The sequence below is a fragment of the Falsiroseomonas ponticola genome, assembly GCF_016805305.1.
Lineage (GTDB): Bacteria > Pseudomonadota > Alphaproteobacteria > Acetobacterales > Acetobacteraceae > Falsiroseomonas > Falsiroseomonas ponticola.
In genome coordinates, this window is record NZ_JAERQN010000001.1 from 167,458 (window position 1) to 221,361 (window position 53,904).

At 71.5% G+C, this 53,904-nt stretch carries 56 protein-coding genes and 1 pseudogene (2 of these 57 cut by a window edge); 30 read left to right on the forward strand and 27 right to left on the reverse strand.

What is annotated here, in order from left to right; all coding sequences use genetic code 11:
* Positions 1-368, forward strand: partial view of a bestrophin-like domain gene (locus tag JJI54_RS00775; protein WP_203069978.1) — the 3' portion only. The gene continues 433 nt to the left of window position 1, outside the view; only the last 368 of its 801 coding nucleotides appear in the window; the start codon falls outside the window, past its left edge; the stop codon is at positions 366-368.
* 68 nt (positions 369-436) lie between these two features.
* Here JJI54_RS00775 and JJI54_RS00780 read toward each other — a convergent pair whose 3' ends face one another.
* Positions 437-1,039: a hypothetical protein gene (locus tag JJI54_RS00780; RefSeq protein ID WP_203069980.1), complete on the reverse strand. Its 603-nt coding sequence runs from the start codon at positions 1,037-1,039 to the stop codon at positions 437-439.
* Between the two features lie 39 nt (positions 1,040-1,078).
* On the opposite strand from JJI54_RS00780, the gene JJI54_RS00785 reads away from it, so the two are divergent.
* Genes JJI54_RS00785 through JJI54_RS00800 form a run of 4 tightly spaced genes read left to right on the forward strand, consistent with a single transcriptional unit; the run spans position 1,079 to position 4,189 of the window.
* Positions 1,079-2,113, forward strand: a complete 1,035-nt coding sequence (locus JJI54_RS00785; protein WP_203069982.1) for a hypothetical protein — start codon at positions 1,079-1,081, stop codon at positions 2,111-2,113.
* A complete protein-coding gene (locus JJI54_RS00790) occupies positions 2,110-2,835 on the forward strand; it encodes a hypothetical protein (protein WP_203069984.1) in 726 nt (241 codons plus the stop codon). Before JJI54_RS00785 ends, JJI54_RS00790 begins: the two co-directional genes overlap by 4 nt.
* Positions 2,832-3,248: a DUF6524 family protein gene (locus JJI54_RS00795; protein WP_203069986.1), complete on the forward strand. Its 417-nt coding sequence runs from the start codon at positions 2,832-2,834 to the stop codon at positions 3,246-3,248. Before JJI54_RS00790 ends, JJI54_RS00795 begins: the two co-directional genes overlap by 4 nt.
* Positions 3,245-4,189, forward strand: a complete 945-nt coding sequence (locus tag JJI54_RS00800; protein ID WP_203069988.1) for a carbonic anhydrase — start codon at positions 3,245-3,247, stop codon at positions 4,187-4,189. Before JJI54_RS00795 ends, JJI54_RS00800 begins: the two co-directional genes overlap by 4 nt.
* Before the next feature lie 2 nt (positions 4,190-4,191).
* Here the strand turns inward: JJI54_RS00800 and JJI54_RS00805 are convergent, their stop codons facing one another.
* Positions 4,192-4,587: a hypothetical protein gene (locus tag JJI54_RS00805; protein ID WP_203069990.1), complete on the reverse strand. Its 396-nt coding sequence runs from the start codon at positions 4,585-4,587 to the stop codon at positions 4,192-4,194.
* A 78-nt stretch (positions 4,588-4,665) separates the two neighbouring features.
* Between JJI54_RS00805 and JJI54_RS00810 the strand changes: the two genes are divergently transcribed.
* Positions 4,666-5,478, forward strand: a complete 813-nt coding sequence (locus tag JJI54_RS00810) for a bestrophin-like domain (protein ID WP_203069992.1) — start codon at positions 4,666-4,668, stop codon at positions 5,476-5,478.
* A 3-nt stretch (positions 5,479-5,481) separates the two neighbouring features.
* Here the strand turns inward: JJI54_RS00810 and JJI54_RS00815 are convergent, their stop codons facing one another.
* Both JJI54_RS00815 and JJI54_RS00820 read right to left on the reverse strand, forming a co-directional pair.
* Positions 5,482-7,098 (reverse strand): CocE/NonD family hydrolase, encoded by a 1,617-nt coding sequence (locus JJI54_RS00815; protein ID WP_203069994.1) that lies wholly within the window; start codon positions 7,096-7,098, stop codon positions 5,482-5,484.
* Positions 7,098-8,486: an FAD-binding oxidoreductase gene (locus JJI54_RS00820; protein WP_203069996.1), complete on the reverse strand. Its 1,389-nt coding sequence runs from the start codon at positions 8,484-8,486 to the stop codon at positions 7,098-7,100. Before JJI54_RS00820 ends, JJI54_RS00815 begins: the two co-directional genes overlap by 1 nt.
* Before the next feature lie 230 nt (positions 8,487-8,716).
* Here JJI54_RS00820 and JJI54_RS00825 point away from each other — a divergent pair, with 230 nt between their 5' ends.
* From JJI54_RS00825 to JJI54_RS00835, 3 genes are read left to right on the forward strand one after another with little or no spacing between them, the layout of a single operon-like run.
* Entirely contained in the window at positions 8,717-9,703 is a 987-nt protein-coding gene (locus tag JJI54_RS00825) for an ABC transporter substrate-binding protein (RefSeq protein ID WP_203069998.1), read from the forward strand.
* Between the two features lie 3 nt (positions 9,704-9,706).
* Positions 9,707-10,531 carry an ABC transporter permease gene (locus JJI54_RS00830; RefSeq protein WP_203070000.1) on the forward strand — a complete coding sequence of 275 codons (825 nt, stop codon included), beginning with the start codon at positions 9,707-9,709 and terminating at the stop codon, positions 10,529-10,531.
* Positions 10,532-10,576: 45 nt separating this feature from the next.
* Positions 10,577-11,245, forward strand: coding sequence for an ABC transporter ATP-binding protein (locus tag JJI54_RS00835; protein WP_318987419.1), 669 nt, complete (start codon positions 10,577-10,579; stop codon positions 11,243-11,245).
* Here the strand turns inward: JJI54_RS00835 and JJI54_RS00840 are convergent.
* Positions 11,242-12,633 carry an FAD-binding oxidoreductase gene (locus JJI54_RS00840; protein WP_203070002.1) on the reverse strand — a complete coding sequence of 464 codons (1,392 nt, stop codon included), beginning with the start codon at positions 12,631-12,633 and terminating at the stop codon, positions 11,242-11,244. The two genes, JJI54_RS00835 and JJI54_RS00840, sit on opposite strands and share 4 nt — an antisense overlap.
* Before the next feature lie 119 nt (positions 12,634-12,752).
* Here JJI54_RS00840 and JJI54_RS00845 point away from each other — a divergent pair, with 119 nt between their 5' ends.
* The 4 genes from JJI54_RS00845 to JJI54_RS00860 are packed head-to-tail and all read left to right on the forward strand — an operon-like array spanning position 12,753 to position 15,638.
* On the forward strand, positions 12,753-13,415 hold the full coding sequence (locus JJI54_RS00845; protein WP_203070004.1) for an RraA family protein: 663 nt from the start codon (positions 12,753-12,755) through the stop codon (positions 13,413-13,415).
* 8 nt (positions 13,416-13,423) lie between these two features.
* Positions 13,424-13,972 (forward strand): carboxymuconolactone decarboxylase family protein, encoded by a 549-nt coding sequence (locus JJI54_RS00850; RefSeq protein ID WP_203070006.1) that lies wholly within the window; start codon positions 13,424-13,426, stop codon positions 13,970-13,972.
* Complete coding sequence (locus JJI54_RS00855) at positions 13,969-14,853, forward strand: MBL fold metallo-hydrolase (RefSeq protein ID WP_203070008.1); 885 nt, start codon at positions 13,969-13,971, stop codon at positions 14,851-14,853. Before JJI54_RS00850 ends, JJI54_RS00855 begins: the two co-directional genes overlap by 4 nt.
* Entirely contained in the window at positions 14,850-15,638 is a 789-nt protein-coding gene (locus tag JJI54_RS00860; RefSeq protein ID WP_203070010.1) for an alpha/beta fold hydrolase, read from the forward strand. Before JJI54_RS00855 ends, JJI54_RS00860 begins: the two co-directional genes overlap by 4 nt.
* On the opposite strand, the gene JJI54_RS00865 is transcribed toward JJI54_RS00860, so the two are convergent.
* Entirely contained in the window at positions 15,635-17,347 is a 1,713-nt protein-coding gene (locus tag JJI54_RS00865; protein WP_203070012.1) for an N-acyl-D-amino-acid deacylase family protein, read from the reverse strand. The genes JJI54_RS00860 and JJI54_RS00865 overlap by 4 nt on opposite strands.
* Before the next feature lie 117 nt (positions 17,348-17,464).
* Between JJI54_RS00865 and JJI54_RS00870 the strand changes: the two genes are divergently transcribed.
* Genes JJI54_RS00870 through JJI54_RS00895 form a run of 6 tightly spaced genes read left to right on the forward strand, consistent with a single transcriptional unit; the run spans position 17,465 to position 23,625 of the window.
* Entirely contained in the window at positions 17,465-19,048 is a 1,584-nt protein-coding gene (locus JJI54_RS00870; RefSeq protein ID WP_203070014.1) for an ABC transporter substrate-binding protein, read from the forward strand.
* A gap of 7 nt (positions 19,049-19,055) precedes the next feature.
* Positions 19,056-20,063 (forward strand): ABC transporter permease, encoded by a 1,008-nt coding sequence (locus JJI54_RS00875; RefSeq protein ID WP_203070016.1) that lies wholly within the window; start codon positions 19,056-19,058, stop codon positions 20,061-20,063.
* Positions 20,060-20,932: an ABC transporter permease gene (locus tag JJI54_RS00880; RefSeq protein WP_164694689.1), complete on the forward strand. Its 873-nt coding sequence runs from the start codon at positions 20,060-20,062 to the stop codon at positions 20,930-20,932. The genes JJI54_RS00875 and JJI54_RS00880 overlap by 4 nt, the downstream gene beginning before the upstream one ends.
* The gene (locus JJI54_RS00885; RefSeq protein ID WP_203070017.1) at positions 20,929-21,900 is read left to right on the forward strand and encodes an ABC transporter ATP-binding protein; all 972 of its coding nucleotides are present in this window, start codon (positions 20,929-20,931) and stop codon (positions 21,898-21,900) included. Before JJI54_RS00880 ends, JJI54_RS00885 begins: the two co-directional genes overlap by 4 nt.
* Positions 21,897-22,895 (forward strand): ABC transporter ATP-binding protein, encoded by a 999-nt coding sequence (locus tag JJI54_RS00890; protein ID WP_203070025.1) that lies wholly within the window; start codon positions 21,897-21,899, stop codon positions 22,893-22,895. The genes JJI54_RS00885 and JJI54_RS00890 overlap by 4 nt, the downstream gene beginning before the upstream one ends.
* Complete coding sequence (locus tag JJI54_RS00895) at positions 22,888-23,625, forward strand: class II aldolase/adducin family protein (RefSeq protein ID WP_203070027.1); 738 nt, start codon at positions 22,888-22,890, stop codon at positions 23,623-23,625. The genes JJI54_RS00890 and JJI54_RS00895 overlap by 8 nt, the downstream gene beginning before the upstream one ends.
* Here the strand turns inward: JJI54_RS00895 and JJI54_RS00900 are convergent.
* The 5 genes from JJI54_RS00900 to JJI54_RS00920 form a co-directional block, all read right to left on the reverse strand.
* Positions 23,620-24,165: an ureidoglycolate lyase gene (locus JJI54_RS00900; protein ID WP_203070029.1), complete on the reverse strand. Its 546-nt coding sequence runs from the start codon at positions 24,163-24,165 to the stop codon at positions 23,620-23,622. The genes JJI54_RS00895 and JJI54_RS00900 overlap by 6 nt on opposite strands.
* A 33-nt stretch (positions 24,166-24,198) precedes the next feature.
* On the reverse strand, positions 24,199-25,143 hold the full coding sequence (locus JJI54_RS00905; protein ID WP_203070031.1) for a TAXI family TRAP transporter solute-binding subunit: 945 nt from the start codon (positions 25,141-25,143) through the stop codon (positions 24,199-24,201).
* A complete protein-coding gene (locus tag JJI54_RS00910; RefSeq protein ID WP_203070033.1) occupies positions 25,140-26,600 on the reverse strand; it encodes a hypothetical protein in 1,461 nt (486 codons plus the stop codon). The genes JJI54_RS00905 and JJI54_RS00910 overlap by 4 nt, the downstream gene beginning before the upstream one ends.
* A gap of 77 nt (positions 26,601-26,677) precedes the next feature.
* Complete coding sequence (locus JJI54_RS32535) at positions 26,678-26,989, reverse strand: putative quinol monooxygenase (protein WP_203070035.1); 312 nt, start codon at positions 26,987-26,989, stop codon at positions 26,678-26,680.
* A 32-nt stretch (positions 26,990-27,021) separates the two neighbouring features.
* Complete coding sequence (locus JJI54_RS00920; RefSeq protein WP_203070037.1) at positions 27,022-28,011, reverse strand: DUF808 domain-containing protein; 990 nt, start codon at positions 28,009-28,011, stop codon at positions 27,022-27,024.
* 104 nt (positions 28,012-28,115) lie between these two features.
* Between JJI54_RS00920 and JJI54_RS00925 the strand changes: the two genes are divergently transcribed.
* Both JJI54_RS00925 and JJI54_RS00930 read left to right on the forward strand, forming a co-directional pair.
* Positions 28,116-28,838: a maleate cis-trans isomerase family protein gene (locus JJI54_RS00925; protein WP_203070039.1), complete on the forward strand. Its 723-nt coding sequence runs from the start codon at positions 28,116-28,118 to the stop codon at positions 28,836-28,838.
* Positions 28,835-29,488, forward strand: coding sequence for an aspartate/glutamate racemase family protein (locus JJI54_RS00930; RefSeq protein ID WP_203070041.1), 654 nt, complete (start codon positions 28,835-28,837; stop codon positions 29,486-29,488). The genes JJI54_RS00925 and JJI54_RS00930 overlap by 4 nt, the downstream gene beginning before the upstream one ends.
* Before the next feature lie 48 nt (positions 29,489-29,536).
* Here JJI54_RS00930 and JJI54_RS00935 read toward each other — a convergent pair whose 3' ends face one another.
* Positions 29,537-30,508 (reverse strand): Bug family tripartite tricarboxylate transporter substrate binding protein, encoded by a 972-nt coding sequence (locus tag JJI54_RS00935; RefSeq protein WP_203070043.1) that lies wholly within the window; start codon positions 30,506-30,508, stop codon positions 29,537-29,539.
* 103 nt (positions 30,509-30,611) lie between these two features.
* The gene (locus JJI54_RS00940) at positions 30,612-31,328 is read right to left on the reverse strand and encodes a ribonuclease activity regulator RraA (protein ID WP_203070045.1); all 717 of its coding nucleotides are present in this window, start codon (positions 31,326-31,328) and stop codon (positions 30,612-30,614) included.
* Positions 31,329-31,480: 152 nt separating this feature from the next.
* Here JJI54_RS00940 and JJI54_RS00945 point away from each other — a divergent pair, with 152 nt between their 5' ends.
* Positions 31,481-32,272 carry a class II aldolase/adducin family protein gene (locus JJI54_RS00945; protein WP_203070047.1) on the forward strand — a complete coding sequence of 264 codons (792 nt, stop codon included), beginning with the start codon at positions 31,481-31,483 and terminating at the stop codon, positions 32,270-32,272.
* A 23-nt stretch (positions 32,273-32,295) separates the two neighbouring features.
* The gene (locus JJI54_RS00950; RefSeq protein WP_203072274.1) at positions 32,296-33,627 is read left to right on the forward strand and encodes an LLM class flavin-dependent oxidoreductase; all 1,332 of its coding nucleotides are present in this window, start codon (positions 32,296-32,298) and stop codon (positions 33,625-33,627) included.
* A gap of 3 nt (positions 33,628-33,630) precedes the next feature.
* On the opposite strand, the gene JJI54_RS32540 is transcribed toward JJI54_RS00950, so the two are convergent.
* Entirely contained in the window at positions 33,631-34,368 is a 738-nt protein-coding gene (locus tag JJI54_RS32540; RefSeq protein ID WP_203070049.1) for an SH3 domain-containing protein, read from the reverse strand.
* Between the two features lie 78 nt (positions 34,369-34,446).
* Positions 34,447-35,181 (reverse strand): maleate cis-trans isomerase family protein, encoded by a 735-nt coding sequence (locus JJI54_RS00960; protein ID WP_203070051.1) that lies wholly within the window; start codon positions 35,179-35,181, stop codon positions 34,447-34,449.
* A gap of 95 nt (positions 35,182-35,276) precedes the next feature.
* On the opposite strand from JJI54_RS00960, the gene JJI54_RS00965 reads away from it, so the two are divergent.
* Genes JJI54_RS00965 through JJI54_RS00985 form a run of 5 tightly spaced genes read left to right on the forward strand, consistent with a single transcriptional unit; the run spans position 35,277 to position 39,296 of the window.
* Positions 35,277-36,179: a polysaccharide deacetylase family protein gene (locus tag JJI54_RS00965; RefSeq protein WP_203070053.1), complete on the forward strand. Its 903-nt coding sequence runs from the start codon at positions 35,277-35,279 to the stop codon at positions 36,177-36,179.
* A 28-nt stretch (positions 36,180-36,207) separates the two neighbouring features.
* Positions 36,208-37,167 carry a Bug family tripartite tricarboxylate transporter substrate binding protein gene (locus tag JJI54_RS00970; RefSeq protein ID WP_203070055.1) on the forward strand — a complete coding sequence of 320 codons (960 nt, stop codon included), beginning with the start codon at positions 36,208-36,210 and terminating at the stop codon, positions 37,165-37,167.
* Positions 37,167-37,574, forward strand: coding sequence for a VOC family protein (locus JJI54_RS00975; RefSeq protein WP_203070057.1), 408 nt, complete (start codon positions 37,167-37,169; stop codon positions 37,572-37,574). The genes JJI54_RS00970 and JJI54_RS00975 overlap by 1 nt, the downstream gene beginning before the upstream one ends.
* Positions 37,564-38,508, forward strand: a complete 945-nt coding sequence (locus JJI54_RS00980; RefSeq protein WP_318987420.1) for a phosphoglycerate dehydrogenase — start codon at positions 37,564-37,566, stop codon at positions 38,506-38,508. The genes JJI54_RS00975 and JJI54_RS00980 overlap by 11 nt, the downstream gene beginning before the upstream one ends.
* An 11-nt stretch (positions 38,509-38,519) precedes the next feature.
* On the forward strand, positions 38,520-39,296 hold the full coding sequence (locus JJI54_RS00985) for a maleate cis-trans isomerase family protein (protein WP_203070060.1): 777 nt from the start codon (positions 38,520-38,522) through the stop codon (positions 39,294-39,296).
* Here the strand turns inward: JJI54_RS00985 and JJI54_RS00990 are convergent.
* From JJI54_RS00990 to JJI54_RS01030, 9 genes and pseudogenes are all read right to left on the reverse strand, one after another.
* On the reverse strand, positions 39,248-40,015 hold the full coding sequence (locus JJI54_RS00990; RefSeq protein ID WP_203070062.1) for an SDR family NAD(P)-dependent oxidoreductase: 768 nt from the start codon (positions 40,013-40,015) through the stop codon (positions 39,248-39,250). The two genes, JJI54_RS00985 and JJI54_RS00990, sit on opposite strands and share 49 nt — an antisense overlap.
* A complete protein-coding gene (locus JJI54_RS00995) occupies positions 40,008-40,871 on the reverse strand; it encodes an MBL fold metallo-hydrolase (protein WP_203070064.1) in 864 nt (287 codons plus the stop codon). The genes JJI54_RS00990 and JJI54_RS00995 overlap by 8 nt, the downstream gene beginning before the upstream one ends.
* Complete coding sequence (locus JJI54_RS01000; RefSeq protein ID WP_203070066.1) at positions 40,868-41,599, reverse strand: SDR family NAD(P)-dependent oxidoreductase; 732 nt, start codon at positions 41,597-41,599, stop codon at positions 40,868-40,870. Before JJI54_RS01000 ends, JJI54_RS00995 begins: the two co-directional genes overlap by 4 nt.
* Positions 41,596-42,777, reverse strand: a complete 1,182-nt coding sequence (locus JJI54_RS01005; protein ID WP_203070067.1) for an ABC transporter substrate-binding protein — start codon at positions 42,775-42,777, stop codon at positions 41,596-41,598. Before JJI54_RS01005 ends, JJI54_RS01000 begins: the two co-directional genes overlap by 4 nt.
* Before the next feature lie 254 nt (positions 42,778-43,031).
* Positions 43,032-43,568: pseudogene (locus JJI54_RS01010) on the reverse strand (ABC transporter ATP-binding protein); the annotation flags it as partial.
* Positions 43,495-44,265: an ABC transporter ATP-binding protein gene (locus tag JJI54_RS01015; protein WP_203070069.1), complete on the reverse strand. Its 771-nt coding sequence runs from the start codon at positions 44,263-44,265 to the stop codon at positions 43,495-43,497. The pseudogene JJI54_RS01010 and the gene JJI54_RS01015, both read right to left, overlap by 74 nt.
* Positions 44,249-45,094 (reverse strand): branched-chain amino acid ABC transporter permease, encoded by an 846-nt coding sequence (locus JJI54_RS01020; protein WP_203070071.1) that lies wholly within the window; start codon positions 45,092-45,094, stop codon positions 44,249-44,251. The genes JJI54_RS01015 and JJI54_RS01020 overlap by 17 nt, the downstream gene beginning before the upstream one ends.
* A 1-nt stretch (position 45,095) precedes the next feature.
* The gene (locus tag JJI54_RS01025) at positions 45,096-46,112 is read right to left on the reverse strand and encodes a branched-chain amino acid ABC transporter permease (protein ID WP_226381330.1); all 1,017 of its coding nucleotides are present in this window, start codon (positions 46,110-46,112) and stop codon (positions 45,096-45,098) included.
* Between the two features lie 112 nt (positions 46,113-46,224).
* Positions 46,225-47,847 (reverse strand): ABC-F family ATP-binding cassette domain-containing protein, encoded by a 1,623-nt coding sequence (locus tag JJI54_RS01030; protein WP_203070073.1) that lies wholly within the window; start codon positions 47,845-47,847, stop codon positions 46,225-46,227.
* Between the two features lie 118 nt (positions 47,848-47,965).
* On the opposite strand from JJI54_RS01030, the gene JJI54_RS01035 reads away from it, so the two are divergent.
* A complete protein-coding gene (locus JJI54_RS01035) occupies positions 47,966-48,937 on the forward strand; it encodes a Bug family tripartite tricarboxylate transporter substrate binding protein (protein ID WP_203070075.1) in 972 nt (323 codons plus the stop codon).
* Positions 48,934-50,130, forward strand: coding sequence for a CaiB/BaiF CoA transferase family protein (locus tag JJI54_RS01040; protein WP_203070076.1), 1,197 nt, complete (start codon positions 48,934-48,936; stop codon positions 50,128-50,130). Before JJI54_RS01035 ends, JJI54_RS01040 begins: the two co-directional genes overlap by 4 nt.
* A 1-nt stretch (position 50,131) precedes the next feature.
* Here JJI54_RS01040 and JJI54_RS01045 read toward each other — a convergent pair whose 3' ends face one another.
* The 3 genes in view from JJI54_RS01045 to JJI54_RS01055 are tightly spaced (at most 48 nt apart) and all read right to left on the reverse strand, a layout consistent with a single transcriptional unit that may run on beyond the window.
* Positions 50,132-51,376 carry an NAD(P)/FAD-dependent oxidoreductase gene (locus JJI54_RS01045; RefSeq protein WP_203070078.1) on the reverse strand — a complete coding sequence of 415 codons (1,245 nt, stop codon included), beginning with the start codon at positions 51,374-51,376 and terminating at the stop codon, positions 50,132-50,134.
* 18 nt (positions 51,377-51,394) lie between these two features.
* Complete coding sequence (locus tag JJI54_RS01050; protein WP_203070080.1) at positions 51,395-52,969, reverse strand: ABC transporter substrate-binding protein; 1,575 nt, start codon at positions 52,967-52,969, stop codon at positions 51,395-51,397.
* 48 nt (positions 52,970-53,017) lie between these two features.
* Positions 53,018-53,904, reverse strand: partial view of a Bug family tripartite tricarboxylate transporter substrate binding protein gene (locus tag JJI54_RS01055; protein WP_203070082.1) — the 3' portion only. Its footprint extends 73 nt past the window's final position; only the last 887 of its 960 coding nucleotides appear in the window; its start codon lies beyond the right edge, outside the window; the stop codon is at positions 53,018-53,020.

The window sequence follows — 53,904 nt, forward strand, 5'->3', positions numbered from 1 at the left end:
CCTTCCAGCGCCTGACGCGCGCCTTCCTCGACATCGATGGCGTCTCCTCCGGCCAGCAGGCCCTGCAGCAGAAGATCGGCGACTGGATCGGCAGCGTGGCGGAAGCGCGCATCGGGCGGCTTTCCGTCACCAGCCGGTCGCTGGCGGGGCTGATCTGGCTGCTCGTCATCACCGTCTCGGTCGCGGTGATCGCCTTCCAGTGGTTCTTCAACGGCGGCAGCGCGACGATGCACTACGCCATGGGCAGCGTCATCGCGCTGATCGTCGGCGCCGTGCTGCTCGTCGCCCTCAAGCTCGCCTTCCCCTATGTCGGCGACCCCGCGCTGCTGACGCCCCGGCCCTTCCTGGCGCTGATGGAGGTGACGTGATGGCGCGCGTCGCCCTCACGCGCGGCCCGTGGCGCGTCGCGCTAGTGCGCAGCCCGTGGCGCATAGCGCTAGTGCGCAGCCCGTGGCGCGTAGCGCCAACGCTGGAAGCCCAGCAGCAGCAGGGCGAAGACCCAGAAGTTCAGCCTGGCCGCCAGCCAGGCGGCGAGGTGCGCGGCATAATGCAGCAGCAGCGCGACGCAGGCGGCCAGCAGCAGGAAGGCGACCAGCGCGCGCAGCCGCGCCAGGCCGCGCCACAGCCGCAGCGCCACGCCGCCGCCGGCCAGCAGCCCCGCCAGCGTCAGCAGCCCCGCGAAGCCGGCCGGGCCATCCAGGCGCCGCGTGGCCAGCAGGGCAGCCTGCAGCGTCTCCCGCCCCGGCACCAGGCTGCCGGCCAGGAAGCCGCCCAGCCCCTGGTCCCAGCGGCCCCGGCCGTCGAAGACCTGCGCCAGGCGGAAGGCCTCCCCATGCGGCAGCGCCAGCAGGAGCGCGAGGCCGAGCGCGAGGCCGGTGCCGAGGGCCGCGACATGCAGCAGCGGCACCGCCTCCGCATCATGGGGCGCGGCCAGGCTGAAGGCCCCGCTGGCGCCGCGCAGCAGCAGCAGCGCGACGAGCAGCGCCACCACCGCCTCGATCGCGCCCCAGGCCAGGGCCGCCATGCCGCCATATTCCATGGTGCCACTCCTCCGAACCGCGCCGAGCCGTCCCGCATCATGCGGCCGCACCGCTTTCCCAGCCGTTACGGCCTGCTGCTGGCGCTGCTGCTGGCCTGCGCCGCCCCGCCGGCGCGGGCGGAGACGCTGGCCCTCGCCCTGCCCGACGGCGGCTGCACCCTGCTGGCGGCGCCGGAGGGCGCGGCGCGCCAGGTGGCTGAGGAGCTGGCCCGCGACGCGACGCAGATCCGCGACATGGCCGCCCGGCTGCTGGCCGATGCCGCCACCATGCGCCTGGCGCCGGCGCGCGAACGCGTGCCCCGCTTCGGCGACTGGGCCTATGGCTGGGTGCAGAGCTACGTCACCTCATACCGCGTCCTGGTGCGCGGCGCGGTGGGGCTGGCGGATGCCCTGGCCGGGCGGGGCGAGGTGCCGGACCCCGCCCGGATCGCGGAGGAGATGGCCGCGCCCATCCGCGAGGAATTCCGACTGCGCGTCCTGTACCCGGCGCTGGAGGAAGGCGGCTTCGGCGCGGATCTCGCCCATGTCGGCGCCGTGGTCGATGCCGAATGGGCCCGGGCGCTGGACGCGGCCGCCCGGCGGCTGCGCGCCCTGCCGCCCGGCACCGGCCAGCCCGTGGCGGTGCTGGACCTGGCCGCCGCCGCCCGCCCCCTGGCGCCGGCCCTGGCCGCCGCCGCGCCGGACGACCCGATGGCGGTGATCGCGGAGGAAGGCGCCGAGACCGGCATGGTGTTCATGCGCTCCCTCCGCCCCATGGCCGCGCGGCTTGGCGCCGTGGTGGTGCGGGTGAGCGAGGCGGGGTCGATCGTCGCGACCGGCGGCGTCTTCGGCTACGCGATGGCCGGGCTGCCCGGCACCGTCATCGGCGTGGCGAGCGGCATCGGCGCCTCCTGGGGCATCGACTGGCTGTTCAACAAGCTCGATGCCACGCTGAACCGAACGGCCTTCGAGGCACAGGCCCTGGAGGCGATCGGCAATGCCGAGCGGCGGCTGGCCGCCGAAGCCACGCAGGCCACCGCCGCGGCGCTGCAGGCCCGGCTGGACGCGCTGCTGCGCGCCGCACCCTGCCCATGATGCCCCTGCCCACCCCCGCGGCGGCGGAGGAGCCGGCCGCGCCGCCGGCCCCGCCCCCCGCCGCGCCCCGCGCGTCGCGCCTGCCGCTGCTGCTCTCGGCCGGGGCCTTCCTGCTCTCGGCCGCGGCGCTGGCGGCGGCGCTGGACCGGCCCCTGCCGCCCGTCGTCGCCTCGGCCGCCGCGGTGATGCCCGCGCCGCTGCCGGCGGATGCGCCGCTGCCGCTGATCGGGATCGAGCTGCTGCTGCCGCACCTGCCGCGCGCCGCCCCCTTCCCGCGCGCCTTCGCCCTGGCCCTGGCCTTCGCCGCCGGCGATGCGGAGGCGAGCGCGCTGCTGGCCCCGCTGCACGCCGTGGCGCCGCATGGCGCGCCCTCCGCCCGGCAATTGGCCGAGAGCTTCGGGGAAGCCGCGGAAGCCGCGCTGCTGGCGGAGATGGGGCTGGCCCCGGATGCCGGCTGGCTGGCACGGCGCGCCGCCGCCACCATGCGCTTCGGCGCCAGCCTGGGCAGCACCGGCACGCCCACCCTGGCCGCCGTGCAGGCCGCCACCACCGCGCTGGCGGCCGCGGACCTTCCGGCGGCGGAGGCCGCGCTGGCCGGCCTGCCGCCCGCCCCGGCCGCCGCGCTCCGCCCCTGGCGCGAAGGCCTGCAGCGGCGCCTGGCCGCCGATGCCGCCGCGCGCCAGCTGGCGGCCCTTGCCCTGCAGCGGGTCGCGGCGCGATGAGCGTCGCACCGTTCAACTGGCGGGGCGTGGTGGCGCGGGGGCTGTTCAGCCTGTTCATCGTCTTTGCCATCTACAACCCCTCCGGCACCTCCTACCTCCATTGGGTGCTGGGCGGCTTCGACTGGTTCTGGGCCAAGCTCGCCATCGGCGCCGTGCTGGCCACGATCCTGATCCTGCTGTGGCGAACGACGATGGGCGTGCTCGGCCGCACCGGCGTCGCGCTCGTCCTCCTCTTCTCCATCGGCACCAGCGTCACCCTGGCGCAGCTGACGGGCCAGCCGCTGCTCGATGGAGCCACCCTGCTCATCTGGGCCCTGGTGAGCATCGCGGCCGTCTTCACCGCCGGCCTGTCCTACTCCCACCTCGACCACCGCCTGACCGGCATCACCCACACGGAGGAAGTCAAAAAGTGACTCCCGTAGCCCCCGACGCATCGAAGGCCGATGCCTTCGTGCTCAGCTGCATCGACCCGCGCCTGGTCGATGACGTGACGCAGCTGCTGGCCACCATGGGCCGCACCAACCGCTACAGCGAGATGCGGATCGCCGGCGCGGCGCTGGCCGCGGTGGACGAGGCGCGGCCGGGCTGGAACAGCGCGGTGTGGGACAACCTCGCCGCCTCCCGCCAGCTGCATGGCGTGCGGCGCGTGATCATCATCAACCACCGCGACTGCGGCGCCATGAACCTCTGGGCCGGACGCAACCTGGCGGCGGACCCGGTGGAGGAGGAGCGCCAGCACCAGGCGGTGATGGACCGCGCAGCGGCGGAGGTGCTGCGCCGCCATCCCGACATGGCGGTGGAGCTGCACCTGATGGCGCTGGATGGCAGCACGCAGCGCCTGCCCTGCGCGGCCTGCAACGCGGCCGCCGAGCGTCGCCTGGACACGATGCGCCCGATGCTGCGGGCCGAGGCCGTGGCACCCCCGCCCCCGCCCTCTCCGCCCGCCGGCGCGCCCGCCTTCGCGGAGCTGGTGCGCCTGCGCCTGTCCGGCGGCCTCGCGGATGCGGAGGCCGAGCGCGCGCTGCTGACCGAAGGCGTCACGCGCTACGGCCTGACGGCGGCGGAAGCGCGCGCCGCGCTGGCGGCGGAAGCCACGCGCCACGGCGCCACGCCCAGCACCGCCGCGCGGCAGGTCGTGGTCTTCCTGCGCGCGCAGGCGGATGGGAAGGGCCGCGTCTCCCGCCGCGATGTCGGGCATGCGGCGTCGCTGTATCACGGCCTGGCCGGCAACCAGGGCCGCCGCGCCGATGCCGATCGCGCGGTGGCGAAGCTGATGGAGGCCGAGGGCCTGTCCCCGCGCCCCGACGGCGTGCTGCGCACCACCACCTGGTACCGCCGCCTGGCGGAGGCGTAGCGCTACCCGGCCCCGGCCGCGCGCGCCGCCTGGGTGATGCGCGCGGCCATGGCCTGCAGCGGGCGGTTATCCGCCAGGCTGAACAGGAAGGCGTTCTCCGCGAAGGCATCGCGCAGGTAGTGGCCCGTCGGCGCCGGCGCGCCGGCATAGGTCAGCCGCAGGAACTGCACCAGCAGCAGCGACCGCACGAGGTGCACGCCGACCAGGCTGCGCAGCAGGATGGTCGTCTCCATCTCCCGCTCCAGATGCGACAGCAGGTTCACCGCCGTGAACCAGGGCCCGTGGCGCAGGATGCGCAGCCGGTCCGCATGCAGCACCAGGTGCCCGCCCATGCCGTGCAGCGATGCCAGCACGGGATCCGGCTTCCAGCCCCTGCCACGCATCACAGCCTGCGCCATCGCCTCGCCTCCTCGCGCGCGAAGCTAGCACCAGGCGCCATCAACGGCCGGTTAAGCGCGGCGGGCGCAGGCTGGGGCATGGACCTGTCGCCGCTGCTGCACGGCCTGCCGAGCCCCGCCATCTACGCCAGCTTCATGGCCGCCGCCGCGCTGGCGGCCGCGCTGGCCTGCGCCGCGCTGGCGCCGCTGGCGCGCATCCCGCAGACCAAGGAACACATCGACATCGCCATGCGCACCACCGGCGCGGTGATGGCGGCGCTGACCCTCATCCTCGCCTTCTGCGCCGTGCAGGCGCGCAGCCAGGCCGGCGATGCGCAGCGCCTGGTCACGACGGAGGTCGCGGCGATCGCGACCATGGCGCGCATCGCGGATCGCGCCGGGGTCGCCGGCCATGCGCTGCGGCAGGACCTGGCCGCCTATGCGCGCAGCATCGCCGATGACGAGTTCCCGGTCATGGCGCTGCAGGGCCGCCACCCCGCGACCCAGGCGGTGCTGGAACGGCTGGAGGCCGGCTTCTACCAACTGGCCGCGACGGCGCCGGAAGTGCTGGCCACCGACATGCTGCAGGAATTCGACGACATGGACGGCGCGCGGGACAAGCGCCTGGATGGCGCGCGCATCGGCCTGCCGCAGGAATTCTGGATGCTGATCCTGGTGCTGTTCGGCCTGCTGGCGCTGACCGGCGCGCTGTATCCGCCGCGGCTGCACACGGTGGCGATGCTGGCGGTGCAGGCGGCCGGCGTGGGCGCGCTGATCGCCTTCGTCTTCCTGATGGACCAACCCTTCCGCAGCAGCATCGGCGTTTCCGCCAGCCCCTACCAGGCGCTGTCGCAGAGCCTGGCGCATCGCGCCGCCGCCATCCCCGGCAGCACGCGCCACGCCAGGCCCTGAGGATCAGGGCAGCAGCGGCATCTCCAGCCGGCAGCCCGCCGCGCCCGTGCGCAGCGCGATGGCGATGGGATGCGCCTCCGCCCCCGTGGCGCGGCGCGGATCGGTGCCGGTGCCGGGGTTGATCGGATGCGCGGGGAAGCAGGCCCCGGCGATGGACAGGCGCAGCGCCTCCCCAGGCTGCAGCGTGATGCAGAGCGGGCGCATCGCGAGGCGGAGTCCGGAGACGGCGCCGGCCTCGATCCGCGCATGGGCCTGGGAGAGCGCCATGACGCGCCCTTCCCGCGTCACCAGCGACAGCGTCGCGTTGAGGTCGAAGGATTCCGCATCCGTCTCCGCGCTCAGCACCACGGCGGGATCGCCGGCATAGGTGACGGGCGCGGCGACGGGCGCGCTGGTGAAGCAGGCGATGTCGAAGCGGGCATCGATCTCCGCCCGGTCGCGCCAGCCCTGCCCCGCGCCATGCGCGAGCCCGAAGGCCGGCACGGGCCGCCAGGGATCGTGCACGAAGCGCTCCCAGCCCTCGGCCGCGGGCGCATCGGCCACCAGCGCGCCGTCGTCGCTGCGCATGGCGGCAAGGCCGTTGCCCGCGCAGTGCAGCACCTGGCGCGGCCCCTCCGGCCAGGCCTCGAACAACCGCCAGCCGCGCGTGCCGAGGTCGAAGAGCCGCACGGCAGGCTCCCGCATCCAGGGCGCGGGATCATGGCCCTTCAGCGCATGGTCGAAGAAGTCCACCTGCATCCCGTCGATGCCGCTCAGCGCTTGCGCGCCGAAATCCACCCCCGCCCCCTGCGGCGCCCAGGCGAGATGCGTCCAGGGCCCGATGACGAGGTGCCCGCCGAGATGCCTGAACCCAGCCACCGTCCCCGCCAAATGGTAGTCGAACCAGCCGCCGGTGAAGAAGGCGGGCACCGCGGGCCGGGCCTCGCCGATCAGCGCGGCCGATGACGCCTGCCGCACATAGGGATGCTCCGGCCCCGCTTCCCGCCACAGCGCGTAATGGCTGTAGGCGGCATGCCGGCGCAGCACGCTGGGATCCGCCGGCACCGGCCCATCGAAGCGCATCCCGCCATTGGCCGCCGCGGCGAGTTCCGCGAAGGCTTCCGGATCATCCGCCCGCTTCGCCATCAGCGCCGCCATCTGCGCGGCCCAATAGGCGCTGCCGCCGAGCGTGAAGGCGCCCCCCGGCGCGATGCGCTCCTTGTAGAAATCCCAGAGCGCCATGCCCGGCGCGATCGCCTTCAGCGCCGGCGGCGATTGCGAGAGCGCCAGCGTCTGCGCCGCCCCCTGGTAGGAGAAGCCGTACATCCCGACCACGCCGGAGGAGCCCGGCAGCCCCGCCGCCCAGGCGATGCTCTCCGCCCCATCCGCGGCCTCCGCCGAATAGGGCAGGAACCTGCCCTCCGAGGTGCCGGCGCCGCGTACATCCTGGATGACGGTGATGAAGCCCCGCGCGGCATACCAGGCGGGATGCGCGTAGACGACCGTCGAGGCGATGCCGCGCCCATAGGGCTGGCGCATCAGCAGCACGGGATGCGGCCCAGGGGAGGCCGGACGCCACACCGCCGCATCCAGCCGCGTGCCGTCCGCCAGGCGCATGGAGACGGTGTCGTCGGGCCGCATCACAGCGCCTTCCGCAGCGACCAGCCGCTGGTCGGCAGGTCGATGCCCGCGCGGGAATCCTCCGGCGCATCGAAGACCAGCTTGCCGGGGTTGAGCAGGTTCCTCGGGTCCATCACGCGCTTGAACACCGCGTCCCGCGCATCGAACTGCTTGATGCCGACCTTCTTGACGGAGGAGCTGTGCGAATTGGCCACGCTCACCCCCTCCGCCTGCATCGCCTGCACCAGCGCCGCCATCTGCGCCTCGCTCTCATACAGCACCGCCGGCGTGCCCATGGCCAGCAGCTTGCCGCCGGTTCGTTCCAGCTCGAGCCGCATCGGCGCCTCCGGATAGCGCGCATGCACGCGGCCGATGGAGCCGACCAGGTCCTCGGTCGGGAAGAGGCCCATCACGCCGGTGAAGCGCGGATCGCTCTTCTGGATGTGGATGTTGGAATGGCCCCAGGAGAATTCGTAGAGCGGCGCGCCATAGGGCCCTTCGCCCTCCGCGCTGTCGCTCGCGATCAGCCCGCCATGCTCCGCGACCAACTGGCGAAAAGCGTCCATGAAGGGCGCGGCGATGAGGCAGGAAACCATCGAATGCCCATCCGGCACGATGGTGCCCATGGGCTTCATCAGGCGCGGGATGGGCCAGCCCTGGATGCTGACGAGCTTGCGGATGATCGCATCCTCCTGCGCCAGCTGCACGCCGAAGCGCACCGCCTGCATGAAGTCCGGGAAGGAGGCCAGGCATTCGCGCCATGCCCAGGCCGGCGCCAGCGGCATCTCGCATTCCAGGATCACGGCATTGGCGCCATAGGCGTGGTGCACCAGGGCGATGTCGGCGCCGCGCAGCTCCACCACGCGCGGCTCCTCCTCCATGCTCATCACTTCCAGCGCCAGGATGTTGCCCTTGTCCGCCAGCATGCCCCAGACGCAGGACCCGATGCCGGCATGCCCGCCGCTGATGAACCCCGCGATGGTGGCGCTGCGCTTGGTGGAGGGATGGATGCGAAGCTCCCAGCCCTGCGGCCGCGTCTCCGCATCCACATCGATGCACATCGTGCCCGCCTTCACGCGCACCACGCCCGGCTTCTGCCAGACCACGCCGGCGAAGCCCGTCATGTCCAGCAGCACGCCGCCTTCCAGCGGCACGGATTGCCCGAAATTCGCCGTGCCCCCGCCCCGCGGCGTGACCGGCAGGCCGAGCCGGCAGGCGGCGGAGAGCACGCGGGCGATCTCCTCCCTCGTGCGCGGCGTCACGATCACCTCCGCGAACTTGTCCTTCAGCGCGCGCCGGAGCATGGGCGAGACGGCGAAGCGATCCCGGCTGCGCAGCCTGACGGCGGCGGGATCGGTGATGCAGGGGACATCCCCGATGGCGGCGGCGAAGGCGGCGATGCGGTCCATGCGAACTCCGATGGCGAGGCGTCCTGCCCCCGGGGCAGCAAGACCCGTGCCCGTCGCGCCATCGCGGTAGCGCGGCCCCGGCGGGCGCCACGCTGCCCATGCCATGGGCGGGTTGCATGCAAGCTGCACAGCGGGACGCCAGCCGGGCTCATCCCGCCAGGGCGGATGGCAGGCAAGGCGCGGCACGGCGATTGCAACCCACCAGCCCCGATCGGCAGGGGAATGCACCCATGGGTCTTCGCAACTGGATCACGCGGCTGGGGGCGGCCGCGCTGGCGCTGACAGGCGCCAGCGCCACCGCGCAGGAACGCATCACCTTCGTGACCTCCTGGCGCGCCCAGGCGGAACAGGGCGGCTACTACCAGGCGCTGGAGAAGGGGTTCTACCGCGAATGCGGGCTGAACCTCGTCATCCGCCAGGGCGGCCCGTCGATCGACCCCGTGCAGCTGCTGGTCGGCGGCGCGGTGGAAATCGGGCTTTCCTCCGTCAGCGACGCGACCTTCCACATGCACCAGGCGGGCTTCCCCGCCCGCGCCGTCATGGCCGCCTTCCAGCGCACGCCGCAGATCCTGATGGCGCATCCCGATAGCGGGATCGAGAGCTTCGAGGATATGCGCGGCAAGCCCATCATGATCGCGGGCAGCGCGCGCAACGCCTATTGGCCGTTCCTGCGCAGCCGCTACGGCTTCACCGACAGCCAGATCCGCAACTACACCGGCCAGATGGCCGCCTTCCTCGCGGACCGCAACGCCATCCAGCAGGGGCTGATCACCAACGAGCCCAATCTCGCCACCCAGGCGCTCGGCCGCCCGCCCAAGGTCTTCATGATCGCGGACAGCGGCTATGGCACCTACGGCTCCGTCGTCGTCGTCGGCCAGGCGCTGATCGACCGGCGGCCGGAACTCGTGCAGTGCTTCGTCCAGGCCTCCGTCCGTGGCTGGACCGACTACCTGGCCGATCCGACCGCGGGCTTCGCCGCCGTGGCGCGGGAGAATCCGCAGAACACGCCGGAGATCATGCGCAACGCCTTCGACAGCCTGCGCCGCGCCAACATCGTGGAGACGGAGGAGACGCGCATCCACGGCGTCGGCACCATGAGCGATGCGCGCTGGCAGTCGCATTACGAGGCGCTCGCCCGCGAAGGCATCGTCCAGCCCGGCTTCGACTGGCGCCGCGCCTATACGCTGCGCTTCCTGAACCGCGCCACCGGCAGCTGAACCATGTCCGCCACCAGCGCCGATGATGCGCCCGCCCGCCCCGGTCCCGCTGCCGCGGATTGGCTGCTGCCAGCGCTGGGCGGCGCGATCTTCCTCGGCGGCTGGGAAACGCTGGTACGTGTCCTGAGCGTGCCGAAGTTCATTCTGCCCGCGCCCAGCCTGATCTTCGAGACATTGATAAAAGATCGGGCGAGCCTGCTGGAGGCGCTGGGCTTCACCGCGACCATCACCCTCTCCGCCTTCGTGCTTGCCATGCTGTCGGGCATCGCGCTCGGCGTCGCGCTGACGCAGAACCGCATGGTGGAGCGCACCTTCTGGCCCTATGCCGTGATGATGCAGGTGACGCCGGTCATCGCCATCGCGCCCATCATCGTCATCTGGGTCGGGCTGGATCGGGTGTGGCTGGCGCTGCTGATCCTGGCCTGGCTGGTCGCCTTCTTCCCCATCCTGTCGAACACCGCGGCGGGGATGAAGTCCGTCGATCACGGCTTGAGCAACGTCTTCGACCTCTGCGGGGCGTCGCGCTGGAAGCGCTTCCGCTACCTGCAGCTGCCGGGCGCGCTGCCCTACATCCTGGCCGGCGCGCGCATCTCCTCCGGCCTCTCCGTCATCGGCGCCGTCGTCGCGGAATTCGTGGCGGGCAGCGGGTCCGCCACCGGCCTCGCCTGGGTCATCGTGGAGAGCGGGTCGCTGCTGAACGTGCCGCGCATGTTCGCGGCGCTCTTCCTGCTCTCCGCCTTCGGCATCACCATCTGGCTGGTCATGTCCGCCGTGCAGCGCGCCCTGCTGCGCCGCTGGCACGAAAGCGAATTGGCGCGGGAGAATTGAGCGGCATGGACATGCACCATCCCGCCGAGCCCCTGCTGCGCCTGCGTGGCGTGGACAAGGTCTATACCAGCGGCACCGTCGCGCTGCGGGAAATCGACGGCGCTGCGCCTGATCGCGGGCCTCGGCAAGCACAGCGGCGGCAGCATCGACTGGCCCGGCCGCGGCTTCGTGCCGGGCGACCTCGGCTTCGTCTTCCAGGAACCCACGCTGATGCCCTGGGCCAGCGTCTGGGACAATGTCTTCCTGCCCCTGCGGCTCCGCGACCGCCCGCGCGCGCAGGTGGCGGCGGAGGTCGATGCGGCACTCGACCTCGTCGGCCTCTCCGGCTTCGCCAAGGCCTTCCCGCGGGAGCTGTCGGGCGGCATGCGCATGCGCGTCTCCATCGCCCGCGCGCTGGTGATGAAGCCGCGGCTGCTGCTGATGGACGAGCCCTTCGCGGCGCTGGACGAGATCACGCGGCAGAAGCTCTGCGACGACCTCCTCGGCATCTGGCGCAAGGCGGGCTGCACCGTCGTCTTCGTCACGCACAGCGTCTATGAAAGCGTCTATCTCTCCGCCCGCATCGTCGTCATGGCCGCGCGCCCCGGCCGCATCATCGGGGAGATGGCGGTGGAGGAGCCCTATCCCCGCGACCGGCGCTTCCGCCTGGCGCCCGCCTATGCGGAATACTGCCGGCAGGTCTCGGGCCTGCTGGACCAGGCGATGGCCGGCTAGGCCGCCGGCCGCTTCGTCGCCCAGCCCTTCGTCGCCAGCGTCGTCACCGCCGCGCTCTCCTTCTCCTCCAGCCCCAGCTTGCCGGGGTTCAGCAGGCCATGCGGGTCCATGGCGCGCTTGAAGGCGGCGTCACGCTCATCGATCGCCTTGATGCCGACGGCGCGCACGCCCGTGGTGTGGCTGTTCGCGACATTCATGCCCAGCGCCTGCATCTGGTCCACGAGGCCCGCCAGCTGCGCCTCGCTCTCGAACACCACATAGGGCGATCCCATGCCGACCAGCTGGCCCTGGCTGTAGAAGATCTCGAAGCGCAGCGGCCCTACGCCGCGCATGGCATCGTGCAGCCGCGCGACGGAGGCCTCCAGCCCCTGCGGCGGGAACATTCCCTGCAGCACGGTGTAGCGCGGCTGGTGCTTCTGGATCTGGCGCAGCGCATGGCCGAAGGCGAATTCATAGAGCGGCGCGCCATAACGCCCACGCCCCTCCGCCACGCAGGTCACGATCTGCCCGCCATGCATCGCGACCAGCGCGCGGAATTCCGCGAGGTGCCGCCCCGCCACCATGACCATCGCCATGGAATGCCCCTCCGGCACGATGTCGCCGAGGTTCTTCATCAGCCGCGGCACCGGCCATTCCTGCACGGAAGCCAGCTTGCGCGCGATGCCGGGATGGCTGGCGAAGGCGATCCCGAAGCGCGCGGCCTCCATGAAATCCGGGAAGGCGACCACCGCTTCCTTCCACGCCTCCGCCGGTGCCAGCGGCAGTTCCAGCTCCGTCATCACGCCGTTGGTGCCATAGGCGTGCTGCACCAGCAGCGTGTCGGCACCACGCAGCTCCTCCAGCCGAGGCTCCGCCTCGACGCTCATCACCTGGATCGCGGTGATATTGCCGGAATCGCGCAGCATGCCCCAGCGGCAGGACCCCATGCCCCCGCTGCCGCCGCCGATGAAGCCGCCGATGGTGCTGTCCGACCGCGTGGAGGGATGGATGCGCAATTCCTTGCCATGGGCGCGCAGCACCTCATCGATCTCGCCCATCAGCGTGCCGCTACGGACGCGGACATTCGTGTCGCTGACGGCGACGACGCCGGTATAGCCCGTCATGTCCAGCATCGCGCCACCCGCCAGCGGCACGGATTGCCCGTAATTCGCCGTCCCGCCACCGCGCGGCGTCAGCGGGATGCGATGCCGCACCGCCCAGCGCAGCACGGCGCGCAATTCGTGGTTGTCCCGCGGGCTGACCACGGCCTCGGCCTCCCGCCCCCGCAGCGCCTTCCGCAGCAGCGGGCTGATCGCATACATGTCCCGGCTTTTCGCGCGCACCACGGCGGGATCGGCGGAATGGGGGACATCCGCGATCTCCTGCAGCAGCGCGGCAATGTCGGGCATGGCGAGGCTCCGTCCTGGAAACACACGCGATGCTTGCAGGAAGCATGCCAGAAGCACGGCTTGGCGGGACGGCGCGGCGTGCCCATGATGCGGGCGACCAGCGGGGGAAACACGGCATCGTGGCCGGGAACGACATCATCGCGCGCCTCTCGCGCCTCGACAGTTGCGCGCTCTCCGACGCCATGGACAAGCTCGGCCTGCCGCCCGCGCTTTCCGGCCTGCCGCCCCGCACCGTGCAAGGCCGCATCGCCGGCCGCGTGATGACGGTGCGCCTGGCGGAAGGCCCGCCGCCACCCGGCACCCCGCCCCGCCACCTCTGCTCCGCCGCGATCGAGGCCGCGGAAGCCGGCGATATCCTGCTCATCCAGCACGTACCGGGCCTCGATGCCGGCGGCTGGGGCGGCATCCTCTCCCGCGCCGCGCGCGCCCGCGGCCTTGCCGGCATCATCACCGATGGCGCCGCGCGCGACATCGACGAGGCGCGGGAGATCGCCTTCCCCGTCTTCGCCGCCGCCACCACCGCCCGCACCGCCCGCGGAAGGCTGCATGAGGCCGAGACGGGCGGTGTCGTCACCATCGCCGGCGTGGTGGCACGCCCCGGCGACTTCGCGCTGGCCGATGGAAGCGGCGTCGTCCTCATCGCCGCCGCCGACATCGCCCGCGTGCTGGACGCGGCCGAGATGATCGCGGCGCGGGAGGCCGCGATGGCGCGGGACGTGGAGGCCGGGAAGCCGGTCAGCCTGGTGATGGGCGCCGATTACGAACACATGCTGCAGCGCTGAGGATCATCATGGCCCGCCTCCCCTACCTCACCCGCGCCGACCTCCCCGATCACGACCAGGACCTGCTGAAGCGCGATATCGCACTCAACCGCCTGCTGGCGCACAGCCCCGGCCTGGCGCGCGCCTTCACCGGCCTCGCCATGCATATCCGCCACGCCAGCCGCCTGGATGCACGGCTGCGGGAACTCGCGATCCTGCAGATCGGCTGGCTGGCGCGCAGCCCCTATGAATGGTCGCACCATGTCCGCATCAGCCAGGATTTCGGCTGCACGGAGGCCGATATCCGCGCCATCGGCGTGGAGACCGCCGGCGGCGATTCCGCGCTGGAGCCGCTGGCGAAGCTGGTGCTGCAGGGCGCGCGGGAGATGTGGCACGGCCCCGCCATGTCCACCGCCACCTTCGACGCGCTGCGCCCGCATTTCGATGCGGAGGCGCTGGTGGAACTCACGCTGATCATCGCGACCTATTGCGGCCTGGTGCGCTTCCTCGGGACCATGGAGATCGACGTGGAGCCGGACTACATGCCCTATCTCCTCGCGCATCCCCTGCCCGCATGATCGCCACGCAGGTCCCGGGCGTCTTCCACCGCCGCGTCGGCGAGATCCTCGTCACCGCGCTGCATGACGGCCACCAGGATGCGCCCGTCTCCTCGATGGATGGCATCGGCGCGGAGGAGGCGACGGCGCTGCTGGCCGCCTCCTTCCGCCCGGCGCGGCGCACCGCGGTCAATGCCTTCCTGATCCGGCATGGCAGCCGCATCGCGCTGGTCGATGCGGGCCTCGGCCAGGGCGTGCGTCCCACCGTCGGCTTCGTCGCGCAGCACCTGGCCGAGGCGGGCGTCGCGGCGGCCGCAGTGGACACGCTGCTGATGACGCATCTGCATCGCGACCATTGGGGCGGCATCGCCGACAGCGCGGGCAATGCCGCCTTCCCGAACGCTACGCTCCACGTCCATGCCGATGAACTCGCGCATTGGGACAGCGACGAGGCGATGATGCGCCTGCCTGACCCCGCCCAGCGCCAGGCCATGTTCATCGAGACGCGCAACCGCCTGCGCCCCTATCGCGACCGCATGGCGCCGTTCACGCAGGGCGAGGTCTTCCCCGGCGTCACCGCCATCCCGCTGCCGGGCCACACCCCCGGCCATACCGGCTTCATGGTGTCATCGCAGGGAAAGTCCCTGCTGATCTGGGGCGACATCGTGCATGTCCCGGAAGTGCAGATCGCGCGGCCCGAAGTCACGATGAAGGTGGATACCGACCCGGCGCTGGCCATCGCCACGCGCCGCCGCATCCTCGACCAGGTCGCGACGGACCGGCTCGCCATCGCGGGCATGCACCTGCACTTCCCCGCCTTCGCGCATGTCGCGCGCGAAGGCTCCGGCTATCGCCTGGTGCCGGATGCCTGGACGCTCGACCTCGACGGAGACACGCCATGATGCGCTGGATCGACCTGGACGGCGCCGCGCTGCGCTACCACGACACGGGCGGCGATGGCCCCGTGCTGCTGCTGCTGCATGAGATGGGCGGCAGCCTGGAAAGCTGGGACTTCATGCTGCCGCTGCTGGCACCGCGCTGCCGCGTGCTGCGCTATGACCAGCGCGGCGCGGGCCTGTCGGAAAAGCCGCGCACGCCGCTGACCATGCCCGCGCAGGGCAATGACGCGGTCGCGCTGCTGGATGCGCTCGGCATCACGCAGCCCGTCGTGACAGTGGGGATGGCGGTCGGCGGCGCTCTCGCGCTGCACATCGCCGCCGCGCATCCCGGCCGCGTCCGCGGCGTCGTCGTCTCCTCTCCCGCCACGGGCGTGAACGAAGCCGCTCGCGTCGCGCTGCTGGCCCGGGCGCAGGAGATGGAGACGAAGGGCGCCCGCGCCGTCGTCGATACCGGCCTTCAGACGAGCTACCCGCCCGCCATGCGCGGCGATGCCGAACGCTTCGCGCATTGCCGCGCCTCGCGCCTCGGCGTCGATCCCGCCGGCCAGGCCGCCACGGCGCGGATGCTGGCCGATCTCGACATGACGGCCGACCTCGCCAGCATCGCCTGCCCCGTGCTGGTGCTGGCCGCGAAGCATGACCTGACTCGGCCGCCGGAACGCGTGAGGCCCGTAGCCGAGGCCATCGCCGGCGCCGAGCTCCGGGAGGTGGAGAGCGGCCACTTCATGGCCATCCAGACCCCGGAACTGATGGCCGACGCCGTGCTCGGCTTCCTCGACCGGCTCTAGGAACGCACCAGCCGCCCCGGCCGCGCCCCCGTCTCCGCGCCACGCTCCATGATGGGCACGCCGGAGACGAGGGTCATGTCGTAGCCATCCACGCGCTGCACCAGGCGGCGGCCGCCGGCGGGCAGGTCGTAGATCATCTCCGGATGGTGCAGGCGCAGCCCGTCCAGGTCGATGACGTTGATGTCGGCCTTAAGGCCGGGCTTGAGGCGCCCGCGATCATGGAAGCCGAAGAAATCCGCCGTGCCGCTGGTCTGGCGCTGCACCACGAATTCCAGCGGCAGGCGATCGCCGCGCTGGCGATCGCGCGTCCAATGCGTCAGGCCGAAGGTCGGCATGGAGGCATCGCAGATCACGCCGCAATGCGCGCCGCCATCCGACAGCCCCACCACCGTATGCGGGTCCTGCAGCAGCCCGTGCAGGCGATTGAAGTCGCCGCCGACATAGTTGACGACGGGGAAATACAGCATCCGCCCGCCATCGCCGCCCGTCAGGTAGTCGTAGCAGAAGGCCACGGGGTCCTGCCCCGCCGCGGCGGCCATCGCGGCCATGCTGCGCTCCGGCGGCGGCTCGTAGTCCGGCGGGTCGCCGAGGGCGAACATCTGGTCCCAGCGCGTCGCGATCTGGCGCGACAGCGGCGGCACCATATGCAGCAGGCGCGGAGACGCCTCCTCCGCCAGGATCTTCGCTCGCACCGCCGGTTCCCGCAGTTTTGCGAGTTGCTCCGCCGGCGGCAGATGCGCCAGTTCGTGAAAGCTTTCACGCAGCGCGAAGGGGTTGAGCGAGGTGGTCAGGCCGAGGATCAGCCCGACCGGCCGCGACGCCACCTGCGCCGCCAGCGGCAACCCATCCGCCCGCGCCGCGCGGACATGGCCGAGCAGCCGCTGCAGGCGCCCGGGGTCCGCGTTGCGATCCGTCAGCAGGAACCACACCGGCCGCTGCGTGCTGGCCGCCACCTGGCGCAGCCAGGCGAATTCCGCGGCCTCATCCTCGAAGTCGCTCAGCATGCCGAAGGTGCCGCGGCCCGAACGGCCGATGGCCTGGCCGATCGCCAGCAATTCCCGATGCTCCGCATAGCGCGCGGGCACCAGATCGCCCGTCGGCGTCTTGTGCTGGTCGGTGCGGCTGGTGGTGAAGCCGAAGGCGCCGGCGCGCAGTGCCTCCTCCGTCAGCCTGGCCATCTCCGCGATGTCGTCATCCGTCGCGGCCTGGCGGTTCAGCCCGCGCTCGCCCATGACGTAGACGCGCAGCGGGTGGTGCGCGACCTGCGCCGCCACATCGATGGTGCGCGGCATGGCGTCCAGCGCATCGAGATACTCTGGAAAGCTCTCCCAGTTCCACTGCAGCCCCTCGGCCAGCGTGATGCCGGGAATGTCCTCCACGCCTTCCATCAAATCGATCAGCGCCTGGTGATCGCGCTTGCGCACGGGAGCGAAGCCAACGCCGCAATTCCCGAACAGGATCGTCGTCGCGCCATGCCAGACGGAGGGGGCGAGCACCGGGTCCCAGGTGGCCTGCCCGTCGTAATGCGTATGCACATCCACCCAGCCCGGGGCGACGATGCGGCCTTCGGCCTGCACGTCGCGTTTCGCGGGGCCCGCCTTGCCGCCGACCTGCGTGATGCGGTCGCCATCGATCGCCACGTCGCCGGTGAAGCGGGGCGCCCCCGTGCCGTCCACGATGGTGCCGCCGCGGATGACCAGGTCGTGCATGAAGGCTCCTTGCCAAGGATCGAGGTTGTCCGGACAATGGCCCCGGCCGCGCGGGATGGCAACGGGGATCGGGGACCGATCCTCCGGCTGTGACCGGGGCGACGGGGGAACAGACCAATGGCGATCGAACGGCGCGACATCCTGCTCGGCACCATGGCCATGGCGGCCGGTGCACCGCTGGCCACCCCCGCCCTGGCGCAGCCGCGCGCCGGCCGCACGCTGCTGCTGGCCGCACCCGGCGCGCCGGAGGGTTTCGACGGCGACGCGCTGCGCCCCGGCACGCAGGAAACCGTGGTGCAGGTCTATGAGGGGCTGACGCGCTATGGCCGCGTGATCCGCGACGGCCGGCCCTATCTGAACCCCGATGTCATCGAAGGCCATCTCGCCGAAAGCTGGACGACCTCGCCGGACGGCAAGACCTGGGTCTTCAAGCTCCGCCAGGGCGTGCGCAGCTTCTTCGGGAATGAGATGACGGCGGCCGATGTCGAATGGGGCTGGGCCAAGTCCTTCGCCCAGCGCCGCACCGGCGCCTTCATCGCCAATGTCTCCAACGTCACCGCCGTGAAGGCGATCTCGAAATACGAGGTCGAGTTCACCCTCTCCGCCCCCAGCATGATCCTGCTGAGCGCGCTCACGCTCTACCTGCCGGCGGTCTATGACAGCACGGAGGTGAAGAAGCACGCGACGCCGGAAGACCCCTGGGCGTTGAAGTGGATGGAGACGAACACGGCGGGCTTCGGCGCCTATCACCTGGAATCGATCCGCGCCGGCGAACAGGCCGTCTTCGTCGCCAACCCCAACTATTTCCGCGAACAGCCCTACTTCACCCGCGTCGTCTATCGCGCCGTGCCCTCCGCCGCGTCGCGCATCACGCTGCTGCGCAGCGGCCAGGTGCAGTGGATCCATCGCCCGCTGTTGCAGCAGGTGGCGGAGCTGCGAAGCGACCGCCGCGTGAAGACGCAGGACAGCTTCGGCCGCACCATCTCCTCCGTGCGGATGAATGTCCGCTTCCCGCCCTTCGACAACAAGCTGGTGCGCCAGGCCTTCAACTATGCCGTGGACAAGCCGGCGCTCATCCAGGGCGTCTTCTTCGGCTTCGCGGAACAGGCGCGCTCCATCGTCCCGCCCATCGTCGCGGGCTACGACCCGAGCTTCTTCAACTACGATTACGATCCCGCCAAGGCCCGCGCGTTGCTCGCCCAGGCCAACTTCAACTTCGACCAACAGGTCGAAATCCTCTACTCCCAGATCTTCAACTGGGAGGAGCCGATGTCGATCCAGGTGGCCGCCCAGCTCCAGGCCGTGGGCGTCAAGGCGCGCGCCGTGCGGATCAGCGACAGCGACATGCGCGCCCGCGGCGCCCCCAACCGCCAGGACATGCCGATGTTCTCCTTCGAGGACGGGCCCATCGTCCTCGACCCCGTCTATGCCACCTTCCTGCTCGCCCATTCGCAGGGCGTCTCCAACCGCGCCCGCTTCGCCGATCCGCGCATGGATGCGCTGATCGACGAGGCGCGCCAGACGCTGGACGTGCCGCGGCGGAACGAGCTGATGCGCCAGGCCCAGCAGCTCTGGATGGAGGAGGCGCCCTGGATCGTCACCGTCTATCCCACGGTGTGGGAGGCGATGGCCGGCAACATCTCCGGCTGGTGCCCGCATCCGGATGAGCATGAGCGCTGGTACGATCTGAAGGTGGCCTGACGCACCCATGCCGATCGGGCGGATGCTGGCGCGGCGCCTGGTCCTGGTGGTGCCGCTGCTTTTCGTGATCCTGCTGGGCACCTTCATGCTGGTGCGCCTCAGCGGGCAGGACCCCGTGGGCCTGCTGGCCGGCCCCACCGCGACGGCGGCGGAGATCGAGCTGGTGCGCGCCTCGCTCGCGCTCGACCAGCCGATCTGGGTGCAGTTCGGCGTCTATCTCGGCAAGGTCGTGCAGGGCGATCTCGGCGCCTCCTGGCTCAGCAACCGGCCGGTGCTGGCGGAGATCCTGGACCGCGCGCCGGCAACGCTGGAGCTGATGGCCTGGGGCGTGCTGATCGGCGCGGGCATCGGCATCCCCGTGGGGCTGCGCGCCGCCTTCCGGCCCGACCGTGCCTTCGACCAGCTGAGCCGCTTCTTCTCCCTGCTCGGCTTCTCCGTGCCGACCTACTGGCTCGGCCTCATCATGCTCTTCGTCTTCTTCTACCTGCTGGAATGGGCGCCGCCCGGCATGGGGCGCATCAGCCTGTTCCTGGAACCGCCGCCCCGCGTCACCGGCAGCTACCTGATCGACGGCCTCATCGCCGCCGACTGGGAAGTCGCCTCCTCCGCCGCCTCGCAACTCATCCTGCCCGTGCTCTGCGTCGCCATCATCTCCGCGGCGCCGATCATCAAGCAGACCCGCGCCATCGCGCTGGAGGTGCTGGCCAGCGACTATATCCGCTACGCCCGCGCCCAGGGACTGCCGAAGCGGGAGATCCGCGCCATGGCGCTGCGCAACAGCGCCACGCCCATCGTCACCTTCATCGGCACGGAGATCACGGGCCTGGTCGGCACCACCTCCCTCATCGAATACGTCTTCGCCTGGGGCGGGCTCGGGCAATACGGGCTGTCGGCCATCATCGCGGGCGATTTCGCCGCGGTGCAGGGCTATGTGCTGATGCTGGCGCTCTTCTCCGTCCTCGTCTTCCTGGTGGTCGATATCTACGTCACGCTGACGGAGCCCCGCGCGGCATGAGCGCCACCATCGCCTCCCCCCGCTGGGTCCGGCGCATCGGCGGCATCTCCCGCCGCAGCCCGACTCTCGCGGCCGGCGTCTTCATCATCCTGGGCTTCGCGGTCATGGCCGTGCTGGCGCCCTGGATCGCGCCCTTCGACCCGGAATTCGCGCAGCCCCGCAACGTGCTGGCCGCGCCGGGCGGCGCGCATCTCATGGGCACCGACGGCAACGGGATGGATGTCTTCTCCCGCGTCATCGCCGGCGCGCGCTGGGCCTTCGGCATCGCCATCCCCGCCGTGCTCGTCGGGCTGCTCGCCGGCGTGCCGCTCGGCCTCTATACGGGCTATCGCGGTGGCTGGTTCGATGAGATCGCGATGCGCTTCTTCGATGCGCTGCGCGTCTTCCCCTCCATCATCCTGGCCCTCGCCGTGGTCGCCGCGGCCGGTCCCTCGCTGCTCAACGTGGTGCTGGTGATCGGCTTCCTCGACAGCCCCGTCTTCGCCCGGGTGGTGCGGGCGGAGGTGCTGGCGCTGCGCCATTCCACCTTCGTCGAAAGCGCCGTCTCCGCCGGCAATCCGACCTGGCGCATCCTCTTCGTCCATATCCTGCCCAATGCCCTGCAGGGCGCCATGGCGCAGACGGCGGTGCGCGCGGCCTGGGCCGTGCGCATCAGCGCGACGCTGGCCTTCCTCGGCGTCGGCATCCAGCCGCCGACGCCGGAATGGGGTGCGATGATCCGGCAGGGCGCGGAATATCTCGTCACCGGCCAGTGGTGGGTCGGCGTTTTCCCCGGCATCGCACTGATCCTGATGGTGCTCGGCCTCAACATGCTGGGCGACGGCTTGCAGGACCTGCTCGATCCGCGGCGGAAGGCAGCCACGCGATGAGCCTTCTGCGCGTGGAGGATCTCCACACCCACTTCATCTCGCGCGACCTGGACAACGAGATCCAGGTGGCGAAGGCGCTGAACGGCGTCTCCTTCTCCCTCGATGCCGGGCGCATCCTGGGCCTTGTCGGCGAAACCGGCGCCGGCAAGTCGCTCACCGCCACCTCCATCATGGGCCTGCTCCGCCCGCCCGCGCGCATCATGGGCGGCCGCGCGCTGTTCCAGGGGCAGGATCTGCTCGCCATGCCGGATGACGACCTCAACGCGCTGCGCGGCCGCGACATCGCGCTGGTGGTGCAGAGCCCGAAATCCTCGCTCGATCCCCTGTCGCGCATCGGCGACCAGCTCATCCGCATCCGCCGCGCCCATCGCGGCGGCTCGGTGGCGGAGGCGCGGGAGAAGGCCATCGCGACGCTCGGCGCGCTCGGCATTCCCGATCCCGCGCGGCGCATGCAGGCCTGGCCGCACGAACTCTCCGGCGGCATGGCGCAGCGCGTGCTGATCGCATTGGCGCTGATGAACGAACCGCGGCTGCTGATCGCGGATGAGCCGACCACGGGCCTCGACGTCACGGTGCAGGCGCAGATCCTGGACCTGCTGCGGGACCTCGTGCGGCGCACCGGCATCGCCGCCATGATCATCACGCACGACCTCGGCGTGGTCGCGCATTACTGCGACGAGATGGCGGTGATGTATGCCGGCGCGATCGTCGAAAGCGGCCCCGTCCGCCAGGTCTTCCGCCGCCCCGCGCATCCCTACACCGTCAACCTGATCGGCGCGACGCCGGAGCGCCTGCGCCTCGGCGCGACCCGCACCGTGGGCGGCCCGCCGCCCAACCTCCGCGCCCTGCCGCCCGGCTGCCCCTACCAGGATCGCTGCCCGCAGGCCGGGGCGGATTGCACCACCACGCCGCCCGACGTGGCCCTTGGCGAGGGCCATGTCGCGCGCTGCCACCGGGTGGCGGCATGACCGCCCCCGTCCTCGAAGTCGAAGGCCTGGTCAAGCATTTCGACGTCTCGCGCCAGGTGAAGGTGCATGCCGTCAACGGCGTCAGCTTCTCGATCCGGGAAGGGGAGACGCTCGGCGTCGTCGGCGAAAGCGGGTCCGGCAAATCCACCATCGGCCGCAGCGTCATCCGGCTGCTCTCGCCGACCGGCGGCACCATCCGCTTCCGCGGGCGTGACATCACCAACCTGCCCGAATCCGCCTGCCGCCCGCTGCGCGCGGAGATGCAGATGGTGTTCCAGGACCCCTGGTCCGCCCTCAATCCCCGCATCCGCATCGGCGATCTCATCGCCGAACCGCTGAAGCTGCACACCAGGCTCTCCGCCGCCGAGCGGCGCGACCGCGCCGAAGCCCTGGCCATCCGCGTGAGGCTCACGCCCGAACTCCTTACGCGCTTCCCGGCCGAACTCTCCGGCGGCCAGCTCCAGCGCGTCTGCATCGCCCGCGCCATCGCGACCAGCCCCAAGCTGATCGTGCTGGACGAACCCACCTCCTCCCTCGACCTCTCCGTCCGCGCCGGCATCCTCGACCTGCTGGCGGAGCTGAAGGCGGAGACGGGCGCGGCGATGATGTTCATCAGCCACGACCTCGGCACGGTGAAGCTGATCAGCGACCGCATCCTCGTGCTCTATCTCGGCAGCGTCGTGGAATATGCGCCGACGGCGCAGGTCTTCGCCGACGCCGCGCATCCCTATTCGCAGGCGCTGATGTCGGCGCATCTGCCGGCGGACCCCGACGCCGTGCTGAAGCGCCACGTGCTGCAGGGGGAGATCCCCTCGCCCATCAACCTGCCGCCCGGCTGCCATTTCGCCAGCCGCTGCCCCGTCGCGGTGCCGCGCTGCCGCACGGAAACCCCGCGCCTCGATGCCGTCGCGGGCGATGCCGCGCATCGCGCCGCCTGCCTGCGCATCGCGGAAGGCGCCAACCGGATTCCCGCGCTGGAGGATGCCCATGGATGAGGCGACGCTGCGGCGCGAGTTACTGGCCGCCTACCACATCCTCGATGTGCACGGGCAGAATGCCGGCATCGCGGGCCACCTGACCGCGCGCCAGCCCGGCGGCGAGACCTTCTGGTGCCATGGCTATGGCCAGGGGTTCGAGGAAGTGCGCGCCGACGATCTCCGCCATGTGGACATGGACCTCAAGGTCCTCCACGGCGGGAAGATCAACCCCTCCCTCGTCATCCATACCGGCCTCTACCGCGCGCGACCCGATATCGGCTGCGTCATCCACACCCACAGCCTGAACGCCGTGATGCTGACGGCCACAGGTACGCCGCTGCTGCCGCTGTTCCAGTCCGCGCTGATGTTCCATGAGGATTGCGCCCTGCATGCGGAATATGGCGGCATCGTCGATACGGTGGAGACGGGCGTGGAGCTCGCCGCCGCCCTCGGCCCGCGCCGCGCCCTCCTGCTCGCCAATCACGGCACGCTCGTCGTCGGGCGCAATGTGCGGGAGGCCGTGCACTGCGCCATCATGCTGGACGACGCCTGCCGCATCCAGCTCGGCGCCATGGCCGCCGCCGCGGGCAAGCCGCTGTCGCTGGTCGATGACGCCACGGCGCAGGAGGCGAAGCGCTTCCTGCTCTCGGACAAGGTGCTCGGCCTGCGCTGGGACCACTACCTCCGCCGCGCCATCGCCGCGCGGCCCTGGCTGGCGGCGGAGCTCGCCAGCATCGCCCGACTATAATTCGACGCTGATCGTCACCCCCAGCCGCGCGGCCAGGTCCTTCTTGTCCAGGTCCGGGCCCCGCGCCTCATTGCCCTGCACATGCTGCAGGTCCCGCGCCGTGTCGCGCCGGATGGCGATGATCAGGCTCGTCGCATCCACCAGCGCCAGCGGGAATTCATGCCAGGTGCCGAGGTGCAGCATCAGCCCCGCGCTGCCGTCGAAGACCAGCGCGCGCGCCTCCTCCAGCACCGGCACCTCGCCCTCCCCGGGCGGCGCCAGCACCATCAGGAAGGGCCGGCCGCCGAGGGGGAAGAAGCTCTGCGTGTGCAGGAAGTGGCGCTCCATCCACACCGCGCGCAGCGGGCGGCGTTCCAGCGTGGCGACGGTGAATTCCAGCGTGTCGTCGGCCACGAAGCGGCCGGGTTTCCGCAGCGCGACGCGATCGCCATAGAAGGGGCTGCGGATCACCGGCGTGGGCGCGGTCGGGCCCATCAGCGTGCCGAAGGGCGCGACATTCTCCGCCGTCGCCGCCTCGGCCCTCAGCGTGATCACCCGCATCGCCCGCTCCCCGTTGCGGGGGCAGGATAGCCGTCAGCGCGCCGGCGTGAAGCGCGTCCAGCCCGGGACCTCCGCGGCGAGGTTCACCTCACGCCACTTCGGGTGCCGCGGCGGCCGCAGGAAGGCGTCGAAGCGCTCCGCCAGCGCGTCCACGAAGCGGGAGACCTTGCGATGCCGCTCCGTCCCCGGCGCCCAGGCATAGACGGCGAGCACCGCGCCCACCGCCATCGTCTCCATCCCGCCTTCCGGCACCAGCGCGGGATAATCCGCGCGCTCGAACCGCGCGGGCAGGTAGGTGTCGAGCAGCGCGGGCTCCGCCGGCAGCGGCAGCAGGCGCAGCCCCTCCTCCGGCCGGACGCCGGCAAACAGCCGCGCGGGCTTGCCCGCGACATAGACCAGCGCCGCGATCTCGCCACGCCGCAGCCGTTCCAGCGCGGCGTCCTGCGGCGCATTCTCCTCCCGCACCCGCAGGCCGAGCGCGTCGAAGACGAGGGACGCCGTCATCGCCGTGCCGCTGCCCGGCAGGTCCACATTCACGGCCTTCCCCGCCAGGTCCTGGACCGAGGCAATGCCCGGCGCGGCGAGGATGTGGATCTCCTCGTCATACAGCTTGCAGACATACTGGATCAGCCGCTCGACGGAGGGGAACAGCCGCTCCCGCCGCGCATAGGCCAGGACATCGGACTGCACGATTCCGAGGTCCACGCCCCGCAGCACCATGATGTCGGCGATGTTCTGCACGCTGCCGCGGCCGATCATGGCGATGACGCGCAGCCTCTCCGCATCGTCCAGCACCGCGGCCAGGTCGGCGGCGATGCGGATATAGGTGCCGTCCACGCCACCCGCGACGATGCCGACCGTGCCGGCATTCGCCCGCGCCGCCATGGCGTTGAGCAGCGCCACGGGGTTGCCCTGCGCCAGGGCGGGCGCGGCCAGCAGCGTGGCCGCCGCGGTCAGAAGGCTGCGTCGTCGCGTCATGGGCTCTCCCGCCTTGCGGCGCCGAGTTCGGCGGCGCGTTGCTGCCAGAAGGCGGCCTGGGCGGCATCGGGGCGGATGCCGCGCGCGCCGAGCGCGGCCAGCACCGCCGCATCGAAGCTCCGCGCCATGGCGGCGGCCCCTTCCGCGCTGCCGGCCTGCGCCGCGCGGCCGAACAGCAGCCGCGCGCCGGAAATGTCGCCCTGCGCCATCATCGCCTGGCCCCGGGCCAGCAGCGCCTCGACCAGGCGGGGGTCGAGCGCCGCCACGCGGGGCGCGGCCGCCGGCTCGGCCCGCGGCGCCTCCGCCGCCAGCGCCGGCAAGCGTGCTTCCTCCGGCTCCGGTACCGGCTCCGCGCGCGGCATCTCCGCCGCCAGCTCCGGCAAGCGTGCTTCCTCCGGCTCCGGCATCGGCTCCGCGCGCGGCGTCTCCGCCGCCAGGTCCGGCAACCGCGCCTCCTCCGGCTCCGGCATCGCCTCGGCGCGCGGCGTCTCCGCCGCCAGGTCCGGCAAGCGTACTTCCTCGGGTTCCGGCATCGGCTCGGCGCGCGGCGCCTCCGCCGCCAGATCGGGCAGCCGCGCTTCCTCCGGCTCCGGCATCGGCTCGACGCGCAGCGCCTCCGCCGCCAACTCCGGCAGCGGCGCTTCATCGGGCTCCGGCATCGGCTCGGCGCGTGGCGTCTCCGCCGCCAACGCCGGCAGCCGCGCCTCCTCCGGCTCCGGCACCGGCTCGGCGCGCGCCCCGGACTCGGCGCCGTAGCTCGCGACCAGCGCCGCCAGGGCGCGGTCGAAGGCCGCCAGATGGGCACCGCCCTCCGCCGGCGCCTCGCCGTCGCTCCCGGCCTCCCCGGCCAGCACCGCCGCCTGCGGCATGGCGGTGGAGGATGCCTCCGCCGCCCGGGGCACCGGCCCCTCCGGCATCATCACCGCCAGCCCCAGGCCGAGTCCCGCCACGCCCAGCCCACCGAGGCCCGCCATGCGCCACCGCCCCCCATGCCCCGGCGGCTCGACCGGGGCGGCGGGGGCCGGCGTCGTCAGCGCCCGTTGCAGCGCGCCCATCCAGGCATCGCCGCGCGGCAGGCTGAGCGGCGGCAGCGCCGCGAAGGCCTCCTCCAGCCGCCGCGCCAGGCCGGGCAGCGCGGCTTCCTCCAGCACCAGGTGCAGGATCGGCAGATGGCCGGAAAACACCTGGGGGAAGCCCGCCACGGCCAGGCGGTGCCGCAGCGCCGCCACCGTCTCCATCGCCTCGCGCGGCGATGGCGGCGCGGCACCCGTCCAGGACAGGTCGAGCAGCGCGACGCCGCGCCCGGGATGCAGCAGCGCCACGCGCCGCTCCGGCGGCCTGGCGCCATCCGGCAGGCCCGCGAGGCTGCGGCCCGGCAGGGCCAGCCATTCGGGCGCCAGCGCCTGCCAGCCGATTACCGGCTCCCGGCGCTCCACCAGCCGCGCCTGCCCCGCCATGCCGATCGTCCCCTTCCGCCGGACAGATCAGCACGACTGGCCATTAAAATACTTTATACAATCGAGTGATCGGACCCCTATCCCGCCGGGGACAGCACATGGATCACCCGGCTGGCGATCATCTCCCGCACCTTGGCGCCGTAGGCCGCCATATGCGGCGCGGCGGCGTGGGCGGCCAGGTGCGCGGGGCTTTCCCATTTCTCCACCACCACGAAGCTGTCGGGGCCGAGCTTGGTCTGGATGGCGCCGATCCCCTCCGCATCGATGGCCGGGCCGTATTCGATGCAGCCTTCCTCCGCATGCACCGCCGGCATATTGGCGCGGAAGGCCTCCAGCACCGCCTCCCGCATCCCGGGCTTCGTCGTGATGATGGCGAGGACGTGGATCACGCGGCGCTTCCTTGCTTGGACAGGCCGGAAGGCTAGGCCCGGCGGAAGCGCTTCGCCAGCGGGGCCAGCACGCGTTCCACCAGCGGGATCAGCGCGAACCCCGCCACCAGCCCGACCACGCCGGCGAAGGCCGCGCCCGCCAGCCAGCCCAGCGCGCCACCCACCCCCGGCACCGCCCCCGCCGCGGCGGAGAGGTCGTGGGAGAGATGCCCCGGCCCCGCCACGCCGAATTCCTCCAGCCCATGGATCAGGATGCCGCCGCCGACCCAGACCATGGCCGCGGTGCCGACGATGCTGAGCAGCTTCAGGAAGGGCGGCATGCCCTTCACCAGGCCGCGCCCCAGCGCGCGCGCCGCCGGCCGCAGACCGGCGGGCAGCCGCATCGCGATGCCTTCCTCCCGCGCCAGCGCCACGCCGGCATCGTCCGCCTTCACGATCAGCGCGACGGCGCCATAGACGACGACGGTGATGCCGATGCCGACCACGGCCAGGATCGCCGCCTGCGCCAGGAAGCCGCTTTCCGGGATGGAGGAGAGCGCGATGGCCATGATCTCGGCCGAGAGGATGAAGTCCGTCTGGATGGCGCCGGCGACGCGCGCCTCCTCCAGCGCCGCCGGGTCGGCCGGCGCGGCGCCGACCGCTTCCTCATGCGCATGGGCGGCATGGGGGCGGATGGCTTCCAGCACCTTCTCCGCCCCCTCGTAGCAGAGGAAGGCGCCGCCCAGCATCAGCAGCGGCGTGATGGCCCAGGGCGCCAGCAGGCTGAGCGCCAGCGCCGCCGGCAGCAGGATCAGCAGCTTGTTCTTCAGCGACCCGATGGCGATGCGCCGGACGATCGGCAATTCGCGGCTGGCCGCGAAGCCCACGACGTAGCGCGGCGTCACCGCCGCGTCGTCGATGACGACGCCCGCCGCCTTGGCCCCCGCCTTGCCCGCCTGGAAGGCGACATCGTCCAGGCTGGCGGCGGCGACCTTCGCCAGCGCCACCACATCATCCAGCAGCGCGATCAGGCCCGTGCTCACGGCATCTCCGGCGGCGTCGTTTCGCCTGCCCTGCCGTGGCCGGCGCCGCGCGTCAATGAAAAGCCGCGTTTGCGGACCTCACATCCAAGGCTAGGTTGCCGGGCATGACCCACCGAATCCGCCTCGGCATGCTCACCCCCTCCTCCAACACGGTGCTGGAGCCCGTGACCCAGGCGATGGTCGCGGGGCTGCCGGAGGTCTCGGTCCATTTCGGCCGCTTCAAGGTGACGGAGATCGCGCTCAGCCCCTCCGCCCTCGCCCAGTTCGACGACAGCGCCATCCTGGCGGCGGCGGAGCTGCTGGCCCATGCGAAGGTGGACTGCATCACCTGGAACGGCACCTCCGCCACCTGGCTCGGCTTCGAGACGGATCAGCGCCTCTGCGAGCGCATCACCGCCGCCACGGGCATCCGCGCCACCACCTCCATCCTCGCGATGAACGAGGCGCTGGACCGGCTGGGTGCGAAGAGCCTCGGCTACGTCACGCCCTATACCGACGACGTGCAGGCGAAGATCGTCGCGCAGTATGCGCGCCACGGCCTGGCCTGCCGGGGCGATGCCCATGCCGGCATCCGCGACAACTTCGCCTTCGCGGAGGTCACGGAAGACCAGCTGCGCGCGATGACCCGCGCCGTGGCGGCGGAGCGCCCGGACGCCATCGCGGTGGTCTGCACCAACCTCCGCGCCGGCCCGCTGGTGGCGGAACTGGAAGCGGAGCTCGGCATCCCCATCCTCGACAGTATCGCGACCGCGGTGTGGAAGAGCCTCTCGGTCGCGGGCCTCGACCCCGCCCGCGTCCAGGGCTGGGGCCGGCTGTTCAGCCTGTGACGCGCCTGCTACTGGTCAACCCCAACACCAACACCCGCACCACGGCGGTGATGGCGGCGATCGCGCAGCGCGCGGCGCCGGAAGGCGTGGTGGTGGAGGGCGCGACGGTCGCGACCGGCGCGCCGCTGCTGGACGATCCGGCAAAGCTGGCGGAGGGCGCCCAGGCCGTGCAGGCGCTGCTCGGCGCGACCGACCTCTCCCCCTTTGCCGGCGTCATCGTCGCCGCCTTCGGCGATCCCGGCTTGGCCGAAAGCCGCGCCGCCGCCCCCGTGCCGCTCACCGGCATCGCGGAGGCCGCGATGGCGGAAGCCGCGGCGGCCGGCCGCTTCGTCATCGTCACGACGACGGGCCTGTTGAAGCCCGCCATCGATGCCCGCGTGGCGCAGTACGGCCATGCCGCGCGCCATGCCGGCACCTTCCTGACGGAGGGCCCCGCCGCCGCGCTGATGGCGGAGCCCGCCCGGCTGGAGGCCGCGCTGGAAGCCACCGCCCGCGCCGCGCTGGCCGAAACCGGCGCCGACGCCATGATCATCGGCGGCGGCCCGCTGGCCGCGGTGGCGGAAGCGCTCCGCCCACGCTTCGCCGTCCCGATCATCGAGCCCGTGCCCGCCGCGGTACGGCTGGCCGTCCGAAGGGCCGCACCACGCTGAGACGGGCGATTCAGGCTTTTCGGCGAAGCCGCCTCAAGCCATCGCACGTCACTCCGGCTTGATGTTCCCGGCCTCCACCACCCGCTTCCAGCGCGCGATCTCGCCCGCCTGGAAGGTGGCGAATTCCTCCGGCGTGTCGCCGCCGATATCGAAGCCGGCCTCGACCAGGCGCTGTGCGGTCGCGGGCACGCGCAGCGCGCCCATGAAGCTGTCCCGCACCCGCTCCACCAGCGCGGGCGGCATGCCGGGCGGCCCGCCCAGCGCCTGCCAGGAATAGACGACGAAGTCGCGCAGCCCCGCCTCCTGCCCCGTCGGCACATCCGGCAGCACGGGCGTGCGCTGGGATGCCGTGACCATCAGCGCCTTCAGCCGCCCGGACTGGATGTGGGGGATGACGGCGCCGAGGTTCTGGAAGGAGATATGCGTGGTCCCCGCCATCAGGCTCGTCATGGCCGGCCCGCCCCCGGTGTAGGGGATATGCGCCATCTCCGTGCCCGTGGCCTGCTTGAACATCTCCGCCGTCAGGTGGTCCGAGGAGCCGACGCCGGAGGAGGGGTAGCTGGCCGTGGCCGCGTTCCGCTTCATCCAGTCGATGAGGCCCGCGAAATCCTGCATCGGCACCGCCTGCGGGTTCACCACCAGCACGTTCGGCGTGCGCACCGTGACGGTGATGCGCGTCAGCTGCGTCGTCGGGTCGTAGCCGAGGTTCGGCCGCAGCGCGACGTTGATCGCCCAGGTGCTGATCGGCGCATGCATCAGCGTGTAGCCATCCGGCGCCGTGCGGATCACCTGCCGCGCGCCCACTTCCCCGGTCGCCCCCGGCCGGTTCTCGACCACGAAGGGCCGGCCCAGCGTCTGCTGCATGTGCTGGGCGGCGATGCGGGCGATGAGGTCGGAGGGCCCGCCCGTCGCGAAGGGCACCACGATGGTGACGGCGCGGGACGGCCAATCCTGCTGCGCGAGCGCGGGCCGGATGAAGGCGGGCGCCGCGAGGGCGCCCATCAGCGTACGGCGATACATCGTTCTTGTTCCTCCCTGTGATTGATCGCTTCTCACGACGGTCCAGGCCCGTCTCGGGCCTGGCGGATGGGGTGTGGGGAAGGCAGCGCCTTCCCCACGGACCTCACCGCCCCTTCGCCGCCCGCCACCCCTTGAACTCCTCCAGATTCGCCGGATTGGTCGCGGGGTACAGCCCCACGATCGTCCGCCCCTCCGCCACCTTCTCCGCCACGAAATCCTCATAGGCCGTCATCTCGGTCGCCTCGGTCGCGATCTCGTCCGCCAGATGGGCGGGGATGACGATGACGCCGTCGCAATCCCCCACCAGCACGTCCCCCGGGAAGACCGGCGCATCGCCGCAGCCGATCGGCACGTTGATGTCGATGGCGTGGTTCAGCGTCAGGTTGGTGGGGGCGGAGGGCCTGGTGTGGAAGGCCGGGATGCCGAGTGCCGCGATCTCCGCGCTGTCCCGGAAGCCGCCATCCGTCACCACCCCCGCCACGCCGCGCGCCTTCAGGCGGCCGACCAGGATGGCGCCGGCGGAGGCCGCGCGCGCGTCCTTCCGGCTGTCGAAGACCAGCACATGGCCCGGCGGGCAGGCCTCGATCGCCTTGCGCTGCGGGTGGTTCGGGTCACGGAAGGCTTCCAGCGTGTTCAGGTCCTCCCGCGCCGGGATGTAGCGGACGGTGAAGGCCTCCCCCACCATGCTCTCCGTCGGCGTGTGCAGCGGCAGCGGGCCCTGGATCATCTGCGTGCGGAAGCCGCGCTTGAACAGGGCGGTCGCCAGGGTGGCGGTGCTCACCTTCCGCAGTCTGTCACGGGTCTCGGGGCTCAGGGCCATGATGCGTTCCTCAACGGGGCTTCGTTGCCCCTTTCATGCACATGGTCGGGCCGGATCGTGAACCCCGTCCAGCCCCGGCGGACCTCCTGGCCCTTCCCGCCGCGCCCGTGATGCGGGACACTCGCCCCCGATCCCAGCGCGAGACCCCTCCCATGAACATGGCCTCCCCTTTTCCTCCCCTTGGCCCCATCCCCGCCGGCATCAGCGAGGAGGAATGGAAGATCCGCTGCGACCTGGCCGCGCTCTACCGGCTGGTCGCGCATCACCGCATGACGGACCTGATCTACACCCATATCAGCGCCCGCATCCCGGGGCCGGAGCACCATTTCCTCATCAACAGCTACGGCGTGATGTTCCACGAGATGCGCGCCAGCGACCTGGTGAAGATCGACGTGGACGGCAACATCCTGGAACCGGAGGGCCGCAGCGGCCTGCATGTGAACGCCGCCGGCTTCACCATCCACTCCGCCATCCACATGGCGCGGGAGGATCTGGTGGCGGTCATCCACACCCACACCGCCGCCGGCATCGCCGTCTCCGCCCAGGAACACGGGCTGCTGCCGATCAGCCAGCACGCGCTGAAATTCTACGGCTGCCTCGCCTATCACGGCTATGAGGGCATCGCGCTCGACCTCGATGAGCGTGATCGCCTCGTCGCCGATCTCGGCCCGCACAAGGCGATGATCCTGCGCAACCACGGCCTGCTGGTCGGCGGCACCTCCATCCCCGATGCCTGGAACCAGATCTACTACCTGGAGCGCGCCTGCCAGGCGCAGGTCGCCGCGCTGGCCGGCGGCGCCAAGCTGGTGCTGCCGCCGGAGGAAGTGCGCCTCAAGACCGCGCAGCAATTCGCGCCGAAGGACCCGCCGAGCCCGCACATCAACCTGGCCTGGGAAGCCTCGCTCCGCCTGATCGAGAAGGACCCGGTCAGCTACCGGAGCTGAACGCCGTGACGCAACGTCGCCAGATGCGCCTCAACGCCTTCGACATGGCGACGCCGGGCCATATCCAGCAGGGCATGTGGACCCACCCGCGCGACGGCAGCACGGGCTACAACAGCCTCGCCCATTGGATGGAGCTGGCGCGGCTGCTGGAACGCGGCCTCTTCGATGGCCTCTTCCTGGCCGATGTGCTCGGCATCTACGATGTGCTGGGCGGCAGCGCCGATGCGGCGCTGCGCGGCGGCGTGCAGGTGCCCTTGATCGATCCCGTCGTCACCATCCCCGCCATGGCGGCGGTGACGACGCATCTCGGCTTCGGCGTCACCTGCAACCTGGCCTATGAGGCGCCCTACCTCTTCGCGCGGCGCATGTCCTCGCTGGACCACCTGACGGGCGGGCGCATCGGCTGGAACATCGTCACCGGCTACCTCGACAGCGCCGCCCGCGCGCTGGGCCATGACGCGCAGATGCAGCATGACGACCGCTACGATTTGGCCGAGGAATACATGGAGGCGGTCTATGCGCTGTGGGAAGGCAGCTGGGCCGATGATGCGGTGAAGCGCGACAAGGCGGGCGGCATCTACACCGACCCCGCCCGCGTGCGCCGCATCCGCCACCAGGGCAAGCAGTACCGGCTGGACGCCGTGCATCTCTGCGAACCCTCTCCGCAACGGACCCCCGTGCTCTACCAGGCCGGCGCCAGCGACCGTGGCCGCGCCTTCGCGGGGCGCCACGCGGAATGCGTCTTCGTCAACGGCACCAGCCCCGCCATCGTGGCGCGCCAGGTGGCGGATCTCCGCGCCCGCGCCGCGCCACGCCCCATCCAGGTCTTCGTCGGCGCCACCATCGTGACGGGCCGCACTGAGGCCGAGGCGCGCGCGCTGCTGGCGGACTACGCGACCCATGCCAATGCGGAGGCGACGCTGGCCCATGCCGCCGCCTCCCTCGGCATCGATTTTTCCCGATATGACATGGATGAGCCGATCGAGGCCGGCCCCACCCAGGCCATCCAGTCCAACGTCCAGGCGATGAAGCAGGTCGCGGGCCCCGCCTGGACCAAGCGCAAGCTGCTGGAGCAATCCGTCCTCGGCAGCCGCCAGCCCCCCATCGTGGGCGACCCGCACCAGGTGGCCGATGCGCTGGAGGGGTGGATGCGCGACGCCGATGTGGACGGCTTCAACCTCTCCCGCACCGTCATGCCGGAATGCCTGGAGGCCTTCATCGACCTGGTCGTGCCCGTGCTGCAGGAACGCGGCCTGTTCAAGACCGGCTACGCCCCCGGCACCTACCGGGAGAAGCTGTTCGGCGCCGGCCCGCGCCTGCCGGATACCCACGCGGCCGCCAGCCACCGCTGGTGAGGCTCAGGGAGCCTCCACCAGGCTCCCATGCACCCAGCCGCCGCCGGCGCCGTCATCCACCTGCAGCCAGCCGCCTGCCGCGCGGTCCAGCACGGTCAGGCTGGTGCCGCGCGGCGCCACGCGCAGCACCGCCGCGCCGCCGCCGGGGCCGCTGCGGATATTGCCGGGGCCGCGCAGCACCACCTGCTCGGCGCCGCCCGCGGCGGCCACGGCCGGGGTATAGGCAGCCGGCATCGCGGGCGGTGGCGCCGCCGCCTCGGGCACGGGCGCGGCCTCCGCCGGCGGCGCGGCGCAAAGCCGCCGCCACGCCTCGCCCGCCGGCCGGTTGCGCGTCAGGCCGGGGCCATCCTCCAGCACCACGAAGGGCGGCAGGGGGCGCGATGCGCTGGACGCCATGGCGGCATTGCTGCGCGGCGTCGCCAGCACCCGCGCCACGATGTCGGAAAGCCCGCCGCCCGCCCGGCCCGGCGCGGCGATCCGCGCGCAGACCACCACCTCCTCCCGCGCCCCCGTGCCGCGATGGGTCTCGAGCCCCAGCAGCTCGTCGGACAGGCCGGCGCGGCGCAGATGCTGGCGCACCGCCTCCACCGCGCTCTGCCCCTCCACCTGGTCATCGGGGCCGGGTGACGCGGCCGGCGCCGCCACCTCTCGCGACGGTGCCTGGACGGCCAGGGTGGCAGCCAGCGCGCCGGCGCCGAGCGCCAGCAGCAGGGCGATGACGGTGATGGGGCGGCCCGGCATGGGGCGAAGCGGTCCTCATGGCAATGAAAGGCGATGCCCCTCAAAGCCCTTCCACCCCTTGCGGTTCCGTGAACGGCGTCACGCCGCGGCGAAAAGACTCCCGCCCGCCCGCGCCGGGCGCTGGCCCAATTGCCGCGCGATGGCCCAGAGCATCGCCTGGTTGCTGCTCACCACGGGCTTGCCGATCCGCGCCTCCAGCCCCGGCAGCGCGGCGATGGTCGGCAGGTCCGTGCAGCAGATCAGCACGCCATCGGCGCCCGCATGGTCCAGCCCCTCCAGATGCGCCGCCAGCGCATCCGCGCTGGTGCGGGAGACCACGCGGAAGCGCTCCAGGCTCGTATTCAGCCCGAGCCCGAGCGAGGCCGTCGTCTCGATCCCCGCGGCGGCGAGATAGGCGATGACGGCGGCATTCGTCGTGTCGAGATAGGGCGTGAACAGCGCGATGCGCCGCAGATCCAGCGCCCGCAGCGCCGCCACGATGGCGCCGCCCACCTCCAGCGCCCCCTTCGCCTGCGCCCCCGCCACCAGGCCGAGCGAGCGTTCGGGGCCGAGCGCCATCGCCGCGCTGGTGCAGCCCAGCATCACCAGGTCGAGCTGGCAGGCGGAGAGATGGCCGAGCGGCGGCGCCGCATTCTCCGTCAGCTTCGCCGCCAGTTCCTCCCCGGTCAGGCCCAGCGGCAGCGTCATGCGCGCGGCGTGGAAGCTGGCCTCCGGCAGGCCGGCGCGGTTCATCTCCGCCTCCACCGTCGTGTTGCTGCCGGGCACGAGGAGGCCGACGCGAAGCGGGAAGGCGGAAGGGGCGGCGTTCTGCATGGGCCGAGCATGGCATGGCATCGCGCGCCACGTCATCCCTATCGCGCCGCCCTTCCCCGTGGTGAAGTACGGACAACTGCAGGAGAGCCCGCGCGATGCGCTACGACTTCGTCCCGATGCCCCACCGCAAGCCGCTCCGCTGGCCGAACGGCGCGCGCATCGCGATGCTGCTGACCACCAACTTCGAGTACTGGGACCAGACCAAGGATACCGACAAGCCCTTCTACCCCGGCGGCCCCTCCATCATCACCGACATGCTGCCCGGCAATGTCTATGACAACCCGAACTGGACCTGGCGCGAATACGGCCAGCGAGTCGGCGTCTGGCGCATGTTCGAGACCTTCGAACGGGCCGGCGTGCCGACCAGCTGCACCATGAACGCCAAGATGGGGCTGGAGCGCCGCCCCGTGGTGCAGCACGCCATCGACCGGGGCTGGGAGATCGTCGCCCACAACTACGTCCAGACCGACCTGCTGACCAACTACCAGTTCGACATCGAGGGCGAGCGGCGCGTGATCCGGGAGACGCTGCGCGTCTACAAGGACGTGGTCGGCAAGCCCGCCCGCGGCTGGCTCTCCTGCTCGCTGCGCTCCACGCCCAACACCGCCGATATCCTGGCGGAGGAAGGGCTGATCTTCTTCACGGATTTGCTGAACGACGACCAGCCCTACCTGATCCACACGGAATCGGGGAAGCCGATGGTCTCCATCCCCTACACCTCGGAGGTCAACGACTTCACCGTCTTCCTGCGCCAGGGCAAGGACGTGAATGGCGGCTTCGGCGTCTTTAAGGAACAGTTCGACGAGCTGTACCGCGAAGGCGCCACCAGCGGCCGGCTGATGAATATCGGCCTGCACCCCCACGTCATCGGCCAGCCCTTCCGCATCCGCGCGCTGCGCGACTTCGTGGACTACGCGAAGACCTTCCCCGATGTCTGGTGGACGACGCGGGAGGAGATCGCGGAATGGTACCTGGCGAACCACGAAAGCCACATCTGACCAGCCACCCCTGACGCGGAGACGAATGATGCGCCGAGTCCTCGCCCTGCTGCTGTTGCTGCTGCCCGCGCTGCCGGCCGCGGCGCAGGATTGGCAGCCGACGCGGCCCATCCGCATCGTCGTCCCCTTCCCGCCCGGCGGCATCTCCGACAGCCTCGCGCGCCTCTTCGCCGACCGCACGGGTGCCAGGCTCGGCCAGCCGCTGGTGGTGGAGAACCGCAGCGGCGCCAATGGCGCGGTGGCGGGCGAGTTCATCGCCCGCACCCAGGGCGACGGCTATTCCTACATCATGCTGTCGCCATCCCATCTGATGGTGCTGCCGGTGCTGATGCGCCTCAGCTACGACCCGATGGCGGATCTGCTGCCGGCCGTGAACCTGGCCGCCAACCCCTTCTTCCTCGGCGTCCCCGGCAATTCCCCCTTCCGCACGCTGGGCGACTTCATCGCCGCCGCCAAGGCGCGGCCCGGCGCGCTGGACTATGCCAGCGGCGGTGCCGGGTCCGGCACCCACCTCGTGATGATCTTCCTCTCGCTGCGTGCGGGCCTCGACATGCAGCACATCCCCTATCGCGGCGGCGCACCGGCGGTGCAGGACCTGCTGGCCGGCCGCACCGCCGGCTATTTCGGCAATCCCTCCGACATGGCGCCCTTCCTGCAGAGCGGAGAGGTGCGCGTCATCGCCTCCTCCGGCGCGGCACGCTCGGCGCTCGCGCCGGATGTGCCGACCGTGGCGGAGCAGGGCTTCCCGGGCTTCCGCTTCGAGACCTGGAACGGGCTGCTCGCCCCGCGCGGCACGCCCCCCGCCGCCATCGCGCGCCTGGCTGCCGCGGTGCGCGAAGCCTGTGCGGAGGAGGTCGTCCGCGCCGGGCTGCGGCGCCTCGGCAGCGATCCCGTCTGCAACACCACGGCCGAATTCGCCGCGCAGATGCAGGCGGAAGCGCCGGTGTGGCGGGACGTGGTGCAGCGTTCCGGCGTGCGACTCGACTGATGCGCGTCAAGCGCCTGCACCATGTCGCCATCGCGGTGACGGACCCCGCGCCGCTGGAGGCCGTGCTGGGCGATGCCTTCGCCCTCGGCACGCCGCATCGCGAAAGCCGCGCGGCGCTGGACATCGCCGTCTTCCACGCCGGCGACAGCGCGATCGAGCTGCTGCGCCCGACCGGCCCCGGCTCCTCCGTCCCCGCCTTCATCGCGGCAAAGGGCGAGGGCCTGTTTCACATCTGCCTGGAGGTCGAGGACCTGGACGCCGCCATCGCCGAGCTTTCGGCCAAGGGGCTGCGGCTGCGCGCGGGTTCCCCGATGGCGGGCCATGCCGGCACGCGCGTCGCCTTCCTGGACACGGCCACGACCGGCGGCGTGCTGTTCGAATTGCTGGAGCAGCCCGGTGGCGCCTGACCGGCCTCGCATCGCCGTCGCCTCCCCCAGCTTCTGCCAGCACCCGGTGCTGCGCGCCGAACTGCTTGCCCTGTATCCGGACGCCAAGCTGAACCCCAGCCCGCACCGGCTGGAAGGCGATGCGCTGGTCGATTTCCTGCGGGGGCATGAGGTCGCGGTGCTCGGCCTGGAACACCTGACGGCGGCGATGATGGATGCGCTGCCGGAACTCCGAATCGTCAGCAAGCTCGGCACCGGGACGGACATGCTGGACCTCGCCGCCATGCGCGCCCGCGGCATCCGGCTGGGCTGGGCGCCGGGCGCCAATGCGCTGTCCATCGCCGAACTCGTCATCGCCTTCGCGCTGCTGGCGCTGCGCCACATGGGCGCGCTCAACGCCGCGCTGCGGGCCGGCGAACGCCCGCCCCAGCGCATGGGCCGCCTGCTCAGCGGCCGCATCGTCGGCCTGCATGGCTGCGGCCATATCGGCCAGCAGGTGGTCCGCCTGCTCACCCCTTTCGGCTGCACCGTCCTGGCGCATGACGTGGCCGATCGCGCTGCCTTCTACGCCGCGCATGGCGTCACCGCCGTCGCGCTCGATGAGCTGCTGGCGCGGTCGGAGGTGCTGTCCCTGCACATCCCGCTCACGCCCGAAACCCGCGGCCTCTACGACGATGCGATGCTGGCGCGCCTCCGCCCCGATTGCGTGCTCATCAACACCGCCCGCGGCGAGATCGTGGATGAAGCCGCGCTGATCGCGCGCCTGCGCGACGGCAGGCTCGCCGCCGCCTGCGCCGATGTCTTCGCGGGCGAACCCGCCATCAACCAGGCGCTGGTGGACCTGCCCAATTTCTTCGGCACGCCCCATATCGGCGGCAGCGCGGAGGAAGCGCGCCTCGCCATGGGGCGCATCGCGATCGAGGGCATCACGAACAACGCCCTGCCCGAACCCTGACCGGACGCCGCATGCATCACCACCTCAGCACCCGGGCGAAGCTCGGCCTCATCGTGCCGCCCAACAACACGGTGAACGAGGCCGAGTGGCAATCCGCCCTGCCGCCAGGCGTCTCGCTCCATGCCACGCGCATGCGCCTCAACCCGCTGGCCCGCGCGCCGGAGGAGATGGCGAAGCTCCGCGCCGATCTGCGCGAGGCCGCCGCGCTGGTCGCCGAGGCCGGCGTCGATGTCGTCGCCTTCGGCTGCACCGCCCCCTCCGCCGTGAATCCGCGGCGGGAGATGGAGGCGATGATGCAGGAAGCCGCCGGCCGCCCCGGCGCCACCGCCGGCGCCGCCATGGCCGATGCGCTGCTGGCCGTGGGCGGCCGGCGCATCGTGCTGCTCTCCCCCTTCTCGGAGAATGTGACGAAGCACGAAGCCGCCTTCCTGGCCGGCGAGGGCATCGAGGTCACCGCCATCGCCTCCCTCGGCCACCAGACCTATGCCCCCGGCCGCAGGCTCGGCATCCACCTGATCGGGCCGGAGGAGATTCGCGCCGCCCTCGCGCCCCTGCCGGTGGCGCAGGCCGATGCGGTGATGCTCAGCGGCACCAACCTCGTCACCTTCCCGATCATCGAGGCGCTGGAAGCGGAGATTGGCCGCCCCGTCATCAGCAGCAACCAGGCGCTGCTCTGGTCCGCGCTGCGCCGCGCCGGCATCGAAGATCGCCTCCCGCTCGGCAGGCTCTTCGATGTCGTTCAGGCCGGCGGGCCGCCGGAGACGGAGAGCACCTCGCCCGTCACATAGTCCGGCGCATCGAGCGCGAAGTAGAGCAGCGTATTCGCCACTTCCTCCGGCGCCGCCAGCCGCCCCATCGGGATGCGCTCCGCCCGCTTGGCCGCGCCCGGCGATCCCGGCGGGAAGGCGCGCGTGGCGACGCCGCCCGGCGCCACGGTGTTCACGCTGATGCCGCGCGGCGCCAGCTCCTTCGCCAGCGACTTGCCGAAGGCGATCACCGCGCCCTTGGACGCCGCATAGACACCGAGCCCCGGCGCGCCGACCAGCCCGGCGACGGAGGCCACCAGCACCAGCCGTCCCCCACCCACTTCCAGCAGCATCGGCACCGCCGCATGGGCGGTGTTCAGCACGCCGAACAGGTTGAGGTCGATGATGCGGCGCCACTCCTCCGGCCGGCTGTCGGTGAAGGGGCTGAAGGCGCCCGGCAGCATGCCCGCCACCACCAGGCTGCTGACGCCACCGGCATTGGCGATGACGGCGCGGAACCCGCCCAGCGCGCTTGCGGCCCGCCGCATCGCCGCCGCCACGGCTTCGGCCTGCGTGACATCGACGACCGCCGTCACCACGCGCAGCCCCGGATGCGCCGCGCGCAATCCGTCGCCCAGCGCCTCCAGCGCCGCGCCATCGAGGTCGAGCAGCGCGAGCGGCACCCCCCGCGCCGCCGCCATCACCGCCGCGGCGCGCCCGATCCCATGCGCGCAGCCCGTGATCAGCAGCGCGTCATTCATCGCGCAGTCCGAAGGCGTCACCATCCCGCGTCACGTTCCACACCACCCGCCCGCGCGCGTGGTGCGGCACCAGCGCCAGCCCCTCATCGGCCGCCTCCGCCAGCAGCGCGCGCCGCGTCGCCACCGCCTGCTCCGCATCGCTGCAGAAGCGGGAGACGATCTCGGGCATGGCGAGCTGCACCGGGTGATGCACGGCGTCCGCCGCGATCAGCACCTGGCGCTTCGTGCCCGTCAGCGTGATGCCGACCTGCCCCGGCGTATGCCCCGGCAGCGGCCGGAAGCGGATGCCGGGGTGGGGCGAATGGTCATCCGGCACCTGGTCCAGCAGCCCGGCCTCCGCCACCGGCAGCACGCTGTCGCGGAAGCAGCCATGGCCGACCGGCGCCACCGCATCCAGCGCCGCCCAATGCGCGAACTCCCGCGCCGCCGTCACGTAGCGCGCGCGCGGGAAGGTCGGCACCCAGCACCCCTCCTGCCACCGCGTCGCCCAGCCGACATGGTCCGCATGCAGATGCGTGAACAGCATCCCGTCCACCTCCTCCGGCGCCACGCCGAGCCGCTGGAGAAAATCCGTCTTCCGGCGGTGCCAGGAGGATCGCGCCGGGCGTTCCTTGTCGTCGCCGACGCCGCCATCGACGACGAAGGTGCGGCCGGCGGCCTCGATGACGAAGACCTGGATGCGCAGCAGCAGGCTGTCCGTCTCCGGCTCCACGCTCAGCGGATCCAGCGCCGCCCCGCGCGCCAGGATCGAGGGATCGGTCCGATGGAACAGCACCTCCCGCGGCAGCCGGAAGGGATCCTCATCCGCCACCCCGCGCAGCACGATCCCGCCGAGGTCGAGCGACCAGTCACTCATGGCATATAGGCCCCGCCATTCACCCAGAGCACCTGCCCCGTCATGTAGGCGCTGTCGGGGCCGAGCAGGAACATGACCGGCCCCACCACATCCGACGGCACCGCGATGCGCTTCAGCGGCATCATCGCGCTGTAGGCGGCGATGTCGAGATTGGTCTGCCCATCCTCGCTGGACCGCCCCGTGCCGCCGCGCAGGAAGGCCGTATCCACCGCGCCCGGCCCGACCGCATTCACCCGGATCAGCGGCGCCGCCTCCAGCGCCATGGTCTTGGTCATGGACACCACCGCGGCCTTGCAGGCGGCATAGGGGCCGTAGCCCGGCCGCGTATGCGCGGCGAGGCCCGAGACCATCTGCACCATGGCCGGGCTCTCGCCCTTCGCCAGCAGCGGCAGCGCGGCGCGCGCCGTCAGGAAGGCGGCGCGGAGGTTGCCCGCGACCACCTCGTCCCAGAATTCCGGCTCCACGCTCTCCAGCTTCCGCATGCCCAGCAGGAAGCCCGCCAGGTTCACGAAACCCTCGAGCCCGTCTTCCAGCTGCGCGAAGGCCGCGCGCACCGATCCCGCATCCGCGGCATCCACCGGGATCGCCCGCACGCCGTCCGGCACCTTGTGGCGCTCCAGCGAGGCCGGCAGGTCCAGCACGAAAACCCGCCATCCCTCCGCCACCGCGCGCGCCACCAGCGCGCGCCCGATGCCGCCCGCGCCGCCGAGGACCGCGAGGCGCCTCATGCGCAGGTATCGGCCGGGAAGCTGTCGAAAAGCGACCAGGCCTGGTTCCTGATCTCGATGATGAAGCCCGGCAGTTCCGCGTCCCGCGCCGCGTCGAAGCAGGTATCCTCGCCCGTCACGCCGGTGAAGCGGATGCCGCGCAGCGCGTCGCGGAAGGCGGTGCGCTCGGCGGCGATGCGCGATGCCTCGCCCGTCACCTGCGCACGCTCCGCCGCCTGCTTCATCAGATAGACGATGTCATAGGCCTGCGCATCGCTGTGATGCGGGATGCGCTTGCTGGTCAGGCCGCGCTTCGCATTCTCCTCGGCATATTTCCGGGTGAAGGCGCGGGTCGCATCGTTGCGGTCCCACCAGAAGCCCGCGACGATGATCATGCCCTCGCCCTCCGGCCCGAAGAGCTCGACGGAGTTCGGGTCGGCGAAGATCTGGCTGCCGATCACGCGGCCGGTGAAGCCCTGGCGGCGCAGCTCCCGCAGCACCTTGCCCGCGCCATCCGGCGTCGCCGCCAGCGCCACCACCTCCGGCCCGCGCTGCAGGATCTGCGTGACCTGCGGCGCCACGTCGAAGGTGCGGTACTGGAAGCTCACCGGCTCCCCGAACGCGATGTTCCGCGACCGCAGCAGGGCCGGGTAGAACTGCGTCGCGGTGATGTTGGAGATGCGCTCATCGGAGATGAACATGATCTCCGCCTTGCTCGCCGGCACGCCCTTGCGGGTCAGCGACGTCAGCAGCCGCCCGAACTGCTTGCCCTCATCCTCCGTCAGCCGCCAGGCATAGCTGAAATTGCCGGTGAGCCCGGGCTGGGAGGCGGAGTTGGAGATCTGCACGATGCCAAGTCGCTCGCCGACCGGGAACGCCACCGCCGATTCACCGGAGGAGAAGGGCCCGATGATCGCCAGCGCATTGTCGTCGCGCGCGAATTTCTGCGCCGCCGTCGCGGCCTGGCGCGGGTCGGATCCCGTGTCGAACTTCTCGATCCGGATGCGGCGGCCATTGATGCCGCCGGCGGCGTTGATCTCCGCCACCGCGATATCGACGCAGGTCTCCGTCGCCTCCCCCGGCGTCTTCAGCGGCCCGGACTTCACCATGGTGAGCCCGATCACGATCTCCCGCGCCTGCGCCAGCGCCGGCAGCGCGAGAAGGCCGCCCGAGGCGGCGAGAAGGGTCCTGCGCTTCATCATCATCGTCTCTCCGTCCCTCAATGCGATCCGAGATACGCCGCCGCCAGCGCCTCATTGTCGGCCAGCCGGTCCGCCGGACCGTCCAGCACGATGCGGCCCAATTCCATCACATAGCCCCGCGACGCCGTGCGCAGCGCCATGCGGGTGTTCTGCTCCACCAGCAGGATCGCGAGCCCGTCGCGGTTCAGCTCCCGCACCAGCTCGAACAGCCGCCCCACCAGCAGCGGCGAGAGGCCGAGCGAGGGCTCGTCCAGCATCATGAGCCGCGGCCGCGCCAGCAGCGCGCGGCTGATCGCGAGCATCTGCTGCTCCCCGCCCGAGAGCACGGAAGCCAGCATGTCCCGTCGCGCCGCCAGGTTGGAGAAGCGCGCATAGATGCCGTCGATGTCGCGCGCAACATCGCCATCCCGCCTGCCATAGGCGCCCATCAGCAGGTTCTCATGCACCGTCAGGCTGACCAGGATCTGCCGCCCCTCCGGCACCAGCACCAGGCCCCGCTTCACGCGTTCCGGCGCGCTCAGCGCCGTGACATCGGCGCCGTCGAAGATGATGCGCCCACCCGCCGGCGTCACCGCGCCGGCGATCGCCTTCAGCAGGCTCGACTTGCCCGCGCCATTGGCGCCGAGCACCGTCACCACCTCCGCCCCCGCCACGCCGAGCGACACGCCCCGCACGGCATGGGTGCGGCCGTAGCGGACCTCCAGCCCCTCGATCTCAAGCAGCATCGGCACCGAGATAGGCCTCCCGCACCAGCGCATCGGCCCGCGCGCCGGCCATGCTGCCCTCATAGATCCGCTTGCCGAAGTTGAGCACCACGACGCGGTCGCAGACCTCGTCCACGAAGCCCATGTCGTGCTCCACCACCAGCAGCGCCGTGCCCCCATCGGCGATCTTCCGCAGGAAGCGCGCCAGTTCCGCCGTCTCCGCCGGGTTCAGCCCCGCCGCCGGCTCGTCCAGCAGCAGCAGCTTCGGCCGGCTGGCCAGCGCGCGCACCACCTCGATCTTCTTGCGGATGCCGTAGGGAAGGCTTGAGACGACATCGCCCGGATCGATGTCGAGCCCGGCCTCCGCCAGCAGCGCCTCGGCATCCCGCCGCCAGCGCCCGCGCGGCATCCAGCCGATCGGCGTCAGCAGCGCGCCGAGGCCCGAGGCGCGCGCCTGCTGGCCCAGCATGACGTTCTCCACCGCGGAGAGATGCGGCATCAGCCGGATGTTCTGGAAGGACCGCGCCATGCCCGCCAGCACGCGGTCCCGCGGCGGCAGCGTGCCGATCGCCTTGCCATCCAGCGTGATCGTCCCCGCATCCAGCGGATAGACCCCGGAGATCAGGTTGAAGACCGTCGTCTTCCCTGCGCCATTCGGCCCGATCAGGCCGAGCCGTCCGCCGCGCGGCACGGTGAAGGAGACGTCATCCACCACGCGCAGCCCGCCGAAGGCCTTGCCGATGCCCACGACGGTCAGCAGCGCCTCATCCGGCATCGGCATGCCTCCGCCGTCCCATCAGGCGCGCGAGCAGCGTGCGCGTGACCATCCCCTCCGGCCGGAACATCATCATGGCGACGATCATCACGCCGAAGACGACGTAGCGCCAGGACCCGCCGATGCGCAGCAGTTCCGGCACGATGGTGAAGAAGGTGGCGCCCACCAGCGGCCCCCAGGCCGTCTGCGTGCCGCCGATCAGGACGAAGAGCAGCACGTAGATCGACAGCAGGGGCGAGAAATACTGCGCCTCCACGAAGGAGAAGTGATGCGCGTAGAGCGCGCCCGCCAGCCCCGCCAGCCCGCCGCCGATGGCGAAGCCCGCCACCTGCACGGCCCGCGCCGGCACCCCCATCAGCACCGCCACCAGCTCGTCGTCATGCAGCGCCCGCATCGCCAGGCCGAGCCTGGTCGCCGTCAGCCAGAAGACCCCGGTCGTCACCGCCGCGGCGGCGCCAAGCAGAACCGGCAGGTCCACATACTCCGCCACCACCAGCCCCATCGCACCGCCGAGCGCGGGCTGCGTCAGGATGATGCCGGTGACGACCTGCGCGAAGGCGAAGGTCGCCAGCACCATGTACACGCCCCGTGTCCGCAGCACGGGAAAGGCGATGCCGATCCCGACCAGCGCCGTCAGCAGCGTCGCCGCCGGTACCGTCCAGGCCGGCGTCCAGCCCAGCTGTTCGCCCAACATCGCCGCGCCATAGGCGCCGATCGCCATGAAGCCCGCGCCGCCCAGATTCAGCTGTCCGGCCGTCGCGGTGACAAAGATGCCATAGGCGAAGATGATGTTGATGGCGAGGATCGCCAGGATGCCGGACCAGTAGCCGGACATGTCAGAGCTTCCCCTTGCCGATGCGCGAACCGCCGAACAGCCCCTGCGGCCGCAGCACGATCGCCGCCAGCAGCACGGTCCAGACCACCACCTGCGCCGCATCGCCGCCGAAGAAGTGGATGCCCAGCGTCTCCAGCAGCCCCACCAGCAACCCGCCCGCGATGGCGCCCCAGATCGACCCCAGCCCCCCCAGCACCATGGCCGCGATCGCCTTGGTGCCGACATGGTCGCCCATGAAGGGGGAGACATCGCTGTAGTTCACGACAAACAGCGCGCCGGCGACCCCGCAGAGCAGCCCGCTCAGCAGGAACACCACCGGCACGATGCGCGTGACCTCCACGCCCAGCAGCGTCGCGGTATCGGGGCTTTCCGCGATGCTCCGCAGCGCGCGGCCGGTGCGCGTCTTCGCCAGCAGCCAGGACAGCCAGAAGACGATGGCGAGCGACAGCAGCAGGGAGGTCAACTGCGGCAGCCCCACCACCAGCGGCCCCACCTGCCAGTCGAGGCGAAAGCGCACCGGGAAGCTCTGCGCCTCCGACCCCAGAACGATCAGCACCAGGTGTTCGAAGATCAGCAGGAAGCCAAGGGAAGACACCAGCGGGATCGCATGTTCCGTCGCATCCCCATGCCGCGTCTTGAGGTAGCGGAAGGTGAAGCGCTCCACGACCAGCGAGGCGAGGATCGCCACCACGATCCCCGCCGGCAGGGCGAGTGCCCAGTGCCAGGCCTCGGTGAAGGGCAGCCCGTGCCGCGCCAGGCCCCAGGCCACCATGCCCGTCAGCATGAACATGGTCGGGATGGTGAAGTTGAGGAAATTCAGCACGCCGATGGTGAGCGTGAAGGCCACCGCCACCGCGACATAGATGCCGCCCAGCATCAGGCCGGAGACCACCTGCTGCGCCAGCGTCGCGCCCCCCGGCAGCGCGGCCAGCCCCGCGATGGCCGCCACGCAGCCCATCGCCACCGCCGCCGAGACCACCAGCGGATGCGCCCCGCGCATCCCCGCCGCGGCGCTCATGCGCGGAGTTTCACCCAGCGAGAAAACACGCGATGCGGCAAGCGCGGCTCCTGCGATTTGTCCGGACCAATGGGGCCCAGATTCGCGGCACCGCGCAAGTCTCATTAACGCATCAGGCGTGCAGGCCCGGCGCCTCCTGCCCCGTCCGCGCCACGTATTCGGTATAGCCGCCGCCATAGAGGTGCACCCCCTCCGGCGTCAGCTCCAGCACCCGGTTGGACAGCGCGGCCAGGAAGTGGCGGTCGTGGCTGACGAAGAGCATCGTGCCCTCGTAGTTCGACAGCGCCGTGATCAGCATCTCCTTCGTCGCCATGTCGAGGTGGTTGGTCGGCTCGTCCAGCACCAGGAAGTTGGGCGGGTCGAACAGCATCCGCGCCATCACCAGTCGCGCCTTCTCGCCGCCCGAGAGCACGCGGACGCGCTTCTCCACCTCATCGCCCGAGAAGCCGAAGCAGCCCGCCAGCGACCGCAGCTGCCCCTGGTTGGCGCGGGGGAACTCATCTTCCAGGGACTGGAAGACGGTGCGGTCGCCATCCAGCAATTCCATCGCGTGCTGCGCGAAATAGGCCATCTTCACGCTGCCGCCGATCGTCACGCTGCCGGCATCGGGTTCCGTCGTCTGCGTCACCAGCTTCAGCAGGGTCGATTTCCCCGCGCCATTCACGCCCAGTACGCAGCAGCGCTCCCGCCGCCGCAGCAGCAAATCGAGCCCGTCATAGATCACGCGGTCGCCGTAGCGCTTGTGCACGCCGCGGATCTGGACCACGTCGTCGCCCGACCGCGGCGCGGGCATGAATTCGAAGGTCACGGTCTGGCGCCGCTTCGGCGGCTCCACCCGCTCGATCTTGTCGAGCTTCTTGACGCGGCTCTGCACCTGCGCGGCGTGGGAGGCGCGGGCCTTGAAGCGCTCGATGAACTTGATCTCCTTGGCCAGCATCGCCTGCTGGCGCTCGAACTGCGCCTGCTGCTGCTTTTCCGCCATGGCGCGCTGCTGTTCGTAGAATTCGTAGTCGCCGGAATAGCTGGTCAGCGACCCGCCATCGATCTCGATCACCTTGTTGATGATGCGGTTCATGAATTCCCGGTCGTGGGAGGTCATGAGCAGCGCGCCGTCATAGCCCCGCAGGAAATTCTCCAGCCAGATGAGGCTTTCCAGGTCGAGGTGGTTGGACGGCTCGTCCAGCAGCATCACGTCGGGGCGCATCAGCAGGATGCGGGCCAGCGCCACGCGCATCTTCCAGCCGCCGGACAGCGCGCCGACATCGCCATCCATCATGTCCTGGCTGAAACTCAGCCCCGCCAGCACCTCCCGCGCCTTGCCCTCCAGCGCATAGCCGCCCAGGTCATCGAAGCGCGCCTGCACCTCCCCGAAGCGCTCGATCAGCGCATCCAGCTCATCCGCCTTGTCGGGATCGGCCAGGTCGGCCTCCAGCGCCCGCATCTCCGCCGCCACGGTGGAGACATCGCCCGCGCCATCCATCACCTCCGCCACCGCGGAGCGGCCCGCCATCTCCCCCACATCCTGGCTGAAGAAGCCGATGGAGACGCCCCGATCCACCAGCACCTGGCCCTCATCGGGCGGTTCCTGGCCGGTGATCATGCGGAACAGCGTGGTCTTGCCCGCGCCATTCGGCCCGACGAGCCCGATCTTCTCTCCCCGCTGCAAGGCGGCGGAGGCCTCGATGAACAGAAGCTGGACGCCGTTCTGCTTGCTGATGTTGTCGAGGCGGATCATGGAAGGCCCGGTGCGGTTTCGCGGCCCCTATGCCACAGCGCCCCCGCCCGCGCGACCGCCCCGCATTGTCCGCGCCCGCCCCATGGGGGATGCTCCGCCCCACGCGAAGGAGACGCCCATGCCCCCCTTGCCCCGCCGCCCCCTGCTGGCGGCCCTGCTCGCCGCCCCCGGCCTCGCCCGCGCCCAGCCCGCTTGGCCCAGCCAGCCCGTGCGCCTCGTGCTGCCCTATGCCGCCGGCGGCCCCACCGACATCATCGCCCGCCTGATCGCCGATGCGCTATCGCAACGCCTGCCCCAGCGCGTGGTGGTGGAGAACCGGACCGGCGCGGGCGGCAATATCGGCGCCTCCGCCGTCGCCAAGTCCCGGCCGGATGGCGGCACCTTCCTCTTCACCAATACCGGCCATGCCGTGAACCGCGCGCTCTATGCGCGGCTGGACTACGACCCCGCCAAGGACCTGACGCCCGTCACCATCGTCGCCGAAAGCCCCATGGTGCTGCTGGTGCCGAACAGCTCCCCCGCCCGCACACTGGCCGAGTTCGTGGAGCGTGTCCGCGCCCAGCCCGGCGCCTTCAGCTATGGCAGCACCGGCACGGGCGGCGCGCTGCAACTGGTCAGCCTGCTGCTGCTGAAGGCCGCCGGGCTGCGGATGGAGGAAGTCCCCTATCGCGGCAGCGCCCCCGCGGCGCAGGACCTGATCGCGGGGCGGATCGAGATGCTCTACGACGCCGGCGCCACCGCCTTCCCGCTCGCCACCAGCGGCCAGGCCCGGGCGCTGGTCGTCTCCTCCGCCCAGCGCAGCGCCGTCATGCCGGCGGTGCCGACGGTGGGGGAGGCCGGCTTCCCCGCCGCCACCTTCAGCGTCTGGCAGGGCATCCTGGCCCCCGCGGGCACGCCGGAGCCCATCATCACCCGCCTGCGTGACGAAGTCGCCGCCCTGCTCGGCGATGGCCCGCTGCGCGCCCGCCTCACGGATCTCGGCGCGGAGCGCATCGTGGCGAACACCCCCGCCGAGGCCCGCGCCTATGTGGAGGCCGAGATGACGCGCTGGGAAGCGGTGCTGCGCGAGGCCGGGGTGCAGCCGCAATGACCACGCTGCCCCTGCATGGTGTCCGCGTGCTGGACCTGACCAATGTCCTCGCCGGCCCCTTCGCCACCTACCAGCTCGCGCTGATGGGCGCCGAGGTCATCAAGATCGAGCAGCCCGTGCGCGGCGACCTCGCCCGCCGCCTGGGCGCGGATCCCGAGGCCGCGAAGCGCAACATGGGCGCCTCCTTCGTCGCGGTGAATGCGGGCAAGCAGTCGGTCACGCTCGACCTGAAGCATCCGAGGGGCAAGGAGGTCTTCAAGCGCCTGGTCTCGGAGGCCGATGTCGTCGTCGAGAATTTCCGCCCCGGCGTGATGGACCGCCTCGGCCTGGGGTGGGAAGCGCTGTCGGCGATCCGCCCATCGCTGGTCTTCTGCGCCATTTCCGGCTTCGGCAAGGACGGGCCGCTGGCCAATCGCCCGGCCTATGACCAGATCGTCCAGGGCATGGCGGGGGTGATGAGCATCACCGGCAGCGCCGAGAGCGCGCCGCTGCGCGTCGGCTTCCCGGTCTCCGACACGGTCGGTGGCCTGACCGCCGCCTTCGCCGTCGCCTCCGCGCTGGTCGGCGCCCGCGCCACCGGCCAGGGCCGCTTCCTCGATGTCTCCATGCTGGAATCGACGCTGGCGACGATGGGCTGGATCGTCTCCAACTTCCTCAATGCCGGCGTCGTGCCCACGCCGATGGGCAACGACAATTTCTCCGCCGCCCCCTCCGGCGCCTTCCGCACCGGCGATGGCCTCATCAACATCGCGGCGAATGAGGACAAGCAATACGCCGCGCTCTGCGAGCAGCTCGGCCGGCCGGACCTGCTGACGGACCCGCGCTTCAGCGACCGCCACGCCCGCAAGGCCAACCGCGCCGCGCTGACGGTGGAGGTTGAATCGGCCCTCGCCGCGAAGGATGCCGCGACCTGGGAATCGCTGCTCGTCACCGCCGGCGTGCCCGCGGGGCAGGTGATGACCGTGCCCGCCATCATCAACCACGCCCATGTCCGGGACCGCGGCTTCGTGACGGAGATCGAGGCCCCGGAGGGCGTGCAGCGCCTGACGCGCTGCGGCTTCCGCTTCGGCGATGCCAACCCCGCCCCCGCCGGCCCGGCGCCCGCGCTCTCCGCCCAGACGGCGGATTGGCTGCGGCGCCTCGGCTATGACGAGGCCGCCATCGCCACCATGCGCGACGAAGGCGCGGTCTGAATCAGAGAAAACGCTCCGCCCGGTAGGGTTCCGGCGGGATGAAGGGCGCCTCCCCCGTCATCATCTCCGCCAGCAGCCGCCCGGTCGTTGGGCCCAGCGTCAGCCCCTGATGCGCATGGCCGAAGGCGCACCAGGCGCCTTCCTGGCCGGGCAGCGCGCCGATCACCGGCAGCATGTCCGGCATGCAGGGGCGCGTGCCCATCCAGGGCTCGCTCTCCACCCGCTCCGCCAGCGGCAGCAGGCTGCGCGCTACGGGCTCCGCCTGTTCCAGTTGCACCGGCGTCGGCGGCGCATCCGGCGTGGCGAATTCGGCGCCCGTGGTCAGGCGGATGCCGGCCCGCATCGGCGCCAGCAGGAAGCCGCTCGGCGTATCCAGGATCGGGCGATGCAGCACCGCATTGCCGCGCAGCCCGAAATGCCGGTGGTAGCCGCGCTTGCCGAAGAGCGGCGGCGCATAGCCGAGCTTCCGCGTGACCTTCGTGGCCGCGGCGCCGAGTGCGATGACGACCTCCGCCGCCTCCACCGCGCCCTCCACGGTCTGCACCCGCCAGCCCGCGCCCGCGCGCTCCAGCGTCGTCGCATCGCCATGCAGGAACCGCCCGCCCGCCGCCGCGAAGCGCGCGGCGTATGCCAGCACCAGCGCCTGCGGATCGCTGACCGACAGCGGATCGGTCCAGTGGATCGCCCCCGCGCGCCCCACCATCAGATGCGGCTCCGCCGCCGCCAGCCCCTGGCGGTCCAGCGCCACGAAGTTCACGCCATGCTCGGCCCGCGCGCGCTCCGCCTGGCGCAGCGCCGCCTCCATCCCCGCTTCATCGCCATAGAGCCGCATCCAGCCGATCGGCCGCAGCAGCGCCATCGCCGGCGTGCCGCGCGCCAGGGCGAGGTGCTCATCCAGGCAGGTCTCGATCAGCGCCGCATGCGCCGCCGCGGCGCGTTCGTAGCGCGCGGGCTCCGACTGCCACCAGTAGCGCAGCAGGGGTGACGCCAGGCCCGGCAGCGCGTCCCAGTGGTAGCGCGCATCGATGGCGCGGTTGCCCGCGATGCGCAGGATCTCCCGCGCCTGGCGCGGGAAGGGATGCGGGAAGACCGCCTCCCGCTGGATCAGCCCGCCATTGCCGAAGGAGGCACCCTCACCAGGATCGCGCCGGTCCACCAGCACCATGTCGCGCCCGCGCCACGCCAGGTGCAGCGCGACGGAAACGCCGACCATGCCGGCGCCCAGCACCAGGACCGAGGCTGCCATACGACGCCGCCCGCTCCCTCAGCGCGCCGGCCGCGCATGCACGGCCACCACCTGCTCATCCATCCGCGGCGTGTAGGTGATGGACCGCCGCGTGCCGATCGCGCTCATCTGCACATAGAGCGGGATCTGCACCTGCATCGCCTCCACATCGTGCATGATCTCCCGCAGCGCCGCCTCCCGCCCCTCATCCATCCGCACCATCACGGCGCGGATGCGCGCATCCAGCGCCGGGTCGCTGAAGCCGGAGCGGTTGGCACCGCCCAGCACGCCATCCGCCTGCCGCGTATGGAACGAGGTGGACAGCACATAGGACGCATCGCCGGAGGAGAAGGACCGGCCGACGAAATGCACGGGCAGCGTCACGCGCGCGGGCCGGATGCGCGGGAAGAACACCGTGCTTGGCGTCACGTCCACATTCATCTTGAGCCCGGCGCGGGACAGCATCTGCCCCACCGCCTGGCAGATGCGCGCATCATTGACGTAGCGGTCATTGCTGCAGGCGATGGTCAGGCCGAAGCCATCGGAATAGCCGGCCTCCGCCAGCAGCCGCCGCGCCGCGGCCGCGTCGCCCGCCGGCACGCGCGCAGCGGGGTCGTAGCCGCCGAAGCCTTCCGGCGTCAGCTGGCCGGAGGCCACGGCCTGGCCTTCCATCACGCGCTCCACCAGCGCATTCCGGTCGATGGCCAGCGACAGCGCCTGGCGCACCCGCACATCCGACAGCGGGTTCACCGGCAGCGGCTGCCCCGCCCCATCCACCGCCAGCGGCAGCGGGTCCCGCGCCACGTTGAGCGAGAGATACATGATGCGGTCGGTCGGCCGCGTCGCGACATTCACGCGCCCCTCCCGCCGCAGCCGCGCGATGTCGCCGAGCGGCACATCCTCGATCAGGTCGAAATCGCCGGCCAGCAGCCCCGCCAGCCGCGCGGCGTCATTGGCGACGACGCGAATATTCACGCGCTCCCAGGCCGGCTGCGCGCCGTGATAGCCAGCAAAGCGTTCCAGCTGCATGCCGGATGGCGTCACGCCGCCGCCCACCACGCGATAGGGCCCGGTTCCGATCGCCGCGCGCCCCGCGTTGAAATCCTGCGTGCTGGCCTGCGCGGCCGCGCGGGCGGAGACGATGAAGACATTCGTCATCTGCCCGGGGATCACGGGATTGGGTTCGCTGGTGTGCAGCCGCACCGTCAGCGGGTCCACCACCTCCACCCGGCTGATCGTGCGCAGGTTGATGGTGTAGGGCCCGATATTGCCCGGCACGTCGGGGATGCGCGCGATGGAGAAGGCGATGTCGTCCGCCGTGAAGGGCGTGCCGTCATGGAAGGTCACGCCGGGGCGCAGCTTCAGCTCCCACACCTGCGGCTCCACCGCGCGCCAGCTCTGCACGGCGCCCGGCACCTGGCGGCTGTTCTCGTCGCGGCTGATGACGGTGTCGTAGATGTGCCGCGCCGCCGCCATGTTGGGGCCGTTGAAGAAGAAATGCGGATCGATCCCGAAGGTCGATTGCACCGCCATGGTCAGCGTCTGCGCGGGCGCCGCCTGTGGCAGCGCAAGGATGGCGAGGAGGAGCAGGCGGCGGAGCGTCTGGGTCAGCATGCGTGGCCTCCGGTCTGCCGAAAACCTTCGACGCTGCCGCGGGGCCCGTCAATCCGGCTTGATGCGCGCCTCCCGCACCACATCGGCCCAGCGCTGCAATTCGGACCGCACGGTCGCGGCGAAGGCCTCCTGCGGCCCGCCCGTCGGGCTCAGCCCCTGCGCCAGGATGGCCTGGCGCGTGGCGGGGCGGGCCAGCCATTCGTTCAACCCGGTGTTGATCCGCGCCACCATCTCCGCCGGCAGCCCGGCCGGGCCATAGACGCCGTAGATGATGGTGTTGGTGGCCTGCGGATAGCCGGCCTCGGCCAGCGTCGGCACCTCCGGCAGGTCGGGCCAGCGCGGATCGGCGGTGACGGCCAGCATCCGCAGCTGGCCGGACCGCGCCAGCGGCATGGCGACCGCGACCGGCAGCACCATCGCGGCCAGCCGCCGGCCGAGCAGGTCCTGCAGCGCGGGCGCGGTGCCGCGATAGGGGATGTGGTTCAGCTCGATCCCCGCCGCCAGCATGAACAGCGCCATGGACATGTGCGGCGCCGTGCCGTTGCCGGGCGACCCGTAGTCCAGGTCACCCGGCCGCGCCTTCGCCAGCGCCACGAATTCCGCCACGTCCCGCGCCGGCAGGTCGGGCCGCACGGCCAGCACGGAATTGCCATCGGCGATGCGGATGATCGGGATGAACTGCCGCACCGGGTCGAAGGGCAGGTTCGGCATCAGCGGCGGGCTCATCACGAAATTGGCGCCCTGCATCAGCAGCATCCGCCCATCCGGCACGGCCCGCGCCACCGCGCCGGTGCCGATGACGCCGCTCGCCCCCGTCCGGTTCTCCACCACCACCGCCTGGCCGAGGATCTCGGACAGGGTCGGCGCCAGCAGCCGCGCCAGCACGTCCTGCGCCGTGCTGGGCGTGACCGGCACCACCAGCGTCACGGGGCCAT

Bases quoted from the DNA above. Each gene is read 5' to 3' on its own strand.
- JJI54_RS00780 (WP_203069980.1), bottom strand. From the start codon at position 1,039: ATGGAATATGGCGGCATGGCGGCCCTGGCCTGGGGCGCGATCGAGGCG.
- JJI54_RS00785 (WP_203069982.1), top strand. From the start codon at position 1,079: ATGCGGCCGCACCGCTTTCCCAGCCGTTACGGCCTGCTGCTGGCGCTG.
- JJI54_RS00790 (WP_203069984.1), top strand. From the start codon at position 2,110: ATGATGCCCCTGCCCACCCCCGCGGCGGCGGAGGAGCCGGCCGCGCCG.
- JJI54_RS00795 (WP_203069986.1), top strand. From the start codon at position 2,832: ATGAGCGTCGCACCGTTCAACTGGCGGGGCGTGGTGGCGCGGGGGCTG.
- JJI54_RS00805 (WP_203069990.1), bottom strand. From the start codon at position 4,587: ATGGCGCAGGCTGTGATGCGTGGCAGGGGCTGGAAGCCGGATCCCGTG.
- JJI54_RS00810 (WP_203069992.1), top strand. From the start codon at position 4,666: ATGGACCTGTCGCCGCTGCTGCACGGCCTGCCGAGCCCCGCCATCTAC.
- JJI54_RS00815 (WP_203069994.1), bottom strand. From the start codon at position 7,098: ATGCGGCCCGACGACACCGTCTCCATGCGCCTGGCGGACGGCACGCGG.
- JJI54_RS00820 (WP_203069996.1), bottom strand. From the start codon at position 8,486: ATGGACCGCATCGCCGCCTTCGCCGCCGCCATCGGGGATGTCCCCTGC.
- JJI54_RS00825 (WP_203069998.1), top strand. From the start codon at position 8,717: ATGGGTCTTCGCAACTGGATCACGCGGCTGGGGGCGGCCGCGCTGGCG.
- JJI54_RS00830 (WP_203070000.1), top strand. From the start codon at position 9,707: ATGTCCGCCACCAGCGCCGATGATGCGCCCGCCCGCCCCGGTCCCGCT.
- JJI54_RS00840 (WP_203070002.1), bottom strand. From the start codon at position 12,633: ATGCCCGACATTGCCGCGCTGCTGCAGGAGATCGCGGATGTCCCCCAT.
- JJI54_RS00850 (WP_203070006.1), top strand. From the start codon at position 13,424: ATGGCCCGCCTCCCCTACCTCACCCGCGCCGACCTCCCCGATCACGAC.
- JJI54_RS00855 (WP_203070008.1), top strand. From the start codon at position 13,969: ATGATCGCCACGCAGGTCCCGGGCGTCTTCCACCGCCGCGTCGGCGAG.
- JJI54_RS00860 (WP_203070010.1), top strand. From the start codon at position 14,850: ATGATGCGCTGGATCGACCTGGACGGCGCCGCGCTGCGCTACCACGAC.
- JJI54_RS00865 (WP_203070012.1), bottom strand. From the start codon at position 17,347: ATGCACGACCTGGTCATCCGCGGCGGCACCATCGTGGACGGCACGGGG.
- JJI54_RS00870 (WP_203070014.1), top strand. From the start codon at position 17,465: ATGGCGATCGAACGGCGCGACATCCTGCTCGGCACCATGGCCATGGCG.
- JJI54_RS00875 (WP_203070016.1), top strand. From the start codon at position 19,056: ATGCCGATCGGGCGGATGCTGGCGCGGCGCCTGGTCCTGGTGGTGCCG.
- JJI54_RS00880 (WP_164694689.1), top strand. From the start codon at position 20,060: ATGAGCGCCACCATCGCCTCCCCCCGCTGGGTCCGGCGCATCGGCGGC.
- JJI54_RS00885 (WP_203070017.1), top strand. From the start codon at position 20,929: ATGAGCCTTCTGCGCGTGGAGGATCTCCACACCCACTTCATCTCGCGC.
- JJI54_RS00890 (WP_203070025.1), top strand. From the start codon at position 21,897: ATGACCGCCCCCGTCCTCGAAGTCGAAGGCCTGGTCAAGCATTTCGAC.
- JJI54_RS00895 (WP_203070027.1), top strand. From the start codon at position 22,888: ATGGATGAGGCGACGCTGCGGCGCGAGTTACTGGCCGCCTACCACATC.
- JJI54_RS00900 (WP_203070029.1), bottom strand. From the start codon at position 24,165: ATGCGGGTGATCACGCTGAGGGCCGAGGCGGCGACGGCGGAGAATGTC.
- JJI54_RS00905 (WP_203070031.1), bottom strand. From the start codon at position 25,143: ATGACGCGACGACGCAGCCTTCTGACCGCGGCGGCCACGCTGCTGGCC.
- JJI54_RS00910 (WP_203070033.1), bottom strand. From the start codon at position 26,600: ATGGCGGGGCAGGCGCGGCTGGTGGAGCGCCGGGAGCCGGTAATCGGC.
- JJI54_RS00925 (WP_203070039.1), top strand. From the start codon at position 28,116: ATGACCCACCGAATCCGCCTCGGCATGCTCACCCCCTCCTCCAACACG.
- JJI54_RS00935 (WP_203070043.1), bottom strand. From the start codon at position 30,508: ATGTATCGCCGTACGCTGATGGGCGCCCTCGCGGCGCCCGCCTTCATC.
- JJI54_RS00940 (WP_203070045.1), bottom strand. From the start codon at position 31,328: ATGGCCCTGAGCCCCGAGACCCGTGACAGACTGCGGAAGGTGAGCACC.
- JJI54_RS00945 (WP_203070047.1), top strand. From the start codon at position 31,481: ATGAACATGGCCTCCCCTTTTCCTCCCCTTGGCCCCATCCCCGCCGGC.
- JJI54_RS00950 (WP_203072274.1), top strand. From the start codon at position 32,296: ATGCGCCTCAACGCCTTCGACATGGCGACGCCGGGCCATATCCAGCAG.
- JJI54_RS32540 (WP_203070049.1), bottom strand. From the start codon at position 34,368: ATGCCGGGCCGCCCCATCACCGTCATCGCCCTGCTGCTGGCGCTCGGC.
- JJI54_RS00960 (WP_203070051.1), bottom strand. From the start codon at position 35,181: ATGCAGAACGCCGCCCCTTCCGCCTTCCCGCTTCGCGTCGGCCTCCTC.
- JJI54_RS00965 (WP_203070053.1), top strand. From the start codon at position 35,277: ATGCGCTACGACTTCGTCCCGATGCCCCACCGCAAGCCGCTCCGCTGG.
- JJI54_RS00970 (WP_203070055.1), top strand. From the start codon at position 36,208: ATGCGCCGAGTCCTCGCCCTGCTGCTGTTGCTGCTGCCCGCGCTGCCG.
- JJI54_RS00975 (WP_203070057.1), top strand. From the start codon at position 37,167: ATGCGCGTCAAGCGCCTGCACCATGTCGCCATCGCGGTGACGGACCCC.
- JJI54_RS00985 (WP_203070060.1), top strand. From the start codon at position 38,520: ATGCATCACCACCTCAGCACCCGGGCGAAGCTCGGCCTCATCGTGCCG.
- JJI54_RS00990 (WP_203070062.1), bottom strand. From the start codon at position 40,015: ATGAATGACGCGCTGCTGATCACGGGCTGCGCGCATGGGATCGGGCGC.
- JJI54_RS00995 (WP_203070064.1), bottom strand. From the start codon at position 40,871: ATGAGTGACTGGTCGCTCGACCTCGGCGGGATCGTGCTGCGCGGGGTG.
- JJI54_RS01000 (WP_203070066.1), bottom strand. From the start codon at position 41,599: ATGAGGCGCCTCGCGGTCCTCGGCGGCGCGGGCGGCATCGGGCGCGCG.
- JJI54_RS01005 (WP_203070067.1), bottom strand. From the start codon at position 42,777: ATGAAGCGCAGGACCCTTCTCGCCGCCTCGGGCGGCCTTCTCGCGCTG.
- JJI54_RS01015 (WP_203070069.1), bottom strand. From the start codon at position 44,265: ATGCCGATGCCGGATGAGGCGCTGCTGACCGTCGTGGGCATCGGCAAG.
- JJI54_RS01020 (WP_203070071.1), bottom strand. From the start codon at position 45,094: ATGTCCGGCTACTGGTCCGGCATCCTGGCGATCCTCGCCATCAACATC.
- JJI54_RS01025 (WP_226381330.1), bottom strand. From the start codon at position 46,112: ATGAGCGCCGCGGCGGGGATGCGCGGGGCGCATCCGCTGGTGGTCTCG.
- JJI54_RS01030 (WP_203070073.1), bottom strand. From the start codon at position 47,847: ATGATCCGCCTCGACAACATCAGCAAGCAGAACGGCGTCCAGCTTCTG.
- JJI54_RS01035 (WP_203070075.1), top strand. From the start codon at position 47,966: ATGCCCCCCTTGCCCCGCCGCCCCCTGCTGGCGGCCCTGCTCGCCGCC.
- JJI54_RS01040 (WP_203070076.1), top strand. From the start codon at position 48,934: ATGACCACGCTGCCCCTGCATGGTGTCCGCGTGCTGGACCTGACCAAT.
- JJI54_RS01045 (WP_203070078.1), bottom strand. From the start codon at position 51,376: ATGGCAGCCTCGGTCCTGGTGCTGGGCGCCGGCATGGTCGGCGTTTCC.
- JJI54_RS01050 (WP_203070080.1), bottom strand. From the start codon at position 52,969: ATGCTGACCCAGACGCTCCGCCGCCTGCTCCTCCTCGCCATCCTTGCG.